Consider the following 57,671-nt stretch of genomic DNA (forward strand, 5'->3'; position numbering starts at 1 on the left):
GGCAATAACCTTGGCGAAACCATTAGTTATGATGTGATGGGTAATATTACCAGTTTAACCCGTGATAACTTTAGTACCAACAACTATACGGGTTACGATGGGAACAGGTTGACAGCCATTAGTGGTTTTACCAACGGTACCTATAGCTACGATGCTAATGGTAACCAAAAAACCAATACGGCTAGGGGGATTACCAACATTGATTATAATTACCTTAACCTGCCTGTTTCGGTTACTGGTCCGAATGTTAACTATACTTATACTGCCGCTGGCCAGAAACTCCAAAAACAAGCGGGTGGTGCTACGACTAATTATATAGCTGGTATTCAGTACACCAATAGCAGTATCGATTTCATCCAAACCGAAGAAGGCTTGGCCCGTAGAAATGGTAGCAATTACAGTTACGAATATAACCTGAGCGATCATTTGGGGAATGTTAGGGTTACTTTTTACCAGAATCCTAATACCAATCAACTGGAAGTATTGCAACGTGATGATTATTATGCTTTTGGGTTGAGAAAAGAGCCGGTTGCAAAAGCGGGGCTTAACAAGTACCTTTATAATGGCAAGGAGTTGCAAGAGGAGTTAGGACAATATGATTATGGCGCGAGGTTCTATGATCCGGTAATTGGGCGTTTTAATACCATTGACCCAATGTCGGAAATATCAAGAAGGTACAGCCCATATAGTTATGGGATGAATAACCCGGTACGTTTTATAGATGTTGACGGAATGTATGCGGATGACCCGCCATGGAAAAAGCTACTGGACTTTTTGGGTATCGGCACCCAGTCACCTAGAACAGAAGAGGAGGTTATCCAAAAGGCCGAGGGCCAAAAAAGGCTGAGCGGGCTTGATGCCAGAAATAAACAGATAGAGAAAAACCTTGATAAACTGGACTATATCCCAGGTCTTGGCTCTGCCATGAAAATCTCTAAGGGAACGGTAGAAAAAGATAATACAACTGTTGTTGCGGGATTAGGAATGGGAATGCTGGATATTGCAGGCGGAAAGGTTGCAGGTAAAGTGGTCGAAACGGCAGGTCCTGTGCTAAGAGAAATTCTCCAAAAAGAAGGTGGGCAAGTAGTAGCAAAATTATTTAATAGTGTAGATGGCCTTTTAGAAAACGTGGCTCTTTCTTCAACAAAAAAAGGAGCGACGCAAGGTTTCATTAAAGGAGATGGAGAGGCAATATTTAAGACGCTTTCAAAAGGAGGAAAACAGTTGGGAAGTGGGGCTGTGGAATTATCTAACGGTACTACTTTATTTAATCATTATTCTACAAAAACAGGGCAATATACCCTAGATATAAACAAAGGCGGAGAAATTTTTAAAATCAGAATTAATCCATGAAAGAATATCAGCAATTAATTGATATGTACTCATTAAAAGGGTATGATATGTATTCTAAGTCGATTTCCCGTTCTGAATGGGGTGACCTACAAAAAGGGGAAGAATACCTTGGTAAGTACTGGCTCACAAGCGAAGAATATGAAAGTAAATGGGAAATAGTCCTGAAGAGCATTTTCATTAACCGAAATACGGCATTGCCAAATCTGGTTTTTTCTAAAAATTTTGACCTTCTAGTTTTAGAAGGTGGATGTCTATTTGTTGAGGAAGATTTTAAAAAATTACAAGAGTGCATTTTAAATGTAGGAGATGAATTTCTTTTTATAATAGAAAATGATTTCGGCGGACGTTTGAAAGAGCCAACATTTCGGATGCGGTTTCCTTCCGATATTAATTGGCAGGAACTTAATAGTGGGAATTTTGTGTCTTCAACTTTATTAGAGTCTATACATAAAGAATTTTTTGTCTTTGGAGAAAGTGGCGTGTGGGGTAAATATTCTGCTAATGATTATGATTTCCCCCTTGATATTGTTGGTTTTAAGGAGAGTTATAAAGAATTGTTTACAAAGGTTTTTGAACAATCCGAACATGAGCTAAATAATGTAAAAAAACATCTGCCACAAGAATATATATGTCACCTTAAGTCCCTATAAGGCGGTAGGCTTATAGCTTGATAAATTGTAATTCAAGTGCTCACTTGGACTTAAAATAAATCAAAGCCTAGCAGAAATGCTGGGCTTATATGAGGGGTCATTGAAAAAAATGGAAAATATCATTACGGTGGGTTAACCATGATTGATCCAGCAACATGCCAACCATCTGAACAAACAAAATTATATACCGAAGTCTATGGGGCAGGTAATTTTGAAGGGGCTCTTGCAGCGGATGCTGCACATGAAATAATTCATTCTGTAGCTAAACCAAAGACCAATATGACGACGGAACATTAACAGGTGGGAGTATTACATTAGCTAATAACTCAAGTGACGTTTTTACTAATGAAACAGGTTCAGTTTTTAGTACAAGGCAAACTATGGGGAACTTATTGGATTATCAGTAAATGGAGCATTGCTTGGTGGATTTGGAGGAGGGATGGTAACAGATGCAACTGGGAAAAATACTGCATATTTTACGTTTAACGGTAATCTTGGTTTTGGAGGTGGAATCGGAATTGATGTTGGTGCTATCAAGCCATCAGGAGGTAATCAGTTTCTTGTAGGTGATTTTGCAGGAAGTGGGGGTAGTTATAATGTAAGTATAAATACTCCCCTTAGGAGGTGTAGGAGTTGGAGGGACAGCAGAAACAGGATTACTCATTACCAATAAAGGCTGGGCTAGGCAATATAAAACTATTTATTATGCGCCTGGCCTTGCTTCACCCTCTGCATCACATGGTGTTTTTTTTATCTTTTCATCATCCTATAAAAACTTACATGTTTTTTCTGATTGGAATGGGTTATCAAAAGGAGTATCTGGTTCTTATGACTTTGTGGCTGTAGGAGGTGGACTTGGCCCAAACTATTCAGTTTTTAGTATTGGAGTAAGTTTAGCACCACAATCACTTAATTTTATGAAAAAAACTAAAGGAGCTGGAGCTTTAAATGTTGGAGTTACCACCTTTTTTGGGTCACCATATAGGCTTTCTACATGAGATGATGCCGGTCAAAGGTACCGTAATACAATGGCAGCTTTTTTATATATTAATTCTTTCATCCCAGTTCAATATGAAACACGATTTACTCCTGGAGGTACACAGGCGAATTAGAACAATTGAGTTAAGTAATTACAATGATGGTCTATGCCGATCTCAAATCTTTTGTCTATATTTAGAGACTGAAATTATTGGTATGCTCTCCATTCTTTTTAACAATTTTACCCCAAAACCCCTGTTGTTGCTGATTCTTGGTGCTGGATTAATGCATCTTTCATGGACTTACCGACAACAAGAGAGTAAAAAAAAGTCTCATTCAACAATTTCTTATAAAATAATTCCCTCGATCCAAAATACATGGGGTTATGAAATCTATATTGATAGTAAGAAAGTAATATTACAACGTAACATTCCGGGATTACCCGGTAGTTTGGGATTCAAAACTAAAGCAAGTAGTAAAAAAATTGCCGAAATCGTGGTTAGAAAACTTAAAGAAGGGGTAATGCCTCCAAAAGTTACCTCAGAAGAATTGGAAAAAGCCAACGTTCTATAAATTAATGCACTTATGTTTACCTTACCGGTTAAAGCTTTAAAAATATTTTTACTGTTTATTTTCTTATTGAGTATTGCAGAAAATGTTTATGCAAAAGGGAATATCGATTTTCCCTTAATCCCCGCGAAAACGTTTGGCAATGCCGATTTTAATCCCGGAGCTTCTAGTTCTTTCGGTTCGATTACCTATAGTAGCGACAATAGTGCCTTTGCCACAATTGTTAATAATAAAGTCCATATAGTTGGTGCCGGAACGGTTAATATCAAGGCTACTGACGACAGTGGAGCCTCCATAACCAGGGTGTTGATTATCAATAAGGCGAAACAAGTAATCGATTTTCCTGCACCTGGTGTGGGTACCTTAGATTCATCACATGTTGCCTTGAAGGCCAAAAGCTCATCCAAGCTTACCATTACGTATAAACTTACCCTCGATGCAGGTTCGTATTTCAGCGTTATTGATGGTTATTTATACTATAATTCGGTAGGATCTACGCTTATTACCGCTAGTCAGGCCGGTAATGAAAATTATGAACCGGCAGTTGATGTGACACAATCTTTTACTGTAACCAAATCGTGGACTAAAAGGGCCGAGCACGGTGGCCTGGTAAGGTCTAACGCTGCTGTTTTTTCAATTGGAAAGAAAATTTACATGGTTGGTGGCAAAACCAAAAATGATGTGCTTCTTAAAGACAATTGGGAGTATGATCCGGTAAGCGATACCTGGGCACAAAAGGCCGATCTGCCAGGTAAAGCCCGTTGGGGAGCATCAGCTTTTACCATCAAAAACAAAGGATATGTTGTGGCCGGAGGCGGTAGGTTTTATGGGGGAACCAATTTGAAAGATGTTTGGCAGTACGATGCAGACCAAAACACCTGGGTACAAAAAAAAGATCTTGAAGGTGTGGCACGTGAATTTGCCTTTAGTTTCGTAATCAATGGCAAGGGTTATATCGGTTGCGGTAATTCCATCAAGTTTTATGGCGAGAACGATATGTGGGCCTATACGCCCGAAACGGATAGCTGGGAAAAGAAAGCGGATTTTGTAAACACGGGCTATGTGCCAGGTGCGTTTAGCATCGGCAACAATGGTTATGTTGGTACTTACGACTATAAAACAGGCTTTGATGCCTTTTATATGTATGATGCCCTTACAGATCAATGGCATCGGAAACTGGACATTAAAAACCAAAATGATCAAAAGTTTTACAGGGGAAGTTCTTCTATTGTGGGTGGAACAAGTTTGAATAATAAAGGTTATTTTTTTTCTAATACCGCCGAGGTTTCCTATTATCCATGTATTACCGTATTGGAATACGATCCACTTTCTGATACTTTTATTAGCCGTCCGGAAAATTCAAAAATAACGGAAACTTATATGATGTTTGTGGCGGCTGATAATAAAGCTTATGTAATTGGTGGGTCTGATTCGTTTAACGTTACTACCAATGCAAAAGAAACATGGGAATTCGATCCCAAAACCGTTAATGTCCCAAAGTACATTATGTTTAATGCGCTGCCTGAGAAGGTTTATGGAGATGCCGACTTTTCTCCAGCGGCAACAATCAGTAATGGGGGCACTATTGGATATAAGAGTAATGATACAACCATTGCGGTAATTTTAAATGGCAAAATACACATCAAAAAGGCTGGGGTAGTAGGGATAATTGCTTACCAAACCAACGCCAATTACCTTACTTCTGCTCCGGTAATGCAGCAATTGGTGATCAATAAAAGTCCACAGCAGATCACAATGCCTGCATTGCCCATTAAACAGTTTTTAGATATAGATTTCGACCCCGGATCGTCAAGCTCATCCGGTTTAAAGGTTAACTACAGCAGTAGTGATACCAGTATCGTTAAGATTGTGGATGGCAAACTCAGTATTTTAGGAACGGGTACCGTAACCATTACCTCTTTGCAGACCGGAAACGAGAATTATTTAGCTGCCAGCACTGTTTCATTACCGCTAACAATTATTAAATCGGCACAGGTTATTACTTTTGGACCAATAGCTGCAGCACAATATAAGAACCTGGGTTTTTCACTTCAGGCCAGTTCCACTTCTAAACTACCCATTACCTACTCCGTTAATGACCCATCGTTGGCTACCATCATTGGTGGTCAGGTACAGATCAAAAAGGCTGGTGAATTAATCATTAAGGCAAGTCAACCTGGAAATGCAAACTTTTTCGCTGCCGAACCGGTTAGTCAGAAATTGATCATTTATCCGAATGATATTCCCGATAGTGCGTGGGTGGCGAAAGCTACATCGCCGATTGGTAACGGTGGGGTGGCCTTTACGTTGGAGGATAAGATTTATGCAAGTAATGGTGGCAGCCAGAGCCCGAATTTATACGAGTACAATCCAAAAACCAATGTATGGAAGATTCTTGCTGAATTGTCTAGTACCGGCAACCGTGAGTACGGTGTTGGCTTTGGTGTAAATGGATTAGCCTACGTAGGAACCGGTTTTGAGAATTATGCACGACCATATAGGTTAATGGATTTTAGGGTTTATTCGCCGCAAACCAATAGGCTTACCATTTCTTACGATTTTCCCGGATTGGGGAGGCAAGGTGCAATTGCTTTTAGTATAGGTGGTAAAGCTTATGTTGGCTTAGGGTATATGACCAATCTTCAGTTCAGTAACGAATTATACGAATTTGATTCTGAGAAGAAAAGCTGGACAAGGAAAGCCGATTTTCCGGGGGTGAGCAGGTACGAGGCTGTTGCTTTTACGATTGGGAATAAAGGTTATGTGGGTACTGGTTGGGATGGTACCTCCTATAAGAACGATTTTTGGGAGTATGATCCAGCAACAGATAAATGGACACAAAAGGCCGATTTTAAGGGCGGGGCAAGATCAGGGGCAGCTGGATTTTCTATTGCAGGTAAAGGATACATTGGAACCGGACGTGGCATCCAGATTATCGGAAAAGATTTTTATGAATATAACCCAGTTACCGATCGTTGGAAAAGAATGCCCGATTACAGTGGGGGCGATCGTACCAATGCCGCTGGCACTTCGATAAACAACCTGGGCTATTTAGGAGGAGGCGGGAAGCTTAGTCCGCAGGTTGATTTTTGGGCCTTTAACCCTGCCGAGGTGAAAAAAGAATATCAGAGTATCTTATTCCCTACCCTCAGTCAGAAAACAATCTGTGATACGGATTTTGACGTGAATGTAAAGGCAACATCAGGATTGAAGGTTACCCTACTCAGTAGTGATACCACAGTGGCAACCATTGTTGATGGCAATAAAATACACTTAAAGAAGGCTGGGCAAACCATAATTTCTGCATCCCAATCGGGTGATGAAGATTATTATAGCGCTATAGTGGTCAATAATCCACTTACGGTATCCAGTTCAGTATCAACAACAGTTGTTATCAGTGCCAAGCCCAATTCGAATATCATGATTGGCGATGCCGTTATCATCACCGCAACCGTAGCTAATGCCGGCAATATCACCCCGGTTTATCAATGGTTAAAAAATGGTAATGTTGTTGGAACGAACTCGAATATTTACACTGATGCGGGTTTGAAAAATGACGATGTGGTTTTATGCCAGCTCAGTAATGTGCCATTATGCGGTAACCTTAAACTGGAAAGCAACAGCATAAAATTTAAAGTTGTGGCGCCAATGCCTGTAATTACTTCTTTTACCCCAAAAATTGCAACATCGGGGGCTACTATCGAGATTACCGGTGGAGGCTTTTTATCGGCAAGTGATGTAAGCTTTGGAAACATTAAAGCGGCATCTTATGTGGTAAATTCATCCACAAAAATTACAGCGGTAATAGGTGAAGGAAACTCGGGCAATGTTACAGTTGGTACTATAGGGGGTACCGCAATTTTAGAAGGCTTTACTTTTGTACCAACGCCGGTTTTAACAGCCAGCGGAAATACAACTTTTATAAGGGGCGGAAATGTAACTTTGACTTCAAGTACCGGCGTAGGATATACATATGAATGGTACCGTGATGGTAATCTGATCCAAGGTGCTACCGAAAGCAGTTACAGTGCTGCTGTTTCGGGTAATTATCAGGTATTGGTAAAAATAGGTGCCTTTAAAGCATTTTCAAATGCCATTAAAGTAGAGGCTGTTTTTATGCTGCCTTCCAGCAATTTTAAGATCTCATCCACGGCGGTTACCTGTAAAGGGAATTCAAATGGATCGATTCAGATTTCGGCAGAAAAAAAATTAAATTATGTTGCCACAGTTAAGGCGGGTGCAAATACCACCCAGTATAATTTTACCGATCTTTTAAATATAAATAACCTCACTGCTGGGGCCTACAGTATATGTATTAGTATAAATGAAGAGCCGGGTTATCAACAATGTTTTGATATAATTATAACTGAACCTAAAGATCTGGCCCTTTTTGCAACGGTGAATCTGCAAAATTTTACTCTCGATTTAGTCTCTACCGGGGCAAAAAGCTATCAGGTAGATTTAAATGGTAAAAAATATACCTCGGATGGACAGCTGACTTTAGCCTTATCTCCCGGAATAAATAACTTGTCATTGAGTTCCGATATTGCATGTCAAGGTACCCTTAATAGAACCTTTAATATTAGTGATGGTGTTAAAATCTTCCCCAACCCATTCGATAATGTACTAAATGTGGCCGTAGCAAATGATGGTTCGCCAACTGTGAATGTTAAACTCTACAGTATGGCCGGAATACTGGTATACCAGCATCTGTATCAGATAGGTGAAAATATTGCACTTAATCTTCAGAATATAGCAGCCGGCGTTTATATATTAAAGGTAGCAACAGCAAAAAATACAATAGTAACTAAAGTAATTAAAAAATAGATGAAGAAAATCATCATGATACTTTTTGTAACGGTCATTATCGGTTGTGGAAAAGATAAAGAGCCAATAGTAGAGGAACCTGCAGCAGCTAAGACAATGTTGTTTAAACCGGCTCAGTATGAGTTATGTACTTCAGGTGTAATTATTTCTGATAGCCAGAGTGTTGTTACATTCGAATGGGTTGCTGCTGCAAATGCAGATGGATATGAACTTGTGGTTAAGAATTTAGAATCGGGCTCGGTAAACAGCTATTTTACCCAAAATTTGAGGTTTGATGTAAAATTGCAGAGAAATACTCCTTATTCTTGGTCTGTTGATTCAAAATCTGATAAAAATCCCCAGACCACCAAAAGCGATGTCTGGAAATTTTTTAACGCAGGTGTAGGAATCAGCTCATATGCCCCATATCCTGCAGACCTTTTATCTCCTAGCTTTGGTGAAACAGTAAATGCCGTTGACGGTAAGCTATCTTTATTATGGAAAGGAAGTGATCCCGACAATGATATTTTGAATTATAGCATTTATTTAGGTAAAAGTACTTCGCCGATACTTTTAAAAGCCGATTTAACCGATACCGTTTTAAAAGATATTTCAGTATCCATTAATACCGTTTATTACTGGAAAGTAATTACAAAAGACAATAGAGGAAATACTTCCGATTCGGGTTTATTTTCATTTAAAGTTAAATAATTGGAAAAACCAGAAAGCATTGGCCCCATCTCAACAAAAACGAATAATCATTAACATGATGTTTTATAACTCATTATATTGCATTTAAAAATTGGTGGCATGGGGTTAATTCAATTGGTTTATCCAATATAGGTTTCGATTGCTATGAAATCTTTCTTGTCGGGTGAATCAAGCCGAGATTTATAGATGCGTTCGAAATCTTTCCTTTCCATTTTTTTGTGCTGCTTCCCAGACGAATGTATCCATCACCAGTCCTAAAGCCGAATGATTTTTCACTTTGAGCCATGAAAAAATCTTTTTTGAAGAGATAAGGTCGTTCCGTGTTACCATATATCGTGAAATAGGTAAGCTGATGATTCTGGTACGAAAACGAACGATATTGAAATTGATGTTTGGCTCGATGTAGCTATTGAGAAACTGCTGATAATCTGCTTCACTGATTAGTTCGTCAATGGCAATAAAGTTTTCGGCGGTCCCGCCACTCTCAGCGATGTCAATGATGATGTATTTGTCCTCATCTGCCTGTCCGTTGGCCATCGCAGATATGTCTTTTAAGAACTCTCCTTTATGTTTTGTGCTTCCTAGACCATATCCAAAAGATAAACGAATACGCTCATTTGGAGGTAGTATCCCATATTTCTACAAGTTATTATCAAACACGTTTTCAGAAGAAACGAATATTCTTGATTCAATCCTGATATAAATATATTTTATGGGATCAGCTATATTAATGTTACATTAAATTATTATGTTTGATTGTGTAAACAAATAAAATATAAAGCTTAGAATGAAAGGCAAGGGTGTAAACGCACTGGTAGGGGAAAATTTGTTGCTGCAGGAAGCTTCTTTTGGCTGTCGCATTGCTTTTACAAAGCTCTATGTTTTTTATCTTCCAAAATTGTATCAATATGTTTGCCCATTTGTTCATTATTCAAAAGAGGATACTGAAGAGATTCTTCACGATATGTTTATGAAAATATGGGAAAGGAAGGAAGATTTGTCAACAATAAAATCTTTCAATAGCTATTTGTACACCATGGCCAGGAACAAATTGGTTAATGTGCACGAGCATAGCAAGGTTAGACAAAAAGCTATTGATTATATTTTTCATCACCGCGATCTCGTCGCAAATAATACTGATGACAATTTCATTTATGCTCAATATAACGAAATTATTCAACGCGCTATAAATGCACTTCCACCCAAGCGCAAACATGTCTTTGAAATGAGTATTCGGGAAGAACTTTCCCAGGATGAAATTGCGGCAAGATTGAACATTTCCAAATCAATGGTTAAAAAGCAACTGTATGCCGCTACAAAATATTTAAAAGAGTACCTTAAAATTCATGCAGATCTCACTGCATTTATTGCTGTTTGTATTACTACCAAAATTTTACATTAATTTTTTTGTCCAGGGGTGTCCAATCCCCAGCTCTTCCTGTCTTACTATTAAATCGGATTATAATCATGAATTTGGAGGAAGTAAAGCAGTTATTAGAGTTAAGCTTATCAGGGAACTTTACAAAGCAACAGCAAGATGCTTTAGCGGAGTTGCTTGATCGCGCCGATAGATCTGAATTACTTATAGTTTTGTATTGGTGGGAGGAAATGCTGGAACAAAGAAATGATCATTCAGTTGTAGATGCTGGATTAATTTCAAGAATCGAGGATGGTTTAAATCATATTGAAAGGCCTGTAATCCCATTTCCAATAAAAGAACCAAAGTCTTATAAGAAGAGTTTTAAGATGGCATGGGCAATTGCTGCTTCTTTATTTTTGATTTTGTCGGCAGGTTTATTTTACTATTACACCAGTAGCAATAGGCCATTTGATAAGCAGGTAAGGCGGAGTCTGGTTTTAAATGATATTAAACCTGGGGGAAATAAGGCGATATTAATACTTAGTGATGGAACAAAAGTAAACCTCAATGATGTACATACTGGAGGGGTTGTTGCCAATCAAGAAGGGATTAAAATTATCAAGAAACAGGATGGCCAGTTGGTTTACAATATGGTGGGTAGTAGCGAACTGAATAAGCCCGGGCTGTATAATACTATACAGACGCCTTTAGGAGGGCAGTATCGGGTAAATCTTCCTGATGGAACAAGTGTGTGGCTAAATGCAGGATCTTCGTTAAGATACCCAGTGAATTTTGATAGTGGTGAAAGAAGGGTAGAACTAATCGGTGAAGGTTATTTTGAGGTGGCTAGGGATACTGAGAAACCATTTAGGGTACAAACCAGAGGACAGATTGTTGAAGTTCTGGGTACGCATTTTAATATCAATAGCTATGAAGAGGAAGCTCTTACGAAGACCTCCTTATTGGAGGGAAGTGTAAGGGTTCGCTCATTAATTAATAAAAGAACGGTTGTTTTACTTCCCGGACAGCAATCACAGTTTAATGAATATACTTTAAAGGTTAAAAATGTCGATGTGAATGAGGTTGCAGCTTGGAAAGACGGCTTTTTTGTTTTTAATGATGAAAGTGCCGAAACGGTAATGCGTAAAATAGCGCGTTGGTATGATCTGGAAGTGATTTATGAGAATAACATTAGTAATATAGATTTTGCGGGTTCAGTAACACGCTATAAAAATGTTTCTGAAATTATTAAAACACTGGAATTAACTGGTCTGGTGCATTTTAAACTAGATGGGCGAAAGCTCACCGTATTTGCGAATTGATATCTTCCTATGAAAACTAAATAAATAATCAAATCAACAAACTAAACTAAATCATATGAAGAGATAACAACGCACCACTTAAAGGTTATCTGGATAAAAAACCGGGAGATGTCGCAACCACCTCCGCGGTCGATTTTGTCTGGACCTAAACCAAATGAATTTTCTAAGAACATTTATTATCAATCCAAACTAAACAAAAGTATGAATAAAAATATTCATTGCTGGCCGCGCTATGAAAATAGTCGGCTGTATAATAAAAAACAGATCATCATGCGCGTAAAATTGACCGTTGTGATAATGATTGCTGCATTTTTACAGGTCAGTGCAAATGGATTTGCCCAAAATATCACATTAGCTGAAAAAAATGCCTCAGTAGAACAGCTTTTAATTAAAATTAAAAAGCAAAGTGGATATACATTTTTATATAGTCCGCGGCTAATAAAACAAACCAAGCCAGTTTCACTTACTGTAACAAATGAACCTTTAATTTCTGTACTGGAAAAGTGCTTTGAGGGCCAGCCGCTAACATTCGTGGTTAATCAGAACACCATAGTTGTAAGAAAACGTGAAGAGGAATCTCCATTGGGTGGCATTCAGTTCAAACTTATCAAAGGAAGAGTCGTTGATATTAAGGGCTTACCTTTACCTGGGGTAACAGTTAGAGTAAAGGACAAAAATACAACGAAAATTAGCGATTCAAATGGAGAATTCAGCATAGATGCTGAAGACGGTGACGTACTGATTTTAACTTACATTGGCTATAAAAGAAAAGAAGTATCTGTAAAAGGGTCACAAAATTTAAAAATTGTTCTGGAAGGGGACGAATCAGATCTGACTGATGTGGTTGTTATTGGTTATGGCAAACAAGATAAGCACAATAATCCAAGTTCTATTAGTCACGTTGATGGAGAAAAATTACAAAACAGACCAAGTGGTTCTATCGAAAGCTTACTGCAAGGTCTTGCTCCAGGATTAATCGTTCAAAACAATTCCGGTCAACCGGGTGGACGAAGCAATATCTCTATAAGGGGATTGTCAGATTTTTCTAGTTCAGCGAATTCAAATGTAGTAAGTACACCCTTATTTATTATTGATGGGGTACCATTAGATCAGGATTCTTTCAATCCTTCAAATCCCAGACAAGCTATTTCAAGTGTTTTAGGGGGGGTAAACCCGTTTGATGTTGAGAGCGTAGATGTATTAAAAGATGCGGCTGCAACAGCAATCTATGGTTCAAGGGGGGCAAATGGAGTAATTATCATCACCACAAAACGTGGAAAGGCAGGTAAGCCTGTTGTAACTTTAAACACACAATTTGGGGGTAGCACACCGCCTCAGCTTAGAGCTACGTATGGCGGAGCAGCAGAGCGAAATTTTAAATTATACTTATTTAATTCCTATCAAAGTTCGAAAGTAGGTGGTGGAACTTCCAGCCCACCAATTGAATTAACAGACAGTTTAAACAGCTTCTACAACAATTCTACCAACTGGCAAGAGCTCTATTTTAGAAATGCAACATTGTATAACATTAACCTTGGCATTAGTGGCGCAACCGAAAATGCCAGTTACCGTTTAGGTGCGGATTATTATAATGAAAAAGGTGTTGTGTTAAATTCTGGTTACAAACGTTATTCATTAACATATCAAGGCATTTTCAACCCAACCAAAAAACTAACTTTTACAGGTAGGGTAAATGTTAATCAGCAGGATGCAGGTCAGCGTCGTGGAGATACATTCAATGCTGCAGTAGTTGGGAATAACTTTTCTTCTTCATTTGCTCCTGGACCTAATTCAGGTTACTATGATGCGTTTTTACAGTCTTACAACAAAGGTGTGAATATTGATCTAACCAGAAATCTCTCAGCGCAGTTAGAAGGAAGTTTCGATGTAACTGATTATCTTAATGTATCTTCCAGAGGTTCAGCTCGCTATCAGTTCTATCGTACAAGAAATTTCAACCCTTCGGCAGCAAATTTAAACGGTAAAGCATCAGCCTCATATTATTCGCAGGAAACCCTGGATTTGTTAAGTGAAACCAATATCAGATTACACCATACTTTTGCAAATGCACATACCTTTGATTTCTTGGTTGGTAATACAATTAACACAAACACTAACGATAATATTTTTGGTGCTGGGGTGAATGGACCAAACGATGCTCAGCAAGTTATTCAAGGTTATTCCCAATCAGATATTACTTTACAGACAAATAATATCACTTACGGACTATTATCTTATTACTCAAGGCTCTCTTACGATTTTAAAAAGAAATATATTTTTCAGGGAGTAATTAGGAGAGATGGTTCATCCAAATTTGGTAAAGATAAACAGTGGGGGTCTTTTCTGTCGGCCTCTGCAGCATGGGTTTTTACCAAAGAAAATTTCTTTGCAAATCATGTGGGTAGCTGGTTTAACTTCGGTAAGTTAAGAGCTAGTATTGGAACTGCGGGACAGCAATATCAGGATAACTACTTGGCTTTAGGTGCATATAACACCGGGGCGGGTAGCGGTGCTCTCGGAACCTATAATGGATCGCCAATATTGGCACCAAATTATTCAGGGGCAAATGGTTTGCAAATTCCTGATTTAACTTGGCAAACCTCAAAAGACTACGGTGTAGGTTTAGATTTGGAGTTTTTTAATAGCAGGTTAACTGCAACTTTTGATTATTATCATAAAGCAAAAGACGGATTCTTGTTTACAACTCCTTTAAATAGCACAAGTGGATATACTCAAAAGAGTGTTAATAGCGGGGCGGTATTGAATACAGGTTTTGAAGCTGGCATTACAGGCTATTTGACAGCACCTGCGAAGAGGTTGCAATACAGCATGACATTAATCGCCACAACAAATAAAAATCAATTAACCAAACTTCCAGATTTTGGAAGAAGTATTTCCAGATCAGGTTATGCCATTGGGCAGCCATATTTACAAATTGGTAAGCCATTAAATGGTTTTTATCTATTGAAATATCTTGGTGTCTTTCCTGATGAGGCGTCTGTGCCAATTAATCCTTATACAGGTGCTAAATTGCGGCCAGTAGGTCCTTTTGCATCTCAGGATCCCTATCATGCAGGAGATATATATTTGCTTGATGTAGATGGAGATGGCAGAATTGATGGGTCTGGAAATAGTGATCGGGTTTACATGGGAGACCCTAATCCCAAGGTTACCGGAAGTTTTTCAAATACGATTTCTTTTCGTCTAAAAAATAACTCATCATTTCAATTTAGCTTCCTGTTAAATTACTCAATAGGGAACAAAGTATATAATAAAGTGCTGGCAGATCGAATTCAGTCGGTAAGCTGGACAGCCAGTAATAATGTAAATTATCCCGGGGGGCAACGCAATTTGCTAGATGTTTCCAATTTAGATGTATGGACCCCAACTCATACCAATGCGAAATACCCCGTGTTAAACCCTTGGCGTTATTATCTATTCTCAAGCTATGATTTTATTGGTAATTATGAAACCAATACCTCGTTGTTTTTAGAGGATGGAAGCTTTGTAAGGTTGAGCAATGTAACATTTGGATACGATTTTTCACCTAAGTTTTTGCAAAAAGCTAAAATTAGAAGATTACGTGTTTTTGGTGGATTGGAGAACGTTTTCCTTATAACAAAGTATTCTGGCGTTGACCCAGAAAACGTAGATAATTTTGGCTACGATATTGGTAATGGATACCCTGTGCCAAAGAAATTTAATTTAGGTTTCAATTTTGAATTTTAATCTCATGAAAAAAAATAAATTAACTAAAATAGCAAGCCTATTTTTAATATGCGGTTTACTTCTCTTTTCGTGTCAAAAAGTACTCAATCCCGATGTGGTGCAAGTGCCTACGGCTGATAACGCAATTCAAACCGCGGCCGATGTGGATAAAGCTATTGCTGCTGCGTATTCGTTTTTACGCGTAGTGGTGCCAGATAAAGTGTTTTTATTTAGTGATGTGCGCGCAAATACATTCGAAAGCTATAGTCAGTCTAGCAACACCAGGCCGGAAACTTTAATTGCGACCAATACCATTGCACCGCTATTAAATAATGGTGGTGGAGATTGGAGCGGATTTTATAGAGTTATCGCACAATGTAATCTAGTGTTGGAGAAGATACCTACAATTCAAAATTATGATGAGACTGCTAGACGCCGGAGTTTGGGTGAGGCATGCTTTTTAAGAGGATTGAGCTATTTTTATCTTACTCGCCTTTGGGGAGATGTTCCAGTTAACCTTAGCGCGGTGAATATTGATAATATTGCAAGGATGCCACAGACGCAGGTTTTTGATCAGATAAAAAAGGATTTAGATGTAGCAATTGCCAATCTGGCACCCTCATATTCTGTTGGAGATCGGGCAGTGAGGGCAACCAAAGGTGCAGCTTGGGCAATAAAAGCCCATGTTTTGGCTTGGGTTCAAGATTATCCTGGTGCAGAAAAACTTTGCGATAGTGTTATTAACAATGGACAGTATAGCCTTGTTACCGATACCTCCCAATTGTTAAAAATATTTATCGGAAAATCTCAAGAAGGTATTTTTGAATTAAATTTTGATGCTACATTAAAAGAAGTGCAAAAAAATAAAGTATACAATCGTACTTTAGGAAGACCATGGTACACCGATCAGTCTGACGGCGGCGGCGGAACAGAAAAGTTTCTGCTATGCCCACCTCCAGCATTGTTAACACAAATGTTTCCAGCTAATGCAAAAGATGGACGTAAATCTACGTGGTTAACTAATTCGGTTAAAAACTTTGATCCTTCCCGTCCTTACTTAGGCAAGTACAGAACTTTACAGGTTCAAGGTGATACCTCCTCTCAAAATATCAATGAATCAAACATTATCATTACCCGCTTGGCCGATATTATGTTGCTAAGGGCAGAGGCTTTAGCAAGTACACAAGTAAATAGACCTGGAGATGCTATAATCTGGTTAAATAAGGTAAGGGCAAGAGCAAAGGCAAGGGAATATACAAGTGGAGGCAGTCTTCAGGATACCATTTTGCTTGAGCGTAGAAAAGAGTTGCTAGGCGAGGGACAAACATTTTTTGACTACGTTAGAACCAGAAAACTTGCGGCTTATTCCAAGATAACTCAGGCAGATTGGTATACGAAAGGTGCATGGCTGCTGCCAATCAATCAGACGATAATATCCCAAAGTGGATATGTAATCACCCAAAATACCTTCTGGCAGTAATTGTTAAATTTTATTTAAAATTAGTATGAAAAATTATATATCAAAAACGAAATTCATAATTGCTATTGGCATTTTATGTTTCGCAATTGCTTCATGCCAAAAGAAAGATTATTTTAATGATGGTGGAATATCAAGGCAATCAGATCTTGAAAAAAATATGTCCACCTATGATTTTTTGGCGAGCAGACAAAATCATATGTTCGATTCATTAGTTAAAATCATCAACCTGACAAATGGGAAAGCACTTGTGAATCAATCTAATATTACATTTTATGCGTGTCCGAATTCAGCAGTGATGAGGTTTCAACGTAGGTTCTTACCTTCCGATAAGCAGGCACCCAGGCCATTGAGTAAAATTGGTGTAGACACTTTAACTATGTTATTGAAGAGATTTATTCTAGTGAATGATCAGGTTTCTTTAGACCGCGCTGTTTCCGATAAGAATAAGGCTTATAAAGACTATAACACAGATAGTTTAATTATTTACGGTGTTAGTGGTATTACCAATCCAGGTAGTTCGGTGAGAACTAGTGCAGATTATATGATTTATGAGCATCGAAAAATAAAACTTAAAGATTCTATCAATTATACAGCCGGTATGCAAACCCATAATTTAGTGACCGCAAATGCCATTTTACATGTTTTAGGTGATGGTGCGAATTTTGGTGGGGGGTTAAAACTGAAATATTTTAGAATTAACGATAATTAATAGAAAATTATTATGAGAAGAATTTATTTGAGTTCTTGTTTGCTATTTGTAATAGGAATAGCACTACTTATAGGATGTAAGAAGGACGAAAAGATTGGATTTATTAGTCCGGCAATAGCATATACTACGAAAACTTTAACTGTGGTTACCGGACGGGGAATCATTATGTCGGCAGCTTTAGCTTTAGATGAATCCACTAAACCAATAGAAGCTAGTATCCTCTCTATTCATGATGAAAATGGTAAAGAATTTACCGAGTTAATGAATTATAAAGTGGATACCTATTATTGGACTGGTACACCTACTGGTTTAGAGACCTCGTTGGATCAAATTAATAAGATCAGGGTTCCTATTAAAAGGCCTGCAATAGATATTAATCCAACCAATGGTCAAATTATTATTTATGCCGAAGCAAAGGATGCTACTATTTTTCCTCAGGGGCGTTATATTTTTGATATAAAAGTTAAAAATAGTGGTGGCGAGCTTGTCATTAAGAATGCATTAACAATAAATACAACACCTGCGGGACCTTATTCTTATGCCTTTTCGGGAGTGGATGGCATAAGTGGCCTTGATGTTAAAATTGAAAAAACTTCAGCTTCAACTGGCCCTACTAAGCTCATTGTTAAAACGTTAAAAATGGATGGCACCCCAATAGACCCTAAAACACTTTTAGGTTATGATTATGGTACAGCAGCAAATCCAAACTTAAAGGATTGGCATAATTTAGGTCTTCAGAAAATAGATAAGTATACAGAGTTTTCTGACCGTTTGGAGATTGAAACACCTGGAGTTCCTATACCGGTTATTGGTGGTTTACCAACGGGTAATGGAATTCCGGTCTGGTCTGAACGAATAGATATGTACAACAACAGCAGTGCTATCGGAAAATACTTTAATTATTGGTTCGATTTTGCGATTTACGAACCTGGAACCTGGAATATTACGATTCAACTAAAGTATTAACGCTCATTTTTTGTTTAGTATTAGTTTGCCCATCGATAATCGGTGGGCATTTTTTTTCTGGCAGAATCATGGAAAACTTGCTGTGGAACTGAAGCAGATGCCAGGATTATTATCTTAGCTCGGGTGGTTATGGTACCACCGCCTTAATGAATATATCTCCTAACAGTGATGAATAGACTGATGGAAAATATCCAAAAGTTCAGTGATTTTAAGCAATGGGTCGATCAGTTACATCAACAAAATCCAGCCTTATTAAAAAAACAAAATCTTTATCGCCATGCAGAGGTACAACTCCAGGTATGCAGCTAATAAACTAAACAACGGCGGTTATAACAGCTATTTTCTGCCAATGAGGTGACAATTACTGCAACAATTGAAATCGAACTGGGGTAAAATAAAAAAATGATGGATTCGTTGCTGTGCAAATGCTGATTTCTAGGTTTATAATCGTACTTTTAGTTAAGTGTATAACTGATTATTTGGTAGATGGAGGTTGAGCGCTAAAGAATATTCTGTAAAATATAAATATGGCACAAGATTCTTTGCGAAATAAGAGAAATGTCATTAAAACAGCTCTTTTTTAAATAAATTGTCAATTATAAATGGCATCTAAATTAATAATTATATATTTGCAGCCTCGAATGTACATCATTATTTAATTGATTATTAAACTAAGCTGTACGTTATTTTTGATAGAGCCATAGGAATAAGGCTTTTTTTAATTTTGAAGACAACCTAAACAACCTGAATGCTTAATTTAGTACTCTTTGGCCCTCCGGGGGCGGGTAAAGGCACCCAATCTGAAAAGCTGATTGCAAAATATCAGTTGGTACACGTTTCAACAGGCGATCTTTTTAGAGCACACGTTAAAGGCGAAACCGAATTAGGAAAAAAAGTAAGTCAGTTGCTGGCAGATGGAGAATTGGTTCCGGATGCAATTACAATTGCCATGCTTGAAGAAGAGGTGGATAAAAATCCTGATGCAAAAGGATTTGTATTTGACGGATTTCCACGGACTGTTCCACAAGCAAAAGAGCTTGATTTATTTTTAGAGCGTAAAGGAAGCAAAATTGCAGGTGTTATTGCTTTAGATGTTGATCAGGATGAATTGACCAAGCGTATAGCTGAGCGCCACAAAGTAAGCGGCAGGCCGGATGATGACGCTGAAAAACTAAAAAAACGGATTTCAGAATATTTCGATAAAACCATCCATGTTTTGCCTTACTATGAAGAACAAGGTAAGCTAAGTAAGGTGAATGGTATTGGTGAAATTGAAACGATTTACAGCAATCTTTGCGAGGTGATCGATCAGTTCAGCAGCGGTATCGAAGTAAAATAAATAGCTGCAAAGCAAATCAAAGTGCCGGATTATTTTTCCGGTGCTGCAGTATAAAAAACATAAGAAGAGTTATAATGTTAAAACGTTATAACTCTTTAATTTTAACGGAACTGTTATTGCAACGTTAAAACATTAAAACTTTCAACAATAATAATATGTCACAGGGTTCAAATTTCGTAGATTATGTAAAAATCTGTTGCCGTTCTGGTAAAGGCGGTGCAGGTTCGGCACATTTACATCGTGATATTTTAACGTCTATGGGTGGTCCTGATGGCGGTGATGGTGGCCGTGGCGGTCACATTATCGTTAAAGGAAGTATCCATATCTGGACATTGTTACACCTTAAATACCGCAAGCATATTATTGCCGAAGATGGTGGTGCTGGTGGCAGTTCGCATAAATTTGGTAAACAAGGCAAAGACGAAATATTAGAAGTACCCCTTGGCACTATTGCGCGTGATGCAGAAACAGGAGAGATACTTTTTGAAATAACTAAAGACGGCGAAACCAAAATTTTAACGGCTGGTGGTCGTGGAGGATTGGGTAACGCACACTTTAAAAGTGCAACACAGCAAACACCGCGTTTTGCACAACCGGGCGAGCAAGGCCAGGAGCTTTGGAACATCCTGGAATTGAAAGTTTTGGCCGATGTTGGTTTAGTAGGCTTCCCAAATGCAGGTAAATCTACTTTACTTTCAGTAGTTTCGGCAGCGAAGCCCGAAATAGCAGATTATCCTTTTACTACCATCGTACCCAATTTGGGCATTGTAAGTTATAGAGGAGGCAAATCATTTGTAATGGCCGATATTCCGGGCATTATTGAAGGTGCTTCGAAAGGTAAAGGCCTAGGCTACCGTTTTTTACGTCACATTGAACGTAATTCGGTGTTGCTTTTTATGGTGCCGGCCGATACCAGTCGCTCGATAAAAGAGGAATACGCAATTCTGAAACGAGAGCTGGAATCGTATAACCCTGAATTAATGCAAAAGCCCCATGTACTGGCCATAACCAAATCGGATATGCTGGATGAGGAACTGATGACAGAAATGAAACAGGATTTACCTAAAATACCATCTATTTTTATTTCTTCTGTAGCAGAAAAGAATATCCTTGAACTAAAAGATATGCTTTGGAAAGCCATTGAAGGCTAACCACCACTTTTTATTTTAAGTTAAAAATCTGCTCCTAACTTCCTCCGTTGGGAGCATGCAGCTTTCTGTTCGTCCGAATAAGGTATAACGTTTCTTAGCTAAGGCTTCGTACAGCCAGTTCCTTGAAATGTCCGGAATCAGATAGGCCACATTGACTAATGGCGACCACCATGCATTCAGGTTTTTCAGAATATAGAGTACTGCTTTCGATTGGGTAAGAAATCCGTTTTCCCTGACTACAATAATGCTGTTCAGCTTTTCAAAATCGGTTTTATGTATTTCGCTTAACGTGGCTGAAGTATTGCTTTGTAAAGGCGCAAAATGAAACTTGTTGCGATGATCGTATGCAATAACATAATTGATATAGCTATTACAGAAATTGCATACCCCATCAAACAGGATAATATCTTTCGGTGTATTTAAAACAGGTGCCATGAAATTTGGTGGTTAACAAAATAAATTGCCGGATAGGTTGCCATAAAGGCCCAAAAGAAAGAGTTTAGTCCCATAATCACTGCCGTGAAAAAGTGAAAAATAAATCCCCATACCAGAAATATCAGCGCAAAGGGCCAGGGTAAAAATAGGCATAGCGGAAATATAGTTTCCATAATAATAACATTCCAACATAAGAAAAGATTGGCTGCCGGATATTTTTGTAAGAAAAGTGTAGCCTTTTTCGAACCATAGGTTTTGGTAGAGAATACATCTTTAATCGCTGTTCCCGAGCGCCACTCAGCCGAAACCAGTTTGGCAATGCCTGCAACAGCGTATGAAAGGCAGGCCTGAAGCGCAATAAACCAAAGCCCAATATCCCTTAATTTGCTAGTGGCCAGTGCCGGCATATTGCATAAAATGAGGGTAATAATAATCAGCATACTCATCTGGTCAGAACCATCACTACCATAATGGGTAACCAGCGTGGCAAGGAGTAAGCTCAGTCCTAATAAACTAATCAATATCCACCCAACTGTACTTTGCAAGGGAAAAAACAAAAGTCCGGTAATGAGTAAGCACCTGATGAAAAACAGCATGGCCAGGCCAGGAACACTGAACAGTTTAAAGAAAGGTTTAAGAAAAGGTCTTTGGTTTTCTTTGGTCCACTTTAGCTGCATCACATTCCAGGATAGCAGCCCGTTAGGAGAAAATATCTGTACTTTTTTAAGGTATTCTAAGGTAGAGATCAGTAAACCCACGCTGAGTATGATCAATACAATTTGCGATGTGTTGTTAAATAAAGTCATGGCTAAATTTGATGAAAAACAGATAATAGGATTAGTGATGGGGCTGTTTCTTTTTGATAGCCCGACGATTCGGCCAGCATAAACTGGCGGTAGCAATCTGCTGTACGTTGCTTATAATGGCTAACGGCATGCAATACAATGATATAGGGTGTAGAAAACATGAGTAAATTTAAGTTGCCTGTTCTTTCGCGGTAGGAAGGGATACTGGAAACGAGGCTTTGCACCACATCTGATAGGATTTTTTTATCGCGTTTTTCGGGGTTCCATAACCAGGACCAAAAGGTGCGTTCTTCGGTAATGTCCATTTCCTGCCATTCGGTATAATTTTCATCAGATATCTTATCCCTAAAAAGCAAGTGATAGTCTCTTTTGCCCGGGTGAGGAGCAAAAAATGTCCACAAAGGAATCAGGTTAAAGAGGTCGATTTTATACCTGATGAACCAAGATAGTCTGGTTTCTTTAAACTGGCAGAATATGGTGGCTAAGAACCAAGAGGCTAGGAAAACGGTTATTACAAGCTCGTAAATTGCCGTAGGTGTTAATTTCAACATCATCATTTTCAAAAAAAGATTGGTGAAAAAAGGAGGACAGTCCAGCTGCCCTCCTTAAATAGTTAATTGAATTTTTTGCGTAGTTCGATCAATTTCTCTAGCGATAAGCCATTGTTGGCTTCTTTAGAAAGATCGCTGATCTCTGCTTCGTTCAACGCATTTGCTGCGCCTACTGCTTCAACTACCTGGGTAACTACCGGGGTAGCTCTAACAGTTACTTTTACTGCTTTTAGAGCCGTACGTGTTATTGCTGTAATAAACAGTGGAGCTGCTGAATTTGCTTCAACAATTTCATTGTCGCCTTGTAAATCGGCGATTAATGCATCAAGGATTGCTAGTTCTGCCTTGGATAAACCTGACTTTGCCATTTTGTTTTCTTTTTGAGGTAAATAAATAATTGTTTATGTGCGTTGGTTTTGAAGCTTCGTTTGCACAATGTAAAGTTCGGAAGGGGATGGTTTTGATACCAGCGTGCTAATACCCAATCAGAAAATTGAGTATTTCTACGTAGTTAGTAGTGTAGATATAAGTTTACCTTACCGCTACATTAAGAAAGGGATATGAAAAAGGAAGGAGGGTGAAATGAGGCGTAGTTTAATCTATTACGCCGTTTTTAATGGCAAACATTACCAATCCGGCGGTATTGCGCACACCTGTTTTTTCGATTATACGCATTCTGATGCCTTCTACAGACCGTGGACTTAAGAAAAGTTCGGTGCCGATTTCACTGGCTGTTTTCTCATTGCAAATCAGTTTTAACACATCGAGTTCGCGTTCCGAAAATTCTATAGTTTGGTCGAGAGAGAGTTTGGCGGGGCTTTTAATGGTCAGTTTCCTGAGCAGGGCCTTAGTTACAATGTCGTTAAAATAATAGCCGCTTTCATGTACCGAGTAAATGGCCTTTCTGATTTCTTTTGGATCGGTGTTTTTTAAAAGATAGCCGTTAGCTCCGCTTTCCATCAGGTGAATGATGAATTTAACATCGTCGTACATCGTAACAACCAGCATTTTGATATCACCTGTATATTTTTTCCTGATCAGCTTAATAGCTTCCATACCATCCATTCCGGGCATTTTCAGATCCATCAAAATCACATCGGGCTGTACTTCTTCGAGTTTTTGCATCAGTTCGTACCCGTCTGACACTTCAAATATCACCTCAAGGTTTTTATCGCGGGTAAATCCAACTTTTAAGCCATCCCTAAAGATACTGTAATCATCTGCTATAGCTATCCTTATTTTGGACATTATTATTTATTTAATCATTTAAAAATAGTTAATTTTTTATAAAACGGCAGCATAAATTACATTTTAATACTACTTAATTGTATTAATTATTTGTAATTCTGTAAGCTGCTCTCAATAGGTATCTTTAATTCGATCTGATAACGGTCTGTATGCTGCGAAAATTTAAGACAGGCTTTCAGCAATATCATTCTGTTCTGGATGTTTTTTAAACCAAGGCCATCTTTAGTAAACCTGAGTTCTTCGAACTGACTTTGGGTAAGGCCGTTACCATTGTGCGTAATGGTAAAGATTAGGTGGTTGTTTGTACTGGCCGAGATGATGTGGATGAGATTGGCTTTGGCATGTTTGGTAATGTTATGGAGTAACTCCTGGATAACCCTGTAAATGCTGATGTCGTTAGGGGTAGCTTTGGTGCGGTACCTATCCTGAAGATCTAAGCTGATGTTGATTAAACTGCTATGGCCAATCTTGCCGCAAAAGTGGCCAATTGCTTCTTTTAAACCAAGTTCCTGTAAGATATTAGAGTGTAGATTATGCGATATACCCCTGATTTTGCTGATCCCCTCATCCAGCAAACTTTTGCTTTTGGTATACATTTCCTTGCTTATTTCGTCGCAATGATCTAAGTTAATTCCATAAAAGTGCAAGCTCGATGCCCCGAGTATGGCCCCAACCTCATCATGAAGTTCTTCGGCAATGCGTAACTTTTCTATTTCCTCGCTTCTCACCGCTGCGGCTATTAATTGGTTTTTTTGCGCATTTTGCAGGGCCTGCAAATTCATTTTATACTGAAGTTTTTTGCGCTGCATGAAAATAAAAATGAGTAAAATACTGATGAAAAGCATCAGCATAGCCGCTATACCCGCCATCAGTATCAAGGTAATTTTATTATTTTCCTGATTCATAAAAACCTCTGGCTAAAAACAGGTTGAAAATAATGTACGATATATTGTGGACGCTCCATAAGCTAATAGCAAAGCTCTGAAAACGTGTGGTGAGCTCATTGTACAGCAGGAAAATGAAAAAATTGAGTGCTACAAAAACGCCTAGTCCGGTAACGATCCAAAAAACGTTATTGGTAATCTTTGTGCCTATACTATCTTTTATTTTAAACAGGTAATACTGTAACACATAAAAAAGCAGGAGCGCAGCTTCGATAGAAAGTAAGCGGCTGCTGAATTTCCAGTAATCGAAAAAGTTCTCGAAAAAAGTAAAGTTGATAATAATAAAAAGTGTAAAACCGATAGGCACGATTTTTTTAACGGTAACCAGGAAAGGTTGGTGGAGATGGATGAAAAATGCACTGAACAGATAAAAACGCACTACTGAATGTAGATTGTAAAGAAAATTGTTGGAATTATATGCTGAAGGCAACAGTATCCTGAATTTCCAAACGAGGTCTATTGCCAGATTGATGATCAGTGCAGCCCACATATAAGAAACAACCAGCGTAAGTTTTGCTGGTTGTTTCTTAAGCATTAATATGGTTATTGGGATAAATAGTGCCCATACTTCAGACCAATCGAGAACAAATTGGAATATTTTTAGCATCCGAGATTAGGGTTATTGAATTAGTGTATTGTTGCCGGTGGCGAAGGATTGGTTTCAATTGGATCGAGACCGTTGTTGTATAGCAACTCTACATCTCCGGTATCAATTCTTCTAAACCTTTTTACGTTGTAGAACACGTGTCCCTGCGCTACATTGGGGATAAATACGAGATAATCGGGTTTATCGCCATTGGCATCAGCTGTGTTAATGAGTAACTGGATATTGGCAAGAGAAATGATGTTATTACTCATGATGATCGGGCCACTCAGATCAAGCGCACTGTTGTTGTACACCTCCAGCTTGTCGAAATAACTGCTGTATTGATTAGTGTCGGCCATGTAACCGTAGGCAATCAGCTGTAAAGGTTTATCTTTTTTATGGGTATCGGGAAAAAAATAGCAGAATACAAATTGATCGATTCCCGGAGAGTTTAAGATCAAAGATTGGATAGCGCTAATCTCATACTTAAGCCAATAAAATTTTTGAGTTTGTTTTTCTTTAGTGAGCATAATTTTAAATGTAATTTTACGACATAAATATATACATATAATGTAATTAAAAACATACTTAATAAGTAAAATTTAAAATACTATGCTAAATCATACATGTGTATGAGTTTTGGCAAATGCCAAGAAGCTGTTTGCACTTCTATGAAAGAGGCAGTTCTAAAGGTTCAGCTACGAAAGTAGTCGACCAGAAAACCAATCCACTCTTTAAACAACATTTCCCAGGTACCAAATGCCGATACACTGGGTATTAGTAAGTCGTTGAGGCCAGATTCGGTACTGCCTCTGAAATCGGTAGGATAATAGCTGAGCTTCTGTTGAGCCTGTCGGTTGAAAATAAGCCTGGCCCTGGGGATATGCCACGCACTGGTAACCACTACAATTTTAGCCTGAGGCATACTCTTTTTAATGAGTGCAAGGCTAAACTTCGCATTTTCGATGGTATTTCTGCTTTGGTTTTCGATGAAGACTGCACTGTCGGGAATGCAGATTTCGTGCAGGAATTTTTTAACCAGATCTGCTTCTTTAACCTTGTTGTTAATCAGGTTGGCATTGCCACTACTAATCAATATTTTTTTTATCCGGCCTTGGCGGTAGAGTGATAAGGTCTGGAACAGGCGATCATTGCTTCCGTTAAACTTTATTTCGTTATTCCGCTTGTTTATCCCCGAAAAGCCACCCAGCACAATAGCCACATCATAGCTTTCCTTTTGTGCAGGATAGGGAGGCTCGTATAACTTAACTACCTGGTTAGCCAGAAAAGCGTTTGAAAAAAATAAAAGCACCACTATTGCAGCGGTGCCTAAATGCTTACGGGTTTTATCCTTTTTAGCAAAAAAACTAAGGATAAGTAGAATACAAAACCAAAGGAACGGCTTGATTAAGTATAAAAGAATTTTTGACAGGATAAAAATCATGGGCTGCAGCTATTGCTGCAAAACTAAGATTTTAATCTATGTTTGCGTAATTATCCCTGTCCTTCCTGTACCTGCCCGTTTTTGTACGCATCATCTAATATTTCTTTCACATCAGATTTGCGTTTTTTTTCTATTTTTTGTCTAAAATGAGGAACTTCATGTTCAACGATATCTTCTTCTATTGCCTCTACGCCGAAAACCTTCTCTTTTAAAAGATTATATTTATCCTGGAAACCATAGCGTAGGTTTTTAGCCTTGCCTGCAATTTTCCCACGGGTACCAGCGCCGCTATCAGGGGCAAATAAAACACTAATTACAGCACCTGCCGCTAAACCTGCTACTAATGCAAGTGCGATTTGAACATTGTTGTTCGATTTTTGCGTTAAATATTTTCCGATTAACTTTCTGTATTTCATAACATCGCATTTTGAAAAGTAACAAATACAATGAAAGAATGTTTCAGAAAAATAGCTAAAAGTATGTCCGTCAAAAAAAATGAATAACATTTGTTTAAATGTTGTTACAGGATCCTGCTTTTCGAAAAAAATAACCCACCTAAGTAAGCCTGTAATGTTTTGGCGTTATTTCAATCAGGAAATATTTGTTAAGTTTAGCATTTTTAATAGTTAGTACGATATGGTAAAAGCGACAATAAACAGGGAGCACTATGCATGCTCGGTAAGCAATGGATCACACGAAATTATAGCCGACGAACCGCTGGAATATGGTGGTACACATAAAGGGTTTGCGCCAAAGGGCTTGCTGATGGCTTCGCTAGCCTCGTGCGTAGCCATTACTTTGAGAATGTATATTGACAGAAAAGGCTGGCCTGTTGACCGGATTGAAGTGGAAGTTAATATTGATACTGAAAATGGTGAGACTATTTTCTTTGAGGAGATTACTTGCCTGGGCGTACTTACCGAAGAGCAAAAAGTAAGACTGGAAGATATTGCAACAAAATGTCCGGTGAGCAAGATTTTGGCCGCAGGACACGAAATAAGATCGAAAGTGCTTTAGCGCCCACGGTGTAAAACTCGTTTACACATTGATAAAAAGCTTTAATATCTTTGTATCCCTCTGGTTTCTTCCCGAGTAAAGAAAATACTTATGCCTACTGAAATAAAATGCCCCAACTGTGCCCATGTTTTTCCGATGGAAGAAGCTATGGCCGAAGATTATAAAAAGGAGTTACGTGAGAAAGCGGCTGCTTATGCAAGACAGAAGGATGAAGAATATCAACGTAAGCTGCAGGTTTTAGAATCAGAAAAACAACAGCAGCTGAGAGCTTTTGATGTTAAACTTGCCGAAGAAAAGCTTAAACTGAAAGATGATTTGGAAGGCAACCTGCGCAAGAGTATTGCTGCCGATTTTGAAACTAAACTTCAAATGCTGGAGGGTAATGCAAAAGATAATGAAGAAAAGTTAAAGCTTGCCCGGGAGAAGGAATTGGAATTTTTAAGACGCGAGCAAAGCCTGAAACTGAAAGAGGAAGAAATGGAACTGGCCTTTCAGCGTAAAATGCAAGAACAGCGAAACGAACTGGTAGAGCAGATTAGAAAGCAGGAAGCCGAAAAAAACAGCATTAAAGAAACAGAGCACCAATTACGGTTAAAAGAACTCGAAAAACAGCTTGATGACCAGAAAAAGCTTGCTGAAGAAATGAAGCGTAAAGCCGAACAGGGGAGTATGCAGTTACAAGGCGAGGTACAGGAACTGATTTTGGAGGAACTGTTGCGCAGCAATTTCCCTTTCGATTTAATTGAGGAAGTAGGTAAAGGTGTACGTGGCGCCGATTGTGTGCAGGTAGTACGTAACCAGTTCGGACAAGAATGCGGTAAAATTATATATGAAAGTAAACGTACCAAAGACTTTGGTGGCGACTGGATTGAGAAACTGAAAAAAGACATGCGCAGCATGGGGATAGACGTGGCAGTGATTGTAAGCCAGTGTTACCCTAAAGGCATGACGAGCTTTGGCCAGCGCGATGGGGTTTGGATTTGCTCTTTTGAAGAAGTAAATGCCGTAGCCTTTGTTTTACGCGATGGAATCCTGCGTTTATCGAGTGCTATGAAATCGCAGGAAAACAGGGGAGATAAGATGCACATGTTGTACGACTATTTAACCGGAGTGGAGTTTTCGGAGCAGTGGAAAGCTATTCGCGAAGGTTTTATGAGTATGAAATTATCCATTCAGCGTGAGCGCGATGCGATGGAGCGTTTATGGAAAGCCCGCGAAAAACAACTCGAAAAGGTGCTTTTAAATGCAACGCACATTCGTGGTTCTATTGAAGGAATTGCCGGTAGCGATAGCATTCAGTTGAGTTTAACAGATGAGGATGAAACATTGCTTCTGGATTAGAATCAAATAAGCAGATACTAAAAACACTGGTTTGCATAAGTGCAAAGCAAGTTGATTGAACCTAATCATCTTTGTTTTGAAGCTATTAACCTGATTAAAGATAAATGGGTTCTTATTTGAATTGATTTGTCTCAAACGAGAGCCGGTTAGTATCTGATTAAATATATTTGGAGTGTTGCCAGATATAAATGTATTTAATTAAATTCGTTTTTAGTATTAGCGCAATCAAAACCTGTAAGTTCTAATGCGATATAAATAGTAATAATAAATAAATGATAGCATGAATAAGAAACCAAACCAATCCATTAACCGCTCTATAATCCTTACTTTAATATGTGCTTTGCTATTTTTTGGGGATGTTTTCGGGAACGTTCCCGGAGAAGGACTAAAGTCGCCGGATGGCAATCTGGTAGCCAGCTTTGCTTTGGCTGAAGGGGGAGTACCTACCTATAGCTTAAAGTACAAGGGAAAAGACGTTATTAAAACCAGCAAGCTTGGTTTAGCACTTAAAGATGGCAAATCTTTAATGAACGGTTTTGCTGTAACTGACACCAAGACCAGTACATTTAACGAAACCTGGAAACCAGTTTGGGGCGAGGTAAAAGAAATTATAAACCATTACAATGAACTTGCCGTTACCCTAACTCAAAAGGAAAGCAATCGCTTTATTATAGTGCGCATGCGTTTATTTAATGATGGTTTGGGTTTCAGGTATGAGTTTCCGGAACAGAAAAACCTCGATTATTTTGTAATTAAAGAAGAAAAAACCCAGTTTGCGCTGGCCGGCGATCATAAAGCCTTCTGGTTGCCAGGTGATTACGATACCCAGGAATACAGCACCGTAACTTCCAACTTATCAGAAGTGCGCGGCAAAATGAAAGCTGCAGTTACACCCAATGCATCACAAACTACTTTTTCGCCTACAGGTTTGCAAACACCTTTGATGATGAAAAGCAAAGACGGCTTGTACATTAACATTCACGAAGCCGCTTTGATTAACTACTCGTTAATGTCGTTAAACCTTGATGATAAAAATATGGTTTTAGAATCGTGGTTAACGCCAGATGCAGTCGGCGATAAAGGCTATATGCAGGCACCTTGTCAATCGCCATGGCGTACCATTATTGTGAGCGATAAAGCAGGCGATATTTTAACTTCAAAGTTAACCTATAATTTAAACGAACCCACCAAATTTAAAGATGTATCGTGGATTAAGCCAATCAAGTATGTTGGTGTTTGGTGGGAAATGATTACCGGAAAAAGTACCTGGGCATATAACGATTTAACCAGTGTACAGCTGGGTGTAACCGATTATGCTAAAACCAAACCGAATGGAAAACATGCTGCCAATACCGCGCATGTAAAAGAGTACATCGATTTTGCTGCTAAAAATGGTTTGGATGCGGTTTTGGTTGAAGGATGGAACGAAGGTTGGGAAGACTGGTTTGGTAAAACCAAAGATTATGTTTTCGATTTTGTAACGCCATACCCTGATTTTGATGTGCAGGAACTACACCGTTACGCAGCAAGTAAGGGGATTAAAATGATTATGCACCATGAAACCTCTTCATCGGTACGTAACTACGAGCGCCATTTAGATACGGCCTACAAGTTTATGAAAGCAAATGGTTATGATGCCGTAAAAAGTGGTTATGTGGGTAATATGATTCCGAGAGGAGAGCACCACTACGGCCAATGGTTAAACAACCATTATTTGTATGCTATCCAGAAAGCGGCCGAATATAAAATTATGGTTAATGCACACGAGGCAGTAAGACCAACAGGTTTGGCACGTACTTTCCCGAATTTAATCGGTAACGAATCGACCCGTGGTACAGAGTATGAAGCCTTTGGCGGTAACAATGCCGACCATACCACTATTTTGCCTTTTACACGTTTAATTGGTGGGCCGATGGATTACACGCCTGGAATTTTCGAGACTAAGGTAGGTGCTTATAATGCTGAAAATACTTCATTTGTACACAGTACTCTGGCACGTCAGCTGGCGCTGTATGTTACCATGTATAGTCCGCTACAAATGGCTGCCGATTTACCCGAAACCTATAATAAATATATGGATGCTTTCCAGTTTATTAAGGATGTGGCTGTAGACTGGGATGATACGAAAGTGCTTGAAGCAGAGCCTGGCGATTACATTACTTTTGCGCGTAAGGCAAAAGGAAAAAATAACTGGTTTGTTGGTCGTACCAATGATGAGGTTGCGCGTACTTCGAAAATAGATTTCAGCTTTTTAGATGCTGGTAAAAAATATATCGCAACCATTTATGCTGATGCGAAGGATGCACATTATGAAACCAACCCAAAAGCTTATACCATTCGTAAAATAGAAGTAACCAGCAAAAGCAAACTTAGCCAATATTGTGCACCGGGTGGGGGCTATGCAATTAGCGTTATCGCGAAATAATTTCCATTGGTGTCGGTTGGTAGCAACTTACACTTAATACAATTAACATAGGCAATTTTTTTTGCCACAGATAGCTACACCTGTCCGGCCGTTCAGGCTGGGATTAACACAGATGGGATATTCCTGTCTGTGTTTTTTGTTTGTGATGAATTGTTTGGATGTAAAATACGTTTGCTAATTGTTTTTTATAGGTGTTTTGTGAGTTTTATTCGGTTTTTTATTTGTGTTTATGTGTTTTTGTGTGTCGATTTAAGCTGTTGTTATGTTTTGGTTAAATAATTATGATAAATATCATGATTTTCTGTATTTGTTAGTGATTTTGTAATATATTAGCGACATAACAACCAAACCTTCTAAAATATTATCAAAATGGCACGACCCAAAAATCATATCGAACTTCAGTTTTTAAGCGAACCCTCAGACGTAAATTACGGCGGTAAAGTACATGGGGGGATGATGATGAAGTGGATTGATCAGGCGGCTTTTGCCTGTGCCTTACAGTGGAGCCAATCATATTGTGTAACGGTATATGTTGGTGGTATCCGTTTTTTTCATCCGGTGCACATTGGCCATTTGGTAAAAATGGACGCACGGATTATTTACACAGGTAAAACGAGTATGCACATTGCTGTTGATGCTTACTCGAAACCTGTAGGGAAAAGTGATTTTGTGAAAAACACCCACTGTATTATTGTTTTTGTAGCAGTAAATGATAATGGGAATCCGGAACGTATACCAGAATTTAAACCCAAAACAGACAAGGAAATCGCCATGCACGGCTATGCCATTAAACTAATGGAGCTGCGTAAAAGCATTGATAAGGAAATGGAACCTTATATTGTATAACGGAAGGCACTAAGCATTTGGTGTGCAATGCGATAAAATCGCTTTGTTTTTAAGCACTCGTTAGAAACGAGCGCAAGCGCTAAGGTAGGTTTTCCATCTTACATTTTACTCTTTTCCTCTGTGTAAGTTTGTGTGCGCTGTAGTGAAAAATGAATAAGCTTTGCTTTGAGGAGCACAACTGACTACGCCACGATCGGCAAAGCAAAACAAAATTTACTTCCCTCACCAATGGCACTTACCACCCATATTTTACCTTGTTCTGCTTCTATAAAATCTTTTGAAATGGCCAATCCCAGTCCAGAGCCCGATTTGTTCTGCCCATCTGTTGGTACCTGAAAATAGCGATCGAACAAACGTTTCTGATATTTTTCTTCTATACCTTTTCCAAAATCCTGAACCGAAAACTGGATAAAGTCATCTTTTTGGAAAACATCGATAATCACTTTCGATTTTTCGGCGCTATAACGCAAGGCATTGGATAAGAAGTTAACCATTACCCAAGCCGTTTTCTGGATATCGGCATATACATTGGGCAGATTTTGATCGCAGTTTAAAGTTAATTGGATAGACTTTTGTTCCGCCTGAAATTTGACAGCATCAACAGCGTATTGCACAATAGCCTCCGGACTGGTAATGGCAAAGCTAAGTTTCAGGTTTCCGGTTTCCACCTGTGAGAGATCCAGTAACTCGCTGGTGATTTTTAAAAGCCTGTCGCTATCTTCTTTAATGTGGGTGAGCAACTCGTGCTGTTCTTCGTTCATGCCGCCTACACGCTCATCATTCAGCAGTTTTAAACTCATTTTAATCGATGATAGAGGTGTTTTTAATTCGTGAGAAACAGTGGCAATAAAATTAGTTTTGGCCTCATCAAGCTCTTTAAACTGGGTGATGTTTTTGAGGATATATACGCTACCCGCAGATTTTGTAGCTGAAATTAAAGTGTTTTCTTCCTGCTCTTCATAATTGGGAATAATAATTTCGCGATTTTCGAGCTGGAAATAAGACTCTTTATCATCAGCATAAATTTTTAAGGTAGACTCGTCGGTATCGGGTTTAATAATCCGTTTAAGTAATTCGTTCTTTTGAATGAGCTCTGCCACATTCTGCCCAATGATTTTATCTTCATCCAAGCCCATCAGCTTTGCCGCCAGATGGTTTAAGAAAAGTACCTCACCTTTTTCGTTTAAACCGATAATGGCATCCTGCATTTGTGCGATAATGGCTTCAATGCGTAATTTTTCTGATTTAATGGTCGATAAATTACTGTTTTCCCATTCATTTAACTTGATTACCATGCCATTAAATGAATCGGCCAGTTCTGTAAATTCATCATCGTTTTCGAAATGCAGGCGCTGTTTATAGTTTTTGCGACCAATCTGTTTAATGGCAGCACCAAATTCGGCCAATGGATTGGCTACAAAGCCCGGAAAATTGACAATAAACGTAAACAGTATAATAAAGCTGAGCGTAGCCGCTATCATGATGTAAAGATTAGCCCTTGATGAGGTTTCGTTGGCACGCTCATTTTTATCGTAAATGGCAGTCAGGTTTACCCGCTCTATATCGTGCAGGGCGGTACGTAAATTTTTTAGACTGTTTTCATTAACTGCAGTGTTTAAACTTTTATAAGCACTTTCGAGCTTTAGGAAAGCGATTTTCTCGCCTTGTTCAGTAATATTCTGGCTTTCGTTGTTTAAATTTTCTACAAATGTTAAACGTTGTGGTTCGCCTAACGGAAAGTGGCTTTCATCAATAACCTTACGCATGGCCGCTACATATTGCAATGATTTGTAATTATCTTTCAAAATCATTTTTGATTTATCTGAAAGTTCGTTCAGGAAGAATAAGGCAATTAAGCCGAAGGATAAGACAATGATAAAGAGAAAGCCGAATCCGAGGCGGAGCTTGGTTTTTATTTTCATGACATTATTTTTTTAGTTTTACCACAGGGGACATCAAGTTTTTCGCAGCACACTTAAAGCATTTAGCGCCAGCTCTGTGTCTTTTGTTTGTGTACTCTTTGGTTAAATAAGCTTTAAGATAGTATGACCAGATCTATTTCCTGACTGGCTAAATTACGCAACAATTGATTAAAAATTGCTGTTCGGAGTATCACCTGAAAAATATTTAAATGGGGTTTACCGATGCAAATGGTGGTAATTTCTTTCTCTGTTGCCGTATTAATAATGGTCTGCGTAATCTGGTTGCTTTTTATTTTAATTACTTCAGCACCCAGTTCTGTTGCCAGCTTAAAATGGTTGATCAAATGGCGCTGTTTATCCAGTTTTATGCGGTCTAAACTTTCTGCATCGCTCTGCACATACAAAACAATCCAGGGCGAACGGTAGTAGGAGGCTAGTCGCGCTGTTTTTCTAATTACCACACCTGCGGTTTCGGCATTTGAGGAAATGCAGGCTAAAAAACGTTCAGGACGAAGTTTAATGGATTTAGGAATTTCGGTTTGTATTTTTCTTTCAACCTGATGCACTACTTCTTTAAGGGCCAGTTCGCGTAACTGTAAAATTTTATCGGCCTGAAAAAAGTTGCCCAGCGCACTTTCAATCTTCGTTTTATCGTAAATTTTACCTTCTTTTAAACGTGTAACCAATTCATCTGCCGTTAAATCGATATTTACAATTTCATCGGCAATTTGCAGTATTTTATCGGGGATGCGTTCGGTAATCTGAACGCCTGTAATTTGTTCTACCTCTTCGTTTATACTTTCTAAATGCTGGATATTAACCGCCGAAATAACACTGATACCTGCTTCGAGCAAATCGAAAACATCCTGCCAGCGTTTGGTATTTTTGCTGCCTTCTACATTGGTATGCGCCAGTTCATCGACTACCACAATTTCGGGATGGCGGTTTAAAATGCCCTGAAGGTCCATTTCATTTATTTCCTTACCCCGGTAAAAGATATTTTTGCGTGCAATTAAGGGTAAACCGGCTACCAGAGCTTCGGTTTCGACCCTTTTATGTGTTTCTACGTAGCCTATACAAACATCAATACCACCACGTAAGAGGGCTTGGGCTTCCTGCAGCATCCGGTAGGTTTTGCCCACACCGGCGCTCATCCCAATATAGATTTTGAGTTTTCCTCTTCTCGATTTTTTAATCAGTTCGAGGAAGTGTTTAACCGAATCTTCTTTTTCTGACATGTTGAATGATGTAAGTTGTAAAATGGGTGTTGGAATTTATTTTAGCCTTACCATGTTATAGCGATAATGTGTTCGTTTACCAGTACGCATACGCACACGGTGAAAAGAAATACACCTGAAAGGATCATTACCAGTTTGTACAGTTTGGCCCTTTGCATGGCAAGCACTATTTCCTTTTTATTGTTACTTAACCGGGCATAAAGCCGCTTGAGTTTTTCGGTTTTTTTGCGGTGCTTTAAAACCAAAAAGAAAATGCCACTGCCCAAAAGCAGTATGCTAAATAAGATTTCGATATATAGTTTCATTTCCTTTGAAATTTAATATCATCCTACCGCTAAGCAATAGGATGATACGGTTTACTTAAAACGCTACAGCTATACTTGCCGTTAAGCTGGTATTGGCATTTACCGCGTTGCCTTCGCGGTTAAAAATTTTATCCTTACTATCAAAAGTTTTACCTTCTAACCTGATTACTGCATTTGGTATTGGTGCGTAATCGAGATTGAGCGAATATCCTTTGGTTTTAAAACCATTTGGTGTTCCGGTAGCAATAAAGATCCCGTTTTTATCGTCGTAATACTCAAACCTTCCGGCAATGGCCCATTTATCGGCAAATTTGTATTGCGCAATGGCCACTGGTGAAATCACTTCGTTTTTATCGCTACTACCTTTAACCTTTTGTTGTGTGCCATAATCGAAACCTAATGTAACACCAAATTTATCTGTTAGCTGAAAAATACCATATACATTGTGGTAAAAACGGTTTACACGAACCGAATCTGCACCTTCGGTACCCAGGTAGTTGCTGTAGTTTACCGTTATTTTACCGATAGGTTTCCAGGTTAATTGTAAGCCGCCAGCAGGTTTGTTGTTGCCAGAAGCACGGGTAATTCTTTGCCATTCATTTAGGTAGAGTAGGGTCGCAGTAAATTTTCCATCCTGGGTGCCGTAGGTCACTTTAGCACCAGATTCGTAATAGGGCGTATTTTCTGATGCTATATTTCGGGTGAGCACCCAGCAATCTTTCGAAACAGCACTTTCAAAGCCAATATGCGAGGCGAATACCCCGGCATCAATCCATAGGTTTTCTGTTTTCGATAATTTAACCCCTGCATTGGCTTCAAAGATGTTTTTTAATACCCCAGGTTCGGCCGATAGGTTAGCGTTGGCATAAGTGCCTGCCATTACAGCCAGGTTAGCACGGATGTTTCCGCTATCGTAAGCTGCTTTAATAAAAACTAAATTCAGATTTACTTCATTTGCCCTGTTGTGCGAGTATATAAATCCCGGACGGTTGTGATCGGCTGGTTTATTGAAATCGTAACCGTAATAGGTTTCCAAATACCCCGAGAATTTAACCTTCGGTTCGTTTTGTGCAGTTGCAGTAAGTGCAGCAGTTAATGTTGTTATAAGGGTGATGAGTTTTTTCATGAGATGATTACACTGATTTATTGATTACACAGATTAAAGTTGTTCGTCATTCCCGCGCAGGCGGGAATCTTAATACTATAAATGCGCTTTGCGATCCCCATCCAATAGCTATGGGATCAAGCAAGGAATGACTTTGATAGCTGTTTACAAGTTATCCAAAGCAAGATTTAACTTTAATACATTTACCGATGATGGACCAAATGAGCCCATCAGTGGTTTTAAAGTGTTCATGGCTACCAGCTCTTTTATTTTTTTCTCATCTATTTTTCTGGCTTTGGCTACTCTGGCGATTTGTATGGCAGCTCCCTGCTCTGAAATATTCGGATCTAAGCCACTACCCGATGCAGTAACCATATCGGCCGGGATAGCTGATTTTTTCAATCCGGGATTGTATTTTAATAGCGTATCAATTCTCGATTGAACATCTTTTAAATAATCGGGATTGGATGGACCTTTGTTCGAACCAGCAGAGCCTGCTGCATTGTAAGCTACAGCCGATGGTCTGCCCCAAAAATATTCGGGTTTGGTAAACGATTGACCAAGCAGGGCATAACCAACTGTTTTTCCGTTTTTGGTGATTTTTTCACCTCCACCGTTTCCTTTTGCAAGTTTACCTGCAAGCGCAATTCCGATTGGATAAATGATGCATAATAATACGATTAATACTAAGGTTAAGCGTAAAGATTGTATGATGTACTTTTTCATGATGTATGTGATTACACAGATTTTTATAATGATTTTTCAGATTTAATAGAGAACACAGGTTTATATAAATATGCCTACCATTAAATCAATTATTTTGATGCCGATAAATGGTGCTACAACTCCTCCTATGCCATAAATAAAAAGGTTTCTGCGGAGCAGTGCCGTAGCTCCAATTGGTTTGTAGGCTACACCTTTTAAAGCAAGCGGAATTAAAATCGGAATGATAATGGCATTGAAAATTACAGCCGACATGATTGCGCTTTCTGGTGTATGCAGTCCCATAATATTTAAGCTTTGTAATGCCGGTATGGAAGCAATAAACAGCGCTGGTACAATGGCAAAATATTTGGCCACATCGTTAGCTATTGAGAAAGTAGTTAACGTACCGCGGGTAATTAACAGCTGTTTACCAATTTCCACAATCTCGATTAACTTGGTTGGGTCGTTATCCAGATCGACCATGTTTCCGGCTTCTTTTGCTGCCTGTGTTCCACTGTTCATGGCTACACCAACATCGGCTTGCGCAAGGGCAGGGGCATCGTTTGTACCGTCGCCCATCATGGCCACCAGTTTACCCAAAGCTTGTTCATCTTTAATGTAGTTCATTTTATCTTCGGGTTTTGCCTCGGCTATAAAATCATCTACACCTGCTTTTTCGGCAATGTATTTGGCAGTTAGTGGATTATCGCCTGTAACCATTACCGTTTTAACGCCCATTTTACGTAAACGTTCGAAACGCTCGCTAATACCGGGTTTAATAATGTCCTGTAATTCGATTACGCCCAGTGCCTTTTCATTTTCAGCCACTACTAAAGGTGTTCCACCATTGGTGGCAATACTTTTTACGTGGTCTTCAATATCCGAAGGAAATACATTTCCGGCTTTTTCTACCATATTGCGGATAGAATCGAAAGCACCTTTCCGAATGCGCCTTCCATCTTTGGTATCTAAACCGCTTGAGCGTGTTTCGGCTGTAAACTTGATAAAGGTTGAGCCTTCGGGCGTAGTTAAACTTTTGAATCCCTGTTCGGCAGCCAGTTCGATAATCGATTTGCCTTCAGGTGTTTCATCAGCCAAAGAACTTAGTACACAGGCATCGGTAAAATCTTTAATAATTACACCGGCAGTAGGGTAGAAGTTAGTGGCCTTACGGTTACCGATGGTGATGGTTCCGGTTTTGTCTAAAAGCAGCACATCAATATCACCTGCGGTTTCTACTGCTTTGCCCGATTTGGTAATTACATTAGCCCTTAAAGCCCTGTCCATTCCGGCAATACCAATGGCCGATAATAAACCACCAATTGTAGTTGGGATTAAGCAAACAAACAATGAAATTAAAGCTGCAATGGTGATTGGGGTATTGGCATAATCGGCGAATGGTTTTAAGGTAACACAAACGATGATGAACACGAGTGTAAAACTGGCCAATAGAATGGTTAAGGCAATTTCGTTGGGTGTTTTCTGGCGTGAAGCACCTTCAACCAGGGCAATCATCTTATCTAAAAAGCTTTCGCCAGGTGCAGTACTTACCTTAACTTTAATCTCGTCTGATAGTACTTTTGTTCCTCCGGTTACAGATGATTTATCACCTCCTGATTCGCGGATCACGGGTGCAGACTCACCGGTAATAGCCGATTCATCTATAGTAGCAATACCTTCTATAATTTCGCCATCGGTTGGAATGATATCACCAGTTTCGCAGATGAAAATATCGCCTTTCTGCAGCTGGCTGGAAGATCGGATTTCGGTTGCTCCGTTACTTAAAAGTACCTTTGCCGGTGTTTCTTCTCTCGTTTTACGTAAGCTATCGGCCTGGGCTTTACCTCTGGCTTCGGCAATGGCTTCGGCAAAATTGGCAAAGAGAACAGTAAGCAATAACACTAAAAAGATGAAGAAATTGTATAGCGCAGAGCCTTGTTCGTTATGGTTAAAAGAATATACCGTAACATAAGCCATTACCAGGGTGCCTATTTCTACCGTAAACATAACGGGATTGCGTACCATTACCCGTGGATCGAGTTTGATGAAAGATTGTTTTAATGCGGTTTGCACTAAAGCAGCTTCGAACAATTTATTATTGGGTTTCATTTTTATTTATATTAAGTGATTGCACAGATGAAGTGATTTCACTGATTTGTTTATGGATGTAAGGCGTTGGATGTAAGATGTATGATAGGCGTTATGTTCCATCTTACATTTACCATAGTCTATTTAAGCATAGTAAAGTATTCTGCCAGCGGACCTAAAGCCAGGGCAGGGAAATAGGATAGTGCATTTAACACCAGGATTACGGCAAAGGTCATCAGTGCAAATGTTTTGGTATCTGTTTTTAAGGTACCAGCCGATTCGGGGATGAACTTTTTACCTGCCAATAAACCTGCAATGGCTACTGGACCAATAATTGGTAAGAAGCGGCCAAGGAAAATAATTACTCCGGTTAAAACGTTCCAGAAAATGTTATTGTCACCCAGACCTTCAAAACCCGAACCATTGTTGGCGTTAGATGAGGTTACCTCGTAAAGCATTTCGGAAAAGCCATGGAACCCGGGGTTGTTTAACCAGGCTTTAGGTTGCACTGCCCAGGCAGCATTACCATGGTTAGTAAATACATAACTGGCAATTGCGGTTCCGGCCAGAATTAAGAAGGGACTTAACAAGGTTATGAGTGCCGCAATCTTAATTTCGCGCGCCTCAACTTTGTGACCCAGAAATTCGGGTGTTCGACCTACCATCAAGCCCGAAATAAATACTGCAATAATTAAATAAATGAAATAGTTTAGTAAACCTACGCCACAACCACCGTAAATGGCGTTAATCATCATGGCTAACAGCTGCCATAAGCCGGTAAGTGGCATGGTGCTGTCGTGCATACCATTAACCGAACCGGTAGAAATTACCGTAGTTAAAGTGCTCCAGTAAGCAGTTGCAGCAGGACCAAGCCTTACTTCTTTACCTTCCATAGCACCCGTAGCCTGCGAAATGCCCATTTTGGCAATGGCAGGGTTACCGCCAAGTTCGGAGGTTACGGTTGGGATCATTAGCATAAATAAACCAATGGTCATTACACCAAATATGGTCCAGGCCAGCTTTTTCCTGCGGATAAAATAACCGAAGGCAATAATCATGGCTATAGGAATAATTGTTTGTGCAATAACCTCAACCATATTGGTTATATAGCTCGGGTTTTCGAATGGGTGGGCAGAATTTGCACCAAAATACCCACCACCATTCGTACCCAGATGTTTTATGGCTATCATTTGTGCTGCGGGTCCGCGAGAAACATTTACAGTATCGCCCTGCATCGAAATGAATTGATCTTTGCCTTCGTAACTTGCTGGTGTGCCATTAAAAGTTAAGATTAAAGCAACTATAACTGATAAAGGCAATAACAAACGTGTAATGGCCTTCACAAAAAACTCCCAGAAGTTGCCCAATTGGGTTGCAGTTTTATCTCTGAAAGCTTTAAATACTACTACTGCTGCGGCAATACCTGTTGCGGCGCTCACAAACTGCAGGAACATCAGTACAAACTGCTGGGTTAAGTAACTTACGCCACTCTCACCCGAATAATGTTGCAGATTACAGTTGGCTACAAAGCTGATAATGGTATTAAAAGCTAAATCGGGAGTCATGCCGGGGTTGCCATCAGGATTGAAAGGCAGTTTATCTTGAAATATCAATACAAAAAAGCCATAAACCAGCCAGAGGATATTGATGGTTAGCAAGGCTTTTAACTGTTGTTTCCAGTTCATCTGCTCTTTAATGTTGATACCTGAAAGTTTATAGATAGCGTTTTCGAGCGGTTTTAAAAAGTCTGTCCAAACTTTTTCTCCTGCAAAAACTTTAGCCAGGTATTTACCCAAAGGAATGGCAATAATTAAGGTGAGCAGAAAGGTGGCAATGATGCCAATTAATTCAGTGTTCATTTTTTAATGTTTTAAATTCCCTTTTAGAGGTTAAAATTTTTCGGGTTTAATCAGCACGTAAATCATATAGATAAATACGGCGATAGCGATGATAAATAGTGCTAACATGTTGTTCAGATTTTTTCAAACCAATCGATAGAAAGGTAAGTTGCCCAGCAGAGCAGGATTAGGATTAGAAACAGGATAATTGTCATAACTTAAATGATTGATGAATCGCTAATGCCAAAGCTTGTGCCGTTGAAAATGCTGATCTATTTAAGTTGCTTACTTATAGTTGTTTATGTTGTTTTTTGCCTGTGTGAAAAATTTTTGACATAAAAAAACCCTTCCGTTTTGGAAGGGTTTTTATCAAAAAAGGGTGTTTGTAAAAGGATTATTTAAACTGCCCTTCCGTGTGTAACATCTTAAAAAATTGGTTGAGGTTCGATCCCAGCGATTTTTCAAAAGAGGCTTTCATGTCTTCTGGTGTTGGGTGTTTGTTTTTCCATTGAGCAAAATATGTTTTAAACGCCAGATCAATTTTATCTCTGCCGACTGCAGATTCTAATAAATATAACCAAAGTGCAGTTTTCATATAAGAAATCAATCCATATTCATCAGAAGTAGAAAAATTGGCTGCAGGTGTTTCAATAGCCGATTTCATCGGGATGCTGGACAAAGCATTATAAATACTTGCCTGAAATTTATCTGTTGGTAGTTCTTTTACCTGTGCCGGTATTGCATCCCCAAAAATCGAGTTTGCCTTATACTTCTCTGCTTCATACCTAAACTGGAAATAGGTATTTAAACCCTCATCCTGCCAGGTATGCATGCGTTCATTACTGCCCAGCATACTCATAAACCAATTGTGGCCAACCTCATGTGTAATTATTGCATCCAAACTTGTTGCTTTTGCATCGGGGCTGGTAATCAAAGTAATTGTAGGGTACTCCATTCCACCACTAGAATTATTTTTAGGTCCTTCTATAGCCTGTACAACCGGATAATCATATTCGCCAATCCACTCGCTATATTTCCTGGTTGCATCTTTAATATAATCGATACTGTTTACCCATAGCGATTTCTTTTTATTGTGGTAATAGCTAAAAGCATCTATCATTTTACCAGAGGCCAATTTTACGGTATCATACTGGATAACCAGGTCTTTATCGGCAAACCAGGCAAAGTCGGGTACGTTATTAATGGCATAACTAATCTTTTTTGTTCCGGTTTTTGGTTCATAAAGGAACGGCTTCCCCTCCTTGTTTGCGCTATTTCTTGCACCTATCGATTTATAGATTTCGAGCTCTTCGGCATTTTGCATTACGCCTGTTGCGGCTAAAACATACGCTGCCGGTAGGGTAATGTTTACCCTGTAATCGCCATATTCACTGTAAAACTCGCCCATATCGAGGTAAGGAAATTCGTGCCAGCCATCTTTGTCAAAAACTGCGGGTTTAGGGTACCATTGTGTAACCATAAATTGGGTTTCGGCATATCCCGAACGAGAAAAATAGCTGGGCAGCTTCACTTTAAAGTCAGAATTGATGGTTATCGAATCGCCTGGTTTTAATGGTGACGGGAGCAATACCTTAACAATATCGATGTATTGCGGATTGGGGTGTGCCTCTGTTTTTGCAGCTGCTCCATTTATTTTAAAGCTAAGATCTTCCAGATTGCCATAAGTGTATTTACTTAATTTCTTTTTTCGGGAGGGATCGTTTTTTAGCTGTTGAAATAGCGCCGTTGTTTCGTTTTTATAAGCATTGGGCCATATATGAAACCAGATAAATTCTAGTGTTGAAGGCGAATTGTTTTTGTAAACAATCGTTTCTGCACCAGTTAACGATTTTTCTGTATCGTTTAAGGTTACGTCAATGTTATAGGTAAGGTGCTGTTGCCAATACCCTTCCTGCGCAAAAATTGAAAGCGAAATAAACGAGAGTATCAGCGTTAAAATATTTTTTTTCATACCTGTTTTTTAAGCTGCCAAGTAAGCAAAAAAATGGCTGATACTAAAATGCGCTATAAAGTTTATTGTTATAAGATTTTATATATGAAATTACATGGCCTGATAGTGCTCAATAGTTAGCGCCTTTCAGTAGAATTTAGTGCCTTTTGTGGAAAAAACAGAATCTTAAAAATTGATAAACTTATCAATCTGCTCGTTGGTAAACTTAATCGTATCTTCTTTTATTAAATTCCCCTCAGCATCCAGTTCTGTTTTAATGTTGGGGATATGCAGGCGCAAGGGTAAGATGTTTAAATGGATATAGTGGCAAACCCCTGTAAAGTGGTCAACGCCCCTTATGTTGCCATATTTTCCTGATGAAATGCCCACTAAAGCTGCTTTTTTATCGTAAAAACTATCCGGGAAATTGCAGGCATCTATTAATACTTTCAACACACCAGGGTAGCTGCCGTTATATTCGGGCATAACGAAAATGAATTTTTGAGTCTCATTAATCATATCCTGGATTTTTTGGAAAGCATCCGATCTTTTGCCGTACATATCAGTATTAAGCACGTCAATAGGCAGGTGCTCCAAACTGAATACTGTAGCATTGGCACCTTTTTCTTTTAGTTGCTTTTGGTAATATTTGGCAACTTTTAACGTATTGCTATTGTACCTGTTGGTTGCGGCTATAATTGTAATCATGGATAATTGTTAATAAGATGTTCAAAACCCGAATGCGCTTGTTGCTAAAATTGCCATATAGTTTGTATCTTAGCTGATTGTGAAAAAGGCCGTAAACAACGCAAAAATAGGACTTTTTGCCAATTAAAAAGTATAAATAACACAGCCCCAGTAAACGTTAAGTAAATTTCTGATACATAGATGAGCAAAATTATTGCATTAGCAAATCAAAAAGGTGGTGTTGGTAAAACAACTTCATCAATAAACCTGGCTGCTAGTTTAGCCGTACTAGAATATAAAACTTTGTTAGTTGATGCCGATCCACAGGCAAATTCAACATCCGGTATCGGTTTCGATCCCCGGAATATAAAAGATAGTATTTATGAGTGTATTATTAATGATATCGACCCTTTACAGGCGATTCAAAAAACTGATACACCAAATTTAGATTTATTACCCGCGCACATCGATTTAGTGGGTGCGGAGATTGAAATGATTAACCTGAACAACCGCGAGTATAAAATGAAAGCGGTTTTGGAGAAAATTAAAGATCAGTACGATTTTATCATTATCGATTGTTCTCCATCATTGGGTTTAATTACCATTAATGCTTTAACAGCAGCCGATTCGGTAATTATTCCGGTACAGTGCGAGTATTTCGCCCTTGAAGGTTTGGGTAAATTATTAAATACCATTAAAATTGTACAGAACCGTTTAAATACAGATCTGGAAATTGAAGGTATTTTATTGACCATGTACGATGTGCGTTTACGTTTATCGAACCAGGTAGTAGAAGAAGTTAAAACACACTTCAACGAACTGGTTTTCGAAACCATTATTCAGCGTAACACCCGTTTAAGTGAGGCACCAAGTTATGGCGTTTCGGTAATTATGCACGATGCAAACTGTAAAGGTGCCATTAACTACCTTAACCTTGCCCGCGAAATTGTAAAAAAGAACGGCTTGTTAAAAGAAGAAGAAAATATTGGAACAGCAACTTTATAAATTATAGATGACATCTTTTCAGCGAAAAACAGGTTTAGGAAGAGGGTTAAGTGCGCTTTTAGATGATAGCGAAGCTGCTCATCCACCGAAACAGCAGGTAAATGCTGTAAGCGAAACCGAGCAGGTTGGCAATATCAGTCATGTAAATTTAACAGAAGTTGAAACCAATCCTTACCAGCCGCGTACCGAATTTGATCAGGTTGCTTTAAACGAGCTTGCCGATTCGATCAGAGTGCAGGGGCTGATTCAGCCAATTACCGTTAGGAAACTTGGTGCAAACAAATACCAGTTAATTTCGGGCGAGCGTAGGTTCAGGGCCTCAAAACTGGCTGGCCTAACTCAGGTTCCGGCTTATATCCGTAGTGCCAACGATCAGCAGATGCTGGAAATGGCATTGATTGAAAATATCCAACGCGAAAATTTAAACGCCATTGAGGTGGCTTTGAGTTTCCAAAGGATGATTGATGAGGTGGGTTTAAAGCAAGAGCAATTGGGCGAACGGGTAGGTAAAAACCGTACTACGGTAACCAACTATCTGCGTCTGTTAAAACTTCCACCCGCTATTCAGGCTTCTATCCGCGATCAGCGAATTTCAATGGGGCACGCCAGAGCATTAATCAATGTAGATGGTGTAGACAGGCAGTTGTATATTCACCAGGAAATCCTTGAAAAGGGTCTTTCAGTTCGGAAGGTTGAAGAATTGGTGCGTAACTTACAGCATGTACCCTTAAAAGCAGCCGACAAACCAAAAGTAAAGGCAGTTTCTTTCCAATATCAAAAACTACAGGACGATTTGGCTTCTAAATTTGCCACCCGGGTAAAATTAAAAGTAACCCAGAATGGTAAAGGGGCAATAGAAATCCCATTTATGAGCGACGACGACCTGAACAGAATTTTAGAATTATTAGATTGGTAATGCAAAAAACGAAGCTTTTAATACTGCTTTCTTTATTTACATTTTTTATTGTAAACCTGGCAAGTGCGCAGGTAAAGGATACTGTATTAAAATCTGCTGATACCACAAAAACGAAAGTGGTAGTACCAATTGGTAAGGGAGGGGCAAAGCAGCCGGTAACCCGCCAGGATTCGATGAAAGCCAAATACGTTAACCCCGGCAAAGTTGCCGGTAGAAAGGCGGTTTTTAGATCGATGATTATACCAGGCTGGGGACAGCTGTACAACATGCAATTACTTAGCGATGGTTATGGAACCAGGGCTGGCAAAAGCCAGTTTTGGCAAAAAATTTATACAGGAGGCAAAATAGCAGCCATTTATGGTGGTATTACGGTGCTTACCATGTCTTATATCGAAAGTACCAAGCAGTATAATTTATCGCTGAAAGAGCTTCAATATCGCGATTTGAATAATGGAACACCTGATCCTAATGGACCTTTCGGTGCCAGATATTCAACTTCAGGAATAACCTTACGTAAGGATACTTACAGAAGAAACAGGCAGATTGTGCTTTTCTCTTATGGTTTGGTTTATTTTGCCAATATTGTTGATGCCTATGTTGCCGCTCGACTGCATTTCTTTAACATCGATGATAATCTGGGGACCGTAAAAGTCATGCCAACAATGATCAACACGAACACGGTGTTCGGCTTCAACGCCACGCCTGCACTCAAATTATCACTCACATTTTAATCTCAATAAAACGATCATGTTATTGCCAACAACAAAATGCTTATAATTGATGATCTTTTTAATCACCTTTAATATAATATATAGATGAAAATTGCGCTTTTAGGTTACGGCAAAATGGGGCAGATTATAGAAAAATTTGCTCTCGAACGCGGTCACGAAATCGTTTTAAAAATAACTATCGATAATCAGAAAGATTTAACCCGCGAAAATTTAAAGGCTGCAGATGTTGCTATCGATTTTAGTACACCCGATTCGGTTTTAAAAAATATTGATACCTGTTTTGATGCCAATGTGCCGGTAGTTGTAGGCACAACTGGTTGGTATGGCAAATTACAGGAAGTAAAAGATGACTGCGATAAAAGTAACAATACCTTACTTTATGGGTCTAACTTCAGTATTGGCGTAAATCTGTTCTTTAAACTTAACCAAACACTGGCTAAACTGATGAATAATTATCCGGCTTACGAGGTGCAGGTAGAAGAAATTCACCATACCCAGAAACTGGATTCGCCAAGCGGAACAGCCATTACACTGGCAGAGGGGATTGTTGAAAATCTTGAACGCAAACAAGAGTGGTTAAATGAAGTGGTGGGAACCGATGTAGAGTTGTTTCCGAAAGCTGATCAATTACTGATTGAGTCGCACAGGATTGAAAATATTCCTGGTACGCATACAGTAATTTACAGTAGCGAGGTTGATGAAATAGAAATTAAACATACCGCACATAACCGTGCTGGTTTTGCTTTAGGTGCAGTGGTGGCAGCAGAGTGGGTGAAAGATAAAAAAGGATTTTTCAGTATTACAGATATTTTTGAATAGGACTGGTACTAAAGCTGAAAGATCAAATCGCTAAATAAATCTGTGATATCGCTTAATCTGTGAAATCACACCAAAGGAAATGCAGATAACAGGTAGTCGATTAAATAAAATCGCAGACCAAAATTAAGATATATGAATTATAAATTCTGGCAGAGAAAAAAAGATGCCACTAAGAAGAAGAAAACGAAAACCCGCGAGTGGGTAGATGCTATTGTTTTTGCTGTAGTAGCTGCAACCATCATCCGTGTATTCTTTATCGAAGCTTATACCATTCCGTCAGGATCGATGGAGCGTTCGTTACTGATCGGCGATTTCCTTTTTGTAAGTAAGGTAAATTATGGCGCACGTATCCCAATGACGCCGGTTGCCTTTCCTTTCGCACACCACACCATGCCTTTAACAACTTCAACCAAAGCATATTGGGATGGCGTTCAATGGAAATACCACCGTTTACCGGGTTTATCAAAAATTAAAAGAAACGATGTGGTGGTTTTCAACTTCCCCGAAGGTGATACTGTTGCAGTAGAAAATCAGGTAGCCAGTTATTACGAGTTGGTTCGGAGCATGGGACGCGAGCAGGTACGCAGCACTTACACTATTGTAGATAGGCCTGTTGATAAACGCGAGAATTTTATTAAACGCTGTATCGGTATTCCGGGCGATGTAATTTCGATGAGTAACGGTATTGCCAGCATAAATGGTAAAGCCGAACCATTAAAAAATACAGGCATGATGCCATATCGTATCGAATTTAAAACAATGGATTTTAATTATTCGGCACTGGATGAATTTAAACTGAACCTCGGAAATACTCCTGCAGTGGCAGACAACACCTATATTGTTGATGCCTCATCAGAAATTGCAGATAAACTGAAAGCACTGGATTTTGTAAAATCGGTAACTTTAAGTCCCGATCCGGCTGGAGAAGTTCCGGGTGGGGTTTTTCCTAACGATCCGAAGAGAGTTTGGAATCGTGATAATTTTGGTCCGATTAAAATTCCGGTAAAAGGATGGACGGTGCAGATCGACAGTAATACAATGCCACTTTATTATCGCGCCATCAGAACTTACGAAGGCAATAAGGTAGAGCAAAAAGACGGTAAGTGGTTTATTAACGATAAGCCAGCTACTAGTTATACATTTAAAATGGATTATTACTGGATGATGGGGGATAACCGCCATAACTCTGCTGACTCTCGTTACTGGGGCTTTGTGCCCGAAGATCATATTGTTGGTAAAGCCCTGTTTGTTTGGATGAGCTGGGATAGTACAGCTTCTTTCTTACATAAAATAAGGTGGAGCAGATTGTTTATGGGAATTCATTAAACCATTTTTAATTAACTCATTTAAGGCTTGCATTTTATGCAGGCTTTTTTTTTGTGCCAAAATCACCTTTTTTTCTTAGAGTCATTAATAATACGAATTACGCTTAACTCGTATCTTTTGATCGCTGCTTCCCTTGTTAGCTAAAATAGTGCTTGGAAGCTAATCTGAGTGGGTATTTACCTATGTGATTGTTTTATTGTTTCAAATTAATTAACGATTAGTTGAAATGATAAAATGCTAATAATTGGATTTCTTTTTAATTTTTTTAAAAAGATTTCGTTTCTTTTATTTTTTTTTATAATTTTATGTAAACCAAATGTAAAATGTCAGCAACTATTAAGAAAGCACAAAGATTACGAGCCGACATCATTAAGCTGCTTTACTATAAAAAAAAATCGTCCCTAACTGATTTAAGTAAACGCACAAAGAAAAGCTTGCCGCTGATTACCTCCACTGTTAATGCTTTAATGGAGGATGGTTTAATTATCGAGCAAGGATTAGCCCCTTCAACAGGGGGACGTCGCGCATTGAATTTTTTATTGAACCCTAATTATAAAAGGTACATAATAGCTGTAGCCATGGATCAGTTAACCACCCAGTTAACCATATATGATTTGTCAAACCATCAGGTTTTGCCTACTCAGACCATTGATTTAGATATGGCTGAGGGTAAAAGTGTGGATGGGTTAATAGCTTTTATTGATGATTGTATAACAAAATCGACCATTAGCAAGGAGTATTTGTTAGGTATAGGGATAGGGATGCCGGGCTTTGTTAATGCAGAGCGTGGCGTAAACTATTCTTTTATGCAGGTTGAAGGCGATATTAGCTTGCAGGATTATTTATCTAAACAATTAAACTTACCTGTTTATATCGATAACGATTCGAGTTTGATCGCGCTGGCAGAATTAAATTTTGGTGAAGCAAGGAACTTAAAAGATGTGCTCGTAGTTAATATTGGCTTGGGTACGGGCTTAGGTTTGATTATTAACGGCAAATTATATAGGGGCAGTAGTGGTTATGCTGGCGAATTTAGTCATATTCCATTGTCTGAGTCAAATACCTTATGTTCGTGTGGTAAACGAGGCTGTTTAGAAGTAGAAACTTCTCTTTTGGTCATGGTTCAAAAAGCAGAAGCTGCGGTAATGAATGGTGAAGAAACTAGTTTAAGAACCTTATTTAAGGATGAAACTAAAAGCCATGTTGATCATTTTTTACATGCGGTTATAAAACAAGACCCTGTAGCCATTTCTATTTTGGCTGATGCAGCATTTCAGATCGGCAAGGGGTTGGCTACTTTAATACATATTTTAAATCCTGAACGGATTGTTTTAAGCGGGCAGGGTGCTAAGGCCGGAAAAATGCTGCTCCCGCCAATACAACAGGCACTAAACGAGTTTTGTATTCCCCGTATCGCCGAACAAACAGATATTAAGTTTTCTACATTAACAAATGAGGCCGAATTATTGGCAGCGGCCAGTTTAATGGTAGAAAATAGCTTATTTGATTAACTAAAACTAAACTAAATAAATATTTTTTTTAACTAACCCCAGAATAAATGAGAGAACAAAAAGGCTGAGAAATTAAATTCGAAAATTATTTTAACTAATCTTAACTAAACAAAATAAATTATGAAAAAAATGTACTTAAGGTGTTTAAGCATATTGTTATTGTGTTTTTTAACAATAACAGCTTTTGCACAAAAGAATGTTACCGGCACGGTAAAGGACGCTGCTGGTAGCCCTATCCCCGGAGTAAGTATCCTCGAAAAGGGAACTCAAAACGGAACGTCTACCAACGCGGATGGTAAATTTAGCCTTACCGTTAAAGATGGAGCAAAATTAATTGTTAAATCTTTAGGTCTGGTAACTCAAGAGGTTTCGGCTTCTGCTAACCTAATTATTGTTATGAACGATGATTCCAAGTCACTGAACGAAGTTATTGTTACTGGCTTTGGTGTTAAAAAAGAAGTAAAAAGGTTAAGTTATTCTGCAACAGCTGTAGGTGGTGCAGAGTTAGCGCAGGCTAATAACTCCAATGTGGTAAATGCTTTACAAGGCAAGGTAGCAGGGGTTATGATTAACCAGGGTGCCAGTGGACCTCAATCTTCTTCGAGAATCAGAATCAGGGGTAACTCATCTTTAAGTTCAAATACCCAACCTTTAGTGGTTTACGACGGTATATTACTTGATCAAGGTACTTCCGGAGCAGATTCATGGGGTGATGCAGCAGATTTTGGTAACATCATGAAAAACATTAACTCTGATGATATCGAAAGCATTAGTGTATTAAAAGGAGCTGCTGCGTCGTCGCTATACGGTTCTAGAGCTGCGGGTGGTGTACTCCTTATTACTTCTAAGAAGGGTAAAGCTACCAAGGGTTTAGGCGTAACCGTATCGCAAACCAGTTCTTTCGATGATGCTTATAAATTTGTAGATCTTCAAAATGAGTATGGAGGTGGAATTTCACCTGTATTTGCAAAAGATGCAAATGGGATGGATGTTGTTGATCAGCAGGCTGGTTATTATGTAGGTGGATATTCTTTTGGACCTAAATTGGATGGAAGAATGGTTAAGGATTTAGATGGGGTAGTTAGACCATGGGTAGCCAATAATCCATTAGATTATTTTAATACAGGAAAGTTTATCAATACTAACGTATCGGTTGAAGGTGCAAATGAAAACACAACCTATCGTTTAGCTTATACCAATTTATATAATTCAAGTGTTTTACCTGGTAATAATTTAAAAAGAGATGCGTTTGCACTTAGGGTAACCCGGGTAATTTCAAAAGCAATTTCGGTTGATGCGAGTATAAATTATACTATGTCGAATTCATTAAATCCGGCAAGACAAGGAAGTGCGAATAACCCTTTATTTGCATTTACTTATTATAAACCCAGAAACGTAGATTTAAGTACCTATATTAATAACAATATCAATCCGGTAACGGGCGGTGCTTTAGGCTCAAGCAATCGTAATCTTTACGATCCTTATGGTATCGGATCATTTGCATTTGGACTTGAAAATGATAACAGAACTCAAAAGGAAAATAATTTGTTAGCCAATATTGATGTAAATATCAAAATCCTTCCATGGCTTTCTGCTTTGGTAAGAACCAATACAAACTTTTATAATATTGCCTACGAAAGAAAAAATAGAGGTAGTGGTGTTGCATTCTCGGGGGGCGATTATGAAATATCACAAAATACCAATAAATCTTATCGTATTCAGGGCTTGTTAAATGCAAGTAAGCAGTTATCAAATGATTTTGAATTGAATGCCTCAATAGGAGCGGAAACTTATCAAAAAAACCTTGGTAACTCTGCTTTTTACAACAGATCGTACACCAATGGCGGGCTTAAAATTGCCGATGTATATTCTATTGCAAACTCAATTAATCCAGCATCAACAAGTGCCTATCCAAACTTAGGTGAGCGTACTGATGCGGTTTATTTGTATGGTGATATTACTTGGAAAAACATGTTAACCTTAAACTTTAGCGGTAGAAATGACTGGTCATCGGCACTCACTTATAGAGATGGTCACGGTAATTATTCATACTATTATCCAAGTGTAGGTTTGTCGTGGATCTTTACCGAATTACCTGCATTCAAAAATAGTTCGATACTCTCTTTTGGTAAGTTAAGGGCAACATACTCAGCTACTGGATTATCAGCAAAACCGCAGCAGACTAATACTGATGGGTATTATAAATTACAGGATGGTACTTTTAATAATGCGAATGGCGGTAACCAATCGGTTTATGGGTTTAGCGACAATATTCTTAAAAACAACAATTTAAAGAATGAGTTAACCAAGGAACTGGAAATTGGAACCAATTTAGGATTCTTAAAGAACCGTATCAACATTGATTTTGCTTATTATAAGAAAAATTCTTATAACCAAATTTTGAGTTTTTCTTTGCCACAAGAATCTGGTGTTAATTCACAAGCTTTAAATGCAGGTAACATCCAAAATCAAGGTATTGAAGTTTTAGTAACTGGAAAGCCAATCGTATCAAAAGATTTTAACTGGAATGCCTCAGTTACTTTTACACGTAACCGCAACAAAATCATAGAATTGGCACCTGGAGTTGAAAACTACGACCTGGATTTAGCTTTTGGTAACGATATCACTTCGGTTGCCAGAGTAGGCGAAATATATGGCTCATTGATTACGGGTTCTGCTTTTTCATATTATCAAAAGAAAGATGCAAGCGGCAATCCAATTGCCAGCCCAAGCAACGGCAAAAAAGTATTGGGTAATACAGGTTATGGAACCACTGGTGGTTATTACACTTTTGTAAGATCTCAGGATTATGACGGTACTAAGAAAAATTTAGGTACTATGATGGAGAATTATCTTGCAAGTACCAGACAAGAGTTATCTTATAAAAACTTTACGTTAGGTTTTCAGATCGATGCAAAAATTGGAGGTTTAATGGCTTCAGGAACCCATCAATATGGATCTGCTAATGGTTCGTTTGCGAATTCACTTTTTGGTAGAGATGAAGCATCAGGTGGTGTAACTTATACGGATGCGAACGGCATGGTACAGCATGATGGTATTATTCCGGATGGTGTATTAAACGATGGATTAAAAGCTAATGGAGTAGATTTAGGTGGAATGACTTATGCCGATGCGGTTAAACAAGGTTTGTTAAAGCCAATTCCGGCTTATGCTTATTATGAAAACTTAAGTCAATGGTCAAGTGGTATCAGAGAGTATTCAGTATTTGAAAATTCATGGGTAGCACTTCGCGAGATAACTGTAGGATACAACGTGCCTAGCAAATATTTAAGTAAATTAAAGATCAATACTTTAAGCTTAAATTTAACAGGTAGAAATATCGCCTATTTGTATAAAACAGCGAAGGATGGTATTAATCCTGAAAGTATTTTTAGCAATAGAGCAGGTGCTTTTGCTGAATATGGTGGCTGGCCTTTGGTTAGAAGTTTAGGTTTTAATATCAGGGCGTCGTTTTAATTATTAAAGAAATACAGATATGAAGACTATAAATAAAACAAAAATATATTTCCTGATGGTTTCAGGCTTGCTTGTAGCGGGCGGCTGTAAAAAGGAGAGCTTTGTAGAGGCAAATTTGAACCCTACTACGTTATACGAAGTTAAACCCGAAGATCAGTTTCTTCGTGCGGCAGTGGGTTCGCAAGACGATTTCGAGTATTTTGCGGATGTTTACCGTGCGTCCAATTTATGGATGCAATATGCTACGTTGAGTACAGGAAATGGGTTAAACTTTAATAATGTTGGCTCACAATTCAACACCCGTTACGGTAAAATATTTTATGGCAGATTAGGTCCGGCTTTAGTCGATGCAATAAAAAATATTGAAGCGATGCCTGATGCTGATAAAAATGCCAGGGTAAACATGAAAGCAATTTCACAAATACTTTTATCGTATTACGCATTCTACGTGAGCGATATTAACGGAAGTATTCCCTACGCTCAGGCTTTTCAGGCGAGATATGGCGGTACTACAACGCCAGCTTACGATACCCAACAGGCGATATTTGCAAAGGTTGATGCCGAATTAAAAGCAGCAGTAACTACTTTAAAAAGCAATGCAGCCGGGCAGATCAGCCTTGGAGGAAATGATCCTTATTTTAATGGAGATGCTACACTTTGGGCTAAAGCAGCAAATGCATTACGTTTAAAAATAGCCATACGCTTAATTAAGGTAGATCCTACCAAAATGAAAGCAATTGCTACAGAAGTATTAGCTGATCCGGTGCAAATGTCGGGTGTTAATGATTCATGGATGCTTAAAGTTGGCCCATCTTATGCAGATGGTGGCGGTAACTTTAGCCCTGCAAATTTTGCAGCAGGTAAACCTGTATTGGATTTTATGGTAGCAAAAGGCGACCCGAGGTTATCGGCCTTCTATCGTCCAAATGCAGCAGGAAATTATGTGGGTAGTTTTACCAGCCCTGATGAAGCTAAATTACCTGCAAATGCACCATTGTATGCATCTATTAACAATTTATCGCAATTGCAGCACAGATTATTTACACCTAACTTTAATGAAAGTGATGGCTTAGGTGCTGGTACAGGCAAAGGATTTTATCCTGTTTTAACTTATGCTGAGTATTGCTTTTTGCGTGCAGACCTTGCAGCTCGTGGTGTTACCACAGATGTGGCTGAAACCTGGTATAAAAATGGAGTTTATGCTTCAGTTCAATTCTATAGCGATAGAGCTGTTGACGCCAAGGTAGCAAACTTTAACGCAGTAACCACTCCTGCCATTGATACCTACTACAACAAAGTGGGCGTTAAATTCGATGCAACTAAAGCAACTGATCAAATTGCATGTCAGGCTTATCTTGATTTTTTCAGACAACCTTTAGAAGCATGGGCATGGTGGAAAAGAACAGGTTTTCCTAATACTACATCAGTGTTAGCTTGGTCTGACTTGAAAGCAAACGGTACACCACTTGTTTTAGCACGTAGAGCAGGTATTGATTTGTTAAGCACTACCAATTTAAACTATGCAAATCAGCAGGCAGCTATTGCCGAAATGGCTAAAAATCCTGATTTTGGAAGCGGACCAAACGATGCCTTTGGTCGCGTTTGGTGGGATAAAAAATAATCACTAAATTAAAAGAACCCTTAGTAGCTTTATTAAGGGTTCTTTTTAATTAAAAGCAATGAAATTATTTAATGTTTTTTCTCGACTGATTTTTTTCTTAACGATAGCTCTTGTTCCTTTATGGATTCAAGCCCAGGGAAATCTAGTATCTGCTACCAAAATAGAGACAATCAAATTGGTAAATTTAAGCGGAAAAGAAAGCCGTATTAATCTAGATAAAACAATAGTTATTGTATTTTTAAGCCCTGAGTGTCCTTTATGCAAAAATTATTTGCCTGGCTTGGTAAAACTTCAAAACGCCAATAAACAGATTAATTTTTATGGCGTGATCCCAGGTAACAGCTATTCATTAAAAGATATAACTGAGCTCAAAAACGAATATGGTATCAACTTCGATTTATTAACAGACCGGAATAAGAAATTGTCAAAATATTTAGGTGCTACCACCACACCCGAAGTTTTTTTAATAAATAAAATGGGAGTTATAATGTACAGTGGATTAATTGACAACTGGGCATCCTCACTCGGTCAAAAACGGCTGGTAATTACAGAAAAATACCTTGAACAAGCTATAAAAGACCAAATAAACGGCAAACAAACATTTAAAAAAACGATCCCTGTTGGATGCTTAATTAACGATATATAATGAGTCTGAAATCTTTACTATTATTAAAAAGTATTGCTGTTGTAATGGGTGTATTATCTATTTTGAATAGTGCAAAAGCCCAAAAAATAACTTACTATAAAGATGTTGCACCCATTATTCAGAATAAGTGTCAGTCCTGTCATAGGCCTGGTGAAGCGGCTCCATTTTCATTATTAACCTATGAAGATGTTGCAAAAAGAGCTTCTTTTATAAAAAAAGTAACGCAGTCTGGTTACATGCCACCGTGGAAACCAGATAATCACTATCGGTTATTTAAGAACGATAGATCTTTAACCAATGAAGAAAAGCAAATCATAGTTAAATGGGTTGATGCTAAAATGCCGATGGGCGACGCAGGTGAAATACCAAAAATTGCTGTTAAAACATATATAGAAGGCACTCAGTATTCAAGAAAACCTGACCTTGTTTTAAAAACAACCTCAGCATTTAAAGTATTAGGCGATAACAAAGAACGGTTTATCGTTTTTAAAATCCCTTTTGATATTGGTACAGAAAAAAATGTAGAAGCAATAGAGTTTTTTTCGTCCAATAAGAAGGTTGTGCACCATGCCAACTTTGCTATTCACCCTGTGGCTAGTGATGTAGACATTAACCAGGGAGCTGAATTTTTGAATTTAACAGAAGACGATAGAACCAAGTATTCTCAATATTTCCCCTTTAAAAAAACGATGACCTATTATGGGGGCTGGATTCCAGGCACCTCTTACGAATCTTATCCCAATAACTTTGGCTGGGTTATGCCAAAGCGCGGTGTCATATTGTTAACCATACATTATGCTCCGGTTTCAAAAGAAGAAGAGAATATTTCGGGTGTAAATTTCTTTTTTAAGAAAGCACCAATTGAAAGAAAGGTTGAGGTAATTAGTTTAGGATCGGCGGGTGTAGGCGAAAAGTCTATTGAGCCTTATTTTTTTATTCCAGCTGATTCGGTAAGGAAGTTTGAACTAAAAATTACCACTCCACAAGACCAATCTCTGTTATATATTTGGCCTCATATGCATTATTTGGGTAAA

49 protein-coding genes (1 of these 49 running past the window's edge) are annotated in these 57,671 nt (G+C 38.7%); 28 read left to right on the forward strand and 21 right to left on the reverse strand.

Annotation, left to right across the window (positions count from 1 at the left end):
- From DBR40_RS05405 to DBR40_RS05425, 6 genes are all read left to right on the forward strand, one after another.
- Nucleotides 1-1,353: RHS repeat domain-containing protein (locus tag DBR40_RS05405; protein WP_148090173.1), on the forward strand; the 1,353-nt coding region annotated here is incomplete at its 5' end.
- The gene (locus DBR40_RS05410; protein WP_124558740.1) at nt 1,350-2,003 is read left to right on the forward strand and encodes a hypothetical protein; all 654 of its coding nucleotides are present in this window, start codon (nt 1,350-1,352) and stop codon (nt 2,001-2,003) included. The genes DBR40_RS05405 and DBR40_RS05410, both read left to right, overlap by 4 nt.
- Before the next feature lie 138 nt (nt 2,004-2,141).
- A complete protein-coding gene (locus tag DBR40_RS26645; RefSeq protein ID WP_158673991.1) occupies nt 2,142-2,300 on the forward strand; it encodes a hypothetical protein in 159 nt (52 codons plus the stop codon).
- Between the two features lie 774 nt (nt 2,301-3,074).
- The gene (locus DBR40_RS05415; RefSeq protein ID WP_158673992.1) at nt 3,075-3,554 is read left to right on the forward strand and encodes a DUF4907 domain-containing protein; all 480 of its coding nucleotides are present in this window, start codon (nt 3,075-3,077) and stop codon (nt 3,552-3,554) included.
- Between the two features lie 12 nt (nt 3,555-3,566).
- A complete protein-coding gene (locus tag DBR40_RS05420) occupies nt 3,567-8,378 on the forward strand; it encodes a kelch repeat-containing protein (RefSeq protein WP_124558742.1) in 4,812 nt (1,603 codons plus the stop codon).
- A complete protein-coding gene (locus DBR40_RS05425; RefSeq protein ID WP_124558743.1) occupies nt 8,379-9,068 on the forward strand; it encodes a hypothetical protein in 690 nt (229 codons plus the stop codon).
- Between the two features lie 180 nt (nt 9,069-9,248).
- Here DBR40_RS05425 and DBR40_RS05430 read toward each other — a convergent pair whose 3' ends face one another.
- Nucleotides 9,249-9,605, reverse strand: coding sequence for a hypothetical protein (locus tag DBR40_RS05430; RefSeq protein WP_124558744.1), 357 nt, complete (start codon nt 9,603-9,605; stop codon nt 9,249-9,251).
- Nucleotides 9,606-9,855: 250 nt separating this feature from the next.
- On the opposite strand from DBR40_RS05430, the gene DBR40_RS05435 reads away from it, so the two are divergent.
- From DBR40_RS05435 to obgE, 8 genes are all read left to right on the forward strand, one after another.
- Nucleotides 9,856-10,470, forward strand: coding sequence for an RNA polymerase sigma-70 factor (locus DBR40_RS05435; protein WP_124558745.1), 615 nt, complete (start codon nt 9,856-9,858; stop codon nt 10,468-10,470).
- A 65-nt stretch (nt 10,471-10,535) separates the two neighbouring features.
- Nucleotides 10,536-11,750, forward strand: coding sequence for a FecR family protein (locus tag DBR40_RS05440; protein WP_124558746.1), 1,215 nt, complete (start codon nt 10,536-10,538; stop codon nt 11,748-11,750).
- Nucleotides 11,751-11,951: 201 nt separating this feature from the next.
- Nucleotides 11,952-15,479, forward strand: coding sequence for a SusC/RagA family TonB-linked outer membrane protein (locus DBR40_RS05445; protein ID WP_158673993.1), 3,528 nt, complete (start codon nt 11,952-11,954; stop codon nt 15,477-15,479).
- 4 nt (nt 15,480-15,483) lie between these two features.
- Entirely contained in the window at nt 15,484-16,938 is a 1,455-nt protein-coding gene (locus DBR40_RS05450) for a RagB/SusD family nutrient uptake outer membrane protein (RefSeq protein WP_124558748.1), read from the forward strand.
- Between the two features lie 25 nt (nt 16,939-16,963).
- Entirely contained in the window at nt 16,964-17,647 is a 684-nt protein-coding gene (locus DBR40_RS05455; protein ID WP_124558749.1) for a hypothetical protein, read from the forward strand.
- A gap of 12 nt (nt 17,648-17,659) precedes the next feature.
- Nucleotides 17,660-18,613, forward strand: a complete 954-nt coding sequence (locus DBR40_RS05460; protein ID WP_124558750.1) for a DUF5007 domain-containing protein — start codon at nt 17,660-17,662, stop codon at nt 18,611-18,613.
- 748 nt (nt 18,614-19,361) lie between these two features.
- Entirely contained in the window at nt 19,362-19,952 is a 591-nt protein-coding gene (locus DBR40_RS05465) for an adenylate kinase (RefSeq protein ID WP_124558751.1), read from the forward strand.
- Nucleotides 19,953-20,107: 155 nt separating this feature from the next.
- Nucleotides 20,108-21,103 (forward strand): GTPase ObgE, encoded by a 996-nt coding sequence (obgE, locus tag DBR40_RS05470; RefSeq protein ID WP_124558752.1) that lies wholly within the window; start codon nt 20,108-20,110, stop codon nt 21,101-21,103.
- A gap of 15 nt (nt 21,104-21,118) precedes the next feature.
- Here the strand turns inward: obgE and DBR40_RS05475 are convergent, their stop codons facing one another.
- The 10 genes from DBR40_RS05475 to DBR40_RS05520 form a co-directional block, all read right to left on the reverse strand.
- The gene (locus DBR40_RS05475; protein WP_124558753.1) at nt 21,119-21,538 is read right to left on the reverse strand and encodes a thiol-disulfide oxidoreductase DCC family protein; all 420 of its coding nucleotides are present in this window, start codon (nt 21,536-21,538) and stop codon (nt 21,119-21,121) included.
- Nucleotides 21,523-22,344, reverse strand: coding sequence for a hypothetical protein (locus tag DBR40_RS05480; RefSeq protein ID WP_124558754.1), 822 nt, complete (start codon nt 22,342-22,344; stop codon nt 21,523-21,525). Before DBR40_RS05480 ends, DBR40_RS05475 begins: the two co-directional genes overlap by 16 nt.
- A 2-nt stretch (nt 22,345-22,346) precedes the next feature.
- On the reverse strand, nt 22,347-22,901 hold the full coding sequence (locus DBR40_RS05485; protein ID WP_124558755.1) for a hypothetical protein: 555 nt from the start codon (nt 22,899-22,901) through the stop codon (nt 22,347-22,349).
- A gap of 56 nt (nt 22,902-22,957) precedes the next feature.
- Nucleotides 22,958-23,263: a hypothetical protein gene (locus tag DBR40_RS05490; RefSeq protein WP_124558756.1), complete on the reverse strand. Its 306-nt coding sequence runs from the start codon at nt 23,261-23,263 to the stop codon at nt 22,958-22,960.
- Nucleotides 23,264-23,489: 226 nt separating this feature from the next.
- Nucleotides 23,490-24,143 (reverse strand): response regulator transcription factor, encoded by a 654-nt coding sequence (locus DBR40_RS05495; RefSeq protein WP_199748279.1) that lies wholly within the window; start codon nt 24,141-24,143, stop codon nt 23,490-23,492.
- 86 nt (nt 24,144-24,229) lie between these two features.
- Nucleotides 24,230-25,048 carry a sensor histidine kinase gene (locus DBR40_RS05500; RefSeq protein WP_124558758.1) on the reverse strand — a complete coding sequence of 273 codons (819 nt, stop codon included), beginning with the start codon at nt 25,046-25,048 and terminating at the stop codon, nt 24,230-24,232.
- A complete protein-coding gene (locus DBR40_RS05505) occupies nt 25,032-25,694 on the reverse strand; it encodes a hypothetical protein (RefSeq protein ID WP_124558759.1) in 663 nt (220 codons plus the stop codon). Before DBR40_RS05505 ends, DBR40_RS05500 begins: the two co-directional genes overlap by 17 nt.
- 20 nt (nt 25,695-25,714) lie before the next feature.
- On the reverse strand, nt 25,715-26,203 hold the full coding sequence (locus tag DBR40_RS05510) for a hypothetical protein (protein WP_124558760.1): 489 nt from the start codon (nt 26,201-26,203) through the stop codon (nt 25,715-25,717).
- A 164-nt stretch (nt 26,204-26,367) separates the two neighbouring features.
- Nucleotides 26,368-27,117, reverse strand: coding sequence for a YdcF family protein (locus DBR40_RS05515; protein ID WP_124558761.1), 750 nt, complete (start codon nt 27,115-27,117; stop codon nt 26,368-26,370).
- A gap of 50 nt (nt 27,118-27,167) precedes the next feature.
- The gene (locus tag DBR40_RS05520) at nt 27,168-27,533 is read right to left on the reverse strand and encodes a YtxH domain-containing protein (RefSeq protein ID WP_124558762.1); all 366 of its coding nucleotides are present in this window, start codon (nt 27,531-27,533) and stop codon (nt 27,168-27,170) included.
- 220 nt (nt 27,534-27,753) lie between these two features.
- Here DBR40_RS05520 and DBR40_RS05525 point away from each other — a divergent pair, with 220 nt between their 5' ends.
- The 4 genes from DBR40_RS05525 to DBR40_RS05540 all read left to right on the forward strand — a co-directional run bounded on the left by DBR40_RS05525 (nt 27,754) and on the right by DBR40_RS05540 (nt 32,746).
- A complete protein-coding gene (locus DBR40_RS05525) occupies nt 27,754-28,134 on the forward strand; it encodes an OsmC family protein (protein ID WP_124558763.1) in 381 nt (126 codons plus the stop codon).
- A gap of 90 nt (nt 28,135-28,224) precedes the next feature.
- A complete protein-coding gene (locus tag DBR40_RS05530) occupies nt 28,225-29,475 on the forward strand; it encodes a DUF2130 domain-containing protein (RefSeq protein ID WP_124558764.1) in 1,251 nt (416 codons plus the stop codon).
- A gap of 280 nt (nt 29,476-29,755) precedes the next feature.
- Complete coding sequence (locus DBR40_RS05535; protein WP_233603813.1) at nt 29,756-31,900, forward strand: glycoside hydrolase family 97 protein; 2,145 nt, start codon at nt 29,756-29,758, stop codon at nt 31,898-31,900.
- A 369-nt stretch (nt 31,901-32,269) separates the two neighbouring features.
- The gene (locus DBR40_RS05540; protein WP_124558765.1) at nt 32,270-32,746 is read left to right on the forward strand and encodes an acyl-CoA thioesterase; all 477 of its coding nucleotides are present in this window, start codon (nt 32,270-32,272) and stop codon (nt 32,744-32,746) included.
- Nucleotides 32,747-32,928: 182 nt separating this feature from the next.
- On the opposite strand, the gene DBR40_RS05545 is transcribed toward DBR40_RS05540, so the two are convergent.
- The 10 genes from DBR40_RS05545 to DBR40_RS05590 all read right to left on the reverse strand — a co-directional run bounded on the left by DBR40_RS05545 (nt 32,929) and on the right by DBR40_RS05590 (nt 44,606).
- Nucleotides 32,929-34,668 carry an ATP-binding protein gene (locus DBR40_RS05545; RefSeq protein WP_124558766.1) on the reverse strand — a complete coding sequence of 580 codons (1,740 nt, stop codon included), beginning with the start codon at nt 34,666-34,668 and terminating at the stop codon, nt 32,929-32,931.
- A gap of 113 nt (nt 34,669-34,781) precedes the next feature.
- Nucleotides 34,782-35,906: a sensor protein KdpD gene (locus DBR40_RS05550; protein WP_124558767.1), complete on the reverse strand. Its 1,125-nt coding sequence runs from the start codon at nt 35,904-35,906 to the stop codon at nt 34,782-34,784.
- Nucleotides 35,907-35,953: 47 nt separating this feature from the next.
- Complete coding sequence (locus DBR40_RS05555; protein ID WP_124558768.1) at nt 35,954-36,211, reverse strand: hypothetical protein; 258 nt, start codon at nt 36,209-36,211, stop codon at nt 35,954-35,956.
- A gap of 55 nt (nt 36,212-36,266) precedes the next feature.
- Nucleotides 36,267-37,337, reverse strand: coding sequence for a porin (locus tag DBR40_RS05560; protein WP_124558769.1), 1,071 nt, complete (start codon nt 37,335-37,337; stop codon nt 36,267-36,269).
- Between the two features lie 144 nt (nt 37,338-37,481).
- Nucleotides 37,482-38,042: a potassium-transporting ATPase subunit KdpC gene (gene kdpC / locus DBR40_RS05565; protein ID WP_124558770.1), complete on the reverse strand. Its 561-nt coding sequence runs from the start codon at nt 38,040-38,042 to the stop codon at nt 37,482-37,484.
- 60 nt (nt 38,043-38,102) lie between these two features.
- Nucleotides 38,103-40,130 carry a potassium-transporting ATPase subunit KdpB gene (kdpB, locus tag DBR40_RS05570; RefSeq protein WP_124558771.1) on the reverse strand — a complete coding sequence of 676 codons (2,028 nt, stop codon included), beginning with the start codon at nt 40,128-40,130 and terminating at the stop codon, nt 38,103-38,105.
- Nucleotides 40,131-40,249: 119 nt separating this feature from the next.
- Nucleotides 40,250-41,968, reverse strand: coding sequence for a potassium-transporting ATPase subunit KdpA (gene kdpA / locus DBR40_RS05575; protein WP_124558772.1), 1,719 nt, complete (start codon nt 41,966-41,968; stop codon nt 40,250-40,252).
- A gap of 30 nt (nt 41,969-41,998) precedes the next feature.
- The gene (locus DBR40_RS27250) at nt 41,999-42,076 is read right to left on the reverse strand and encodes a potassium-transporting ATPase subunit F (RefSeq protein ID WP_082468366.1); all 78 of its coding nucleotides are present in this window, start codon (nt 42,074-42,076) and stop codon (nt 41,999-42,001) included.
- A gap of 265 nt (nt 42,077-42,341) precedes the next feature.
- Nucleotides 42,342-43,919 carry a M1 family metallopeptidase gene (locus tag DBR40_RS05585; protein WP_124558773.1) on the reverse strand — a complete coding sequence of 526 codons (1,578 nt, stop codon included), beginning with the start codon at nt 43,917-43,919 and terminating at the stop codon, nt 42,342-42,344.
- Between the two features lie 165 nt (nt 43,920-44,084).
- Entirely contained in the window at nt 44,085-44,606 is a 522-nt protein-coding gene (locus DBR40_RS05590) for an NADPH-dependent FMN reductase (RefSeq protein WP_124558774.1), read from the reverse strand.
- Between the two features lie 180 nt (nt 44,607-44,786).
- Here DBR40_RS05590 and DBR40_RS05595 point away from each other — a divergent pair, with 180 nt between their 5' ends.
- The 10 genes from DBR40_RS05595 to DBR40_RS05640 all read left to right on the forward strand — a co-directional run.
- Nucleotides 44,787-45,590, forward strand: a complete 804-nt coding sequence (locus DBR40_RS05595) for a ParA family protein (RefSeq protein WP_124558775.1) — start codon at nt 44,787-44,789, stop codon at nt 45,588-45,590.
- A 7-nt stretch (nt 45,591-45,597) separates the two neighbouring features.
- Nucleotides 45,598-46,506 carry a ParB/RepB/Spo0J family partition protein gene (locus DBR40_RS05600; protein ID WP_124558776.1) on the forward strand — a complete coding sequence of 303 codons (909 nt, stop codon included), beginning with the start codon at nt 45,598-45,600 and terminating at the stop codon, nt 46,504-46,506.
- The gene (locus DBR40_RS05605) at nt 46,506-47,237 is read left to right on the forward strand and encodes a DUF5683 domain-containing protein (RefSeq protein WP_124558777.1); all 732 of its coding nucleotides are present in this window, start codon (nt 46,506-46,508) and stop codon (nt 47,235-47,237) included. Before DBR40_RS05600 ends, DBR40_RS05605 begins: the two co-directional genes overlap by 1 nt.
- 84 nt (nt 47,238-47,321) lie before the next feature.
- The gene (dapB, locus tag DBR40_RS05610; protein ID WP_124558778.1) at nt 47,322-48,056 is read left to right on the forward strand and encodes a 4-hydroxy-tetrahydrodipicolinate reductase; all 735 of its coding nucleotides are present in this window, start codon (nt 47,322-47,324) and stop codon (nt 48,054-48,056) included.
- 132 nt (nt 48,057-48,188) lie between these two features.
- Entirely contained in the window at nt 48,189-49,382 is a 1,194-nt protein-coding gene (gene lepB / locus DBR40_RS05615) for a signal peptidase I (RefSeq protein ID WP_124558779.1), read from the forward strand.
- Nucleotides 49,383-49,705: 323 nt separating this feature from the next.
- Complete coding sequence (locus tag DBR40_RS05620) at nt 49,706-50,893, forward strand: ROK family protein (protein ID WP_124558780.1); 1,188 nt, start codon at nt 49,706-49,708, stop codon at nt 50,891-50,893.
- 120 nt (nt 50,894-51,013) lie between these two features.
- Nucleotides 51,014-54,370 carry a SusC/RagA family TonB-linked outer membrane protein gene (locus DBR40_RS05625; RefSeq protein WP_199748280.1) on the forward strand — a complete coding sequence of 1,119 codons (3,357 nt, stop codon included), beginning with the start codon at nt 51,014-51,016 and terminating at the stop codon, nt 54,368-54,370.
- A 19-nt stretch (nt 54,371-54,389) separates the two neighbouring features.
- The gene (locus tag DBR40_RS05630; RefSeq protein ID WP_124558781.1) at nt 54,390-55,991 is read left to right on the forward strand and encodes a SusD/RagB family nutrient-binding outer membrane lipoprotein; all 1,602 of its coding nucleotides are present in this window, start codon (nt 54,390-54,392) and stop codon (nt 55,989-55,991) included.
- A 58-nt stretch (nt 55,992-56,049) separates the two neighbouring features.
- Nucleotides 56,050-56,637, forward strand: a complete 588-nt coding sequence (locus tag DBR40_RS05635; protein ID WP_124558782.1) for a redoxin domain-containing protein — start codon at nt 56,050-56,052, stop codon at nt 56,635-56,637.
- A protein-coding gene (locus DBR40_RS05640; protein WP_124558783.1) for a cytochrome c crosses the window boundary here: on the forward strand, nt 56,637-57,671 show its 5' portion. The gene runs 300 nt beyond the window's last position; the window shows 1,035 of its 1,335 coding nt (coding positions 1-1,035); the start codon lies at nt 56,637-56,639; the stop codon falls past the right edge of the window. The genes DBR40_RS05635 and DBR40_RS05640 overlap by 1 nt, the downstream gene beginning before the upstream one ends.

It is taken from the genome of Pedobacter sp. KBW01 (assembly GCF_003852395.1).
Classification (GTDB): domain Bacteria; phylum Bacteroidota; class Bacteroidia; order Sphingobacteriales; family Sphingobacteriaceae; genus Pedobacter.

Coding starts and splice junctions, on each gene's coding strand:
- DBR40_RS05410 (WP_124558740.1), top strand. CDS start 1,350: ATGAAAGAATATCAGCAATTAATTGATATGTACTCATTAAAAGGGTAT.
- DBR40_RS26645 (WP_158673991.1), top strand. CDS start 2,142: ATGATTGATCCAGCAACATGCCAACCATCTGAACAAACAAAATTATAT.
- DBR40_RS05415 (WP_158673992.1), top strand. CDS start 3,075: ATGAAACACGATTTACTCCTGGAGGTACACAGGCGAATTAGAACAATT.
- DBR40_RS05420 (WP_124558742.1), top strand. CDS start 3,567: ATGTTTACCTTACCGGTTAAAGCTTTAAAAATATTTTTACTGTTTATT.
- DBR40_RS05425 (WP_124558743.1), top strand. CDS start 8,379: ATGAAGAAAATCATCATGATACTTTTTGTAACGGTCATTATCGGTTGT.
- DBR40_RS05430 (WP_124558744.1), bottom strand. CDS start 9,605: ATGGCCAACGGACAGGCAGATGAGGACAAATACATCATCATTGACATC.
- DBR40_RS05435 (WP_124558745.1), top strand. CDS start 9,856: ATGAAAGGCAAGGGTGTAAACGCACTGGTAGGGGAAAATTTGTTGCTG.
- DBR40_RS05440 (WP_124558746.1), top strand. CDS start 10,536: ATGAATTTGGAGGAAGTAAAGCAGTTATTAGAGTTAAGCTTATCAGGG.
- DBR40_RS05445 (WP_158673993.1), top strand. CDS start 11,952: ATGAATAAAAATATTCATTGCTGGCCGCGCTATGAAAATAGTCGGCTG.
- DBR40_RS05450 (WP_124558748.1), top strand. CDS start 15,484: ATGAAAAAAAATAAATTAACTAAAATAGCAAGCCTATTTTTAATATGC.
- DBR40_RS05455 (WP_124558749.1), top strand. CDS start 16,964: ATGAAAAATTATATATCAAAAACGAAATTCATAATTGCTATTGGCATT.
- DBR40_RS05460 (WP_124558750.1), top strand. CDS start 17,660: ATGAGAAGAATTTATTTGAGTTCTTGTTTGCTATTTGTAATAGGAATA.
- DBR40_RS05465 (WP_124558751.1), top strand. CDS start 19,362: ATGCTTAATTTAGTACTCTTTGGCCCTCCGGGGGCGGGTAAAGGCACC.
- obgE (WP_124558752.1), top strand. CDS start 20,108: ATGTCACAGGGTTCAAATTTCGTAGATTATGTAAAAATCTGTTGCCGT.
- DBR40_RS05475 (WP_124558753.1), bottom strand. CDS start 21,538: ATGGCACCTGTTTTAAATACACCGAAAGATATTATCCTGTTTGATGGG.
- DBR40_RS05480 (WP_124558754.1), bottom strand. CDS start 22,344: ATGACTTTATTTAACAACACATCGCAAATTGTATTGATCATACTCAGC.
- DBR40_RS05485 (WP_124558755.1), bottom strand. CDS start 22,901: ATGATGATGTTGAAATTAACACCTACGGCAATTTACGAGCTTGTAATA.
- DBR40_RS05490 (WP_124558756.1), bottom strand. CDS start 23,263: ATGGCAAAGTCAGGTTTATCCAAGGCAGAACTAGCAATCCTTGATGCA.
- DBR40_RS05495 (WP_199748279.1), bottom strand. CDS start 24,143: ATGTCCAAAATAAGGATAGCTATAGCAGATGATTACAGTATCTTTAGG.
- DBR40_RS05500 (WP_124558758.1), bottom strand. CDS start 25,048: ATGAATCAGGAAAATAATAAAATTACCTTGATACTGATGGCGGGTATA.
- DBR40_RS05505 (WP_124558759.1), bottom strand. CDS start 25,694: ATGCTAAAAATATTCCAATTTGTTCTCGATTGGTCTGAAGTATGGGCA.
- DBR40_RS05510 (WP_124558760.1), bottom strand. CDS start 26,203: ATGCTCACTAAAGAAAAACAAACTCAAAAATTTTATTGGCTTAAGTAT.
- DBR40_RS05515 (WP_124558761.1), bottom strand. CDS start 27,117: ATGATTTTTATCCTGTCAAAAATTCTTTTATACTTAATCAAGCCGTTC.
- DBR40_RS05520 (WP_124558762.1), bottom strand. CDS start 27,533: ATGAAATACAGAAAGTTAATCGGAAAATATTTAACGCAAAAATCGAAC.
- DBR40_RS05525 (WP_124558763.1), top strand. CDS start 27,754: ATGGTAAAAGCGACAATAAACAGGGAGCACTATGCATGCTCGGTAAGC.
- DBR40_RS05530 (WP_124558764.1), top strand. CDS start 28,225: ATGCCTACTGAAATAAAATGCCCCAACTGTGCCCATGTTTTTCCGATG.
- DBR40_RS05535 (WP_233603813.1), top strand. CDS start 29,756: ATGAATAAGAAACCAAACCAATCCATTAACCGCTCTATAATCCTTACT.
- DBR40_RS05540 (WP_124558765.1), top strand. CDS start 32,270: ATGGCACGACCCAAAAATCATATCGAACTTCAGTTTTTAAGCGAACCC.
- DBR40_RS05545 (WP_124558766.1), bottom strand. CDS start 34,668: ATGAAAATAAAAACCAAGCTCCGCCTCGGATTCGGCTTTCTCTTTATC.
- DBR40_RS05550 (WP_124558767.1), bottom strand. CDS start 35,906: ATGTCAGAAAAAGAAGATTCGGTTAAACACTTCCTCGAACTGATTAAA.
- DBR40_RS05555 (WP_124558768.1), bottom strand. CDS start 36,211: ATGAAACTATATATCGAAATCTTATTTAGCATACTGCTTTTGGGCAGT.
- DBR40_RS05560 (WP_124558769.1), bottom strand. CDS start 37,337: ATGAAAAAACTCATCACCCTTATAACAACATTAACTGCTGCACTTACT.
- kdpC (WP_124558770.1), bottom strand. CDS start 38,042: ATGAAAAAGTACATCATACAATCTTTACGCTTAACCTTAGTATTAATC.
- kdpB (WP_124558771.1), bottom strand. CDS start 40,130: ATGAAACCCAATAATAAATTGTTCGAAGCTGCTTTAGTGCAAACCGCA.
- kdpA (WP_124558772.1), bottom strand. CDS start 41,968: ATGAACACTGAATTAATTGGCATCATTGCCACCTTTCTGCTCACCTTA.
- DBR40_RS27250 (WP_082468366.1), bottom strand. CDS start 42,076: ATGTTAGCACTATTTATCATCGCTATCGCCGTATTTATCTATATGATT.
- DBR40_RS05585 (WP_124558773.1), bottom strand. CDS start 43,919: ATGAAAAAAAATATTTTAACGCTGATACTCTCGTTTATTTCGCTTTCA.
- DBR40_RS05590 (WP_124558774.1), bottom strand. CDS start 44,606: ATGATTACAATTATAGCCGCAACCAACAGGTACAATAGCAATACGTTA.
- DBR40_RS05595 (WP_124558775.1), top strand. CDS start 44,787: ATGAGCAAAATTATTGCATTAGCAAATCAAAAAGGTGGTGTTGGTAAA.
- DBR40_RS05600 (WP_124558776.1), top strand. CDS start 45,598: ATGACATCTTTTCAGCGAAAAACAGGTTTAGGAAGAGGGTTAAGTGCG.
- DBR40_RS05605 (WP_124558777.1), top strand. CDS start 46,506: ATGCAAAAAACGAAGCTTTTAATACTGCTTTCTTTATTTACATTTTTT.
- dapB (WP_124558778.1), top strand. CDS start 47,322: ATGAAAATTGCGCTTTTAGGTTACGGCAAAATGGGGCAGATTATAGAA.
- lepB (WP_124558779.1), top strand. CDS start 48,189: ATGAATTATAAATTCTGGCAGAGAAAAAAAGATGCCACTAAGAAGAAG.
- DBR40_RS05620 (WP_124558780.1), top strand. CDS start 49,706: ATGTCAGCAACTATTAAGAAAGCACAAAGATTACGAGCCGACATCATT.
- DBR40_RS05625 (WP_199748280.1), top strand. CDS start 51,014: ATGAAAAAAATGTACTTAAGGTGTTTAAGCATATTGTTATTGTGTTTT.
- DBR40_RS05630 (WP_124558781.1), top strand. CDS start 54,390: ATGAAGACTATAAATAAAACAAAAATATATTTCCTGATGGTTTCAGGC.
- DBR40_RS05635 (WP_124558782.1), top strand. CDS start 56,050: ATGAAATTATTTAATGTTTTTTCTCGACTGATTTTTTTCTTAACGATA.